Here is a 57,671-nt window from a genome sequence, read left to right as displayed (position 1 = left end):
ACATAGTAACGGATATCATTTTTACCACCTCCATAGGCAGAGAATTAGTGTGAATGAGAGAAATATCTTATTTATCCTTTCTAATACCAGTTACTAACGTGCTCTCTCATACTGTCCGATTTAAGTTCAACCACAACTTCGGTAATGAGAGACCGTACGAAGCGAAATCTGCTAGTTAGCCCGCAACATCACAATTTATTTTTTTCTGTACAGTCTTGCTAGCTCGAATAAGCACGTCGAAATAATCAAGCACTCCAGTTACAATCAAACCGATAACATTCACAGTAGTATGCTCGTTCTTATCAAAAACCAATGTAAACTCAAAATTTCTACCCATAATGCGGATATATCTTATGATGGCGTATGTATTCATGACGTAACGGACTACTCTATTCACTTCTAGACTGTTGGAGCTTGAATCATTACTATTCAAAGATGAAGCAGTGAACCGATTTCTACTGATCAACTGAGTCAAGATTAATCGTCTTCAAAAGCGACTGTTTGTTTATCCCCTGAAGTTTGCCATTTTTTAAAATCAATGAATCGGTGATGCTGAGCAGTTGCCACATGTCGTGAAAATCCAAGGTTTTGAATAGCGGTACTGACGGTATTCTGTGTGCCATACCCTAAATAAACAGCCCAATTCTCTTCGGTTTAAGTGATGAGTGTTTTATTCTATTCTTCTCCAAACTTCAGATGGTAAGTTTGTTCTCGAAGCAAGACCATATTCTGAGCCATCAATAATGATTTCCATGGGAATTGCAAAAGCATCTCCAACCAATAACGCTGCTCCAGTTGTTAAGTAGGATATTCTGGTTAATTGAGAATCACTTAAATAAGGGATACTTTTCCTCATCTGTTCAATATCTAAATTATTTCTAATCCGATGCAGAATGAAGTTGTTACACTGTGATAAGACGGTTTTAGATATTTCACTTGGCCTTTGACTTGCTAATATCATAAAGATCCCAAATTTCCTTCCTTCTTTAGCAATTTGCTCGAATATTCTAATAGATTTTATATTCTCAATATTAGTCTCTGTTATATATTTATGTGCCTCATCAAATATAAAGTGAAATATTTCTTTAATGGTATTACTTTTGTCATCGGAAATACGATTAGCTCTTTGTCTTAGGTAGATCATTCTTAATATATAACCTGTAAAAAATAAAAGATCATTATCATCTAGTTGGGAAACCTTCATAATCGTAAAACCTTTATTAAAATTCAAAAGTTCAGTAAAGTTCTTACGTTTTTCTGGTGTATCCTCAAACAATGATCTTGAATACGTTCCAATTATATTGGTAATTCGAGTCATCAATGTTGCACAATAGGATCGAATTTGTGAGTTCCCTTTACTTTCTTCAAATAAAAAAGTAAGTTCTAAACCTACCTCTAAATTTGTTAGTTGGGACAACTTACAATCTGCCTTTTCTAAGAGTGAACTTATAAGCTCCTTACATTGGCTATACTCGTGACGTGATTTTTCTTTAATATATTCGTGTAAATTCTCTTTAAATTTCTGTTCATGAGTTGATTGAAAATTCCCATATTGAGAACTGTAGTGTGTCAAACTTTCTGTGATTCTTGTGTCGCCTATATCCTGTAGTAATGCTATAATTTTTGTTCTTTTCCCTAATACTTCTGTTTGTACATTGTTATAAAGTTCTAATGCACAGTATACTTTTACCCAATCACAGATTCCATTTTCGTTGTTCTCAAGTAAATTTGCTAGTCGAAGCCCACTCATTAATATTGGGAGCTGTACTGCAGATGAAGGCTGTACAAGATTAATCCAATCCTCTAAGGATAAGGTGTCCAATGGAATTGATAAATCATTAACATCTACAGTAAACGAATTGTCCTTTTGAATAGAAGCATACTCATCATGTATATCAAAAATCAAAAAATTCGCAGAATTAATATCCCTTTTTGAATTTTTAATCGTGTTAGATATTTCATTTAATAATTTTCGAACAGTCGTGGATTTCCCTGAACCAGTATTCCCTAATATACTCATATGATTTGTTAAAATTTTGTCTATCGAAAACATTGGCGAAAATGAATCAAAACTCGAGAGAGGGCCTAGCGCAATTGAAAAGTCTGGATCCATTGAGTTGAATACACTATTCATATCCTCATTGGATGTCAAAAAAACATCATCACCGATCATAGGAAACTTTGATAGTCCATATTTAAATTCTCCGTTTTTTATTTCACCGATCGGCACTGCTTCAAAAAACGCTTTATTAGAAAATCTTGATTCCTCTCCTATTCTATCAAATGGCTTTTCATTCTCAGATAAACTAATAATTTGATATATAAATTTGTGGTGATACGATTTATAAACGCAAACAAAGGTGTTTATCCCTTCGCAAACATAGAGATCTCCGTTGAAGTTATAGTTGATTCTACTCGTATCATGGATTTCCATAACCAACTTGTAGGAGTAGACATGACTGACTACCCCAATACTATTCTGGCTTTGCATCATCTATTTCGTCTCCTAGTAGTTCAATTATATTTGAAAAATAATGAGCATCATTCATATTATTAATACTCCCACCAATGAAATGAATATTGTGTCGATTCTTATGTTTCCTCCAAAAATTTGAAGCATTCAATTCATTTTTATTCCCAAAGATAATCAGTGTAAAATCTTCATTATGTAACGATTGCGATATAAGTTGATTAATATGATCATCAGGAAAACCATATCCCATGACAATTAACGTTGAGTTTTTCTTTTGTAGGTTAAGCGAAAATTCTCTAAACAGCTCTGAATAAGGACTTTGTTGAGATTCGAAGTGTTTATGAACCGTGGGATAGATTATAACTTCACCTGAATTATCAAGACTGAATTCACTTTGTCTAATTGACTTTAGATGCTGATCATATCTCCAATCTAAAGAGCCATGGATTTTATATAGTTTGATATAACGACGAATTGCATTCCATTTATCTTTGTATCTATTTTCTGCATCAACCAAACGCAAATTAAAAATTGATGGGTCAAATGTTCTGTTCACATATCCTTGAAAACCATTTGTGTAATGAATCCCCAATTGTTCCATTGCTATTTCATTAAATAGATCGTAATTGGTAGTAAAAATATTAACCGGTGATAATTGCTTATTAAATTCACGATGATAAAACAATCTATTATAAAATTCTAAATAATATTTAAGGGAAGTAGCTGCATTTCGTTCACCCTCTTGGTCTGAACTACTGTCAGGAAAATAATTAACAACTATGGATCTAAGTAATTCTTTTTTTGTGATATTGAATGCATCCTCAAACATGCCATATTCGATAGAATCCGGTTCAGTGACAATCAGGGTCGTCTTTAAATAATTTAGAAAACCTTCAATATCTGCGTTGCTTCCAGCGTATTTCCCAAGAACATCCCGTAAGTGTGGGTTACTTTCCTTTATATTCAAAAATGTTTTTCCCATCAAAGGTATTGCCGGTAAGGAGCAACCTGAGCCAATAAGAAAATGAAGATTTTCAGCTTTACTAAAATGTTGTTTCAACAAGAAAGATGTTTCTTTTTTTTGCTGGTCAAATGTTTTATTCGACATAATATCAGTTCCAAAACGATAGTGATATATAGATTTTTCAAAAATCATTTCATCATTCACTTTGATATACTCCTCATTAGTTAGTATGAACTGTTATAATTCGACAAGTTATTCCTTCAACCCTTCTGGAATTACAAATTATCCCTGTTTATCAAATTCTATTTTGACTCGAAGCCTGAGCTGTAATCATACATATATTAAGGGATTCGTTTGCACTAACCAGTCGTTTTGTGTTCCGACCATAAAGATGGCCCGACTTCATATACGGATAACACCTTTGGGAATGAGTCATGTACTTGTCGCACATCGGAAATGAAGTCAAGATTTTATCTTTCGACATTTTCTTAAAAGAAACGTACAAAAGTAAATACTACAATTACCCGAATAATGCTAATTGAACGACATCAAAAATCGGATGACAAGAACGTAAATCATCGCCTGCCGCTTGCTTTGAAATATATAATAAAAAGCAATCCCGAATTAATGAGATTGCTTTTTATCAGAAGTCTGCCGTTAGGTATTCAAATTAGTTCGATTAAAGGGCATGGAACTGTAAACCAATATTCTAATAGTTACTTATTTATTATGGCTTTCAATGTGTCCATCAGGTTTAATATGCTTAAAGTGAACGCACTGAACACCATCAATAAAGCCCTCCATATTCTCATAAATAACACCAACGAGATGAAGATAACCATCGCTGAGTAAGAAAACTGGTCCCCCACTCAATCCCCCTAGGCTGGTAAGATCCGCGATCTCTTTCTCGCCGAATCTCTTCGTCCAATCATCTCGATGAAACTGAATAATGAATCGTCGATCTGTGGTATCAATTACTTCGTCAAGAATCGTCGCAACGTAAATATTGCTCTGTTTAATCTGATCTTCTCGAAGAGCTCCGGGCCAACCCAAAGCAAATACCATATCCCCTTTATTAACGGTTACAGGAGGTTCATATTCATAAAATAGCGTTCCAATGTCCCCCATCGCCAATTTAATGTCTGGTGGAACTAAGATAGTTGCTAAATCCAACTGCTGGCAGCTATCTATGATAAAGGGCTCGAGATCATTTGGGTAAATGACATTCCCAATTCTAAATTCAGCTTGAATGCCTTTCTTTTTCAAATCCAACCAATGTTGAATCACATGATGATTCGTTACTGCAATGCTTTTGTCCTCGAGCTCTACAAAGAAGCAAGTACCATTTTGGATTTCGTCCTCACTCCGTATGATTATAGGAGAAATAAACGCACGAAGATGCCGCATGACAAGATCAGCATAGCCGCCATTCCGTGCTCTCCCATGTTCCACCTGATGCTTGTATTCCTTTGTTGCATCAATCATTTTTGAAATGAATTCTTTGGCTCCATCAATATCTCCGTTTTGAAGTATTTCACTTACTTGTTCCAGATGTTCAATGGTGCTTGTTTCAAATGAGTTTCCTTTACTTCCTTCATCCATGGTAATCACCTGCATCTTTGAGTTAATTAATTATCTTTATTGTGTTTCCAATTTCTTCATTAGGACTGCTAATTCCTGCGAAGGTTAAACAAAAACAGCCTTAGCGTGTGCTCCTATATGTCGTGCTCTCTCGGATAGCATGGGGTAGCAGTATATATCATTTATAAACATATTTTGGATCCTCATTTTCTTAACAAGGAATAAATAGATTTAATTTCTCTTTTTGTTCCGAAAAGAAAAAAGACTAGCTAAATCAAGGATCTATTTAGCTAGTCTTTTTCATTTAGTCTCATTTAAACAATATAAAAAGTCTCATTTATTAATAAACTCTGTCTCATTTATAACCATTACTCACAACTTCTTGTACTGTCTATGCTTACATCTTATAAGCCTTCATCGCTTTTCTAAGCTCCTTGAATGTAGGGCGCTTGCCGTACATCAGGACACCGGTGCGATAGATTTTCGCAGCCAGCCAGCCGAAGACGAGAATGGCTACGACCAGGATGGCCAGCGAGAGCAGGATCTCCCATACTGGAATGTTACCAAGTCCGATCCGTACCAGGATCGTGGTCGGCGAGATGAACGGGATGTAAGTAGACACCTTCATCAGCATCGAGTTCGGAGCGCTTAGGCTAAAGATCGCGATATAGAACGCCACCAGCGACAGCATCGTGATCGGCATGACCGCCTGCCCCAAATCCTCGGTCCGGCTGACAATCGAACCAATGGCCGCGTAGAGCATCGCATACAAGAAATAGCCAAGGATGTAGAAGACCAAACCGAACACCAGCAGCATCGGGTCTATCGCTGTCAGATCGAGATTCATGTCCTTCAATGTATCCATATTGTGCGGCAGCATCAAGTTCACGGCGGCCACAACTCCAAATGCCGCGATCTGTGACAGTCCCAGCAGGAACATGCCGATAACCTTACCAAACATTTGGCTCAGCGGAGATACGCTTGTAATCAAAATCTCCATAATGCGGGAGCTCTTCTCTGTCGTTACTTCTGAAGCGATCATGTTACCTGTTCCCATCAAAGTGAAGAAGAAGAGAATAATCAGTGCATACACGACGATGTAGTTAATTACCTCCGAAGCCCCTTCATTCTCACCGGAAGCTCCGCCTGCGTTACCTGTTTCTGTAGGGTCGATACCCCGAGTGTCGATTTGAACCGGCGTATTCAGCTCATTGATCTGCGTTTCGGACAAATCCAATCCTTCTACAATGCTGCGCGTCTTCGCCACTTGCAGCGCTGCTTGCAGATTGGATTGCAGTTCCGGGCTCATGGCCTCGTCTTCAGAACTGTAGACCACGGTCGGGAACGCATTGCCTTCTTGTGCTTCAAACTTCAAATAACCTTCGATTACGCCATCCTTAATATCCTTATTCAGAGCTGCCTCATCTGCCGCTTCGTATTTGACGAATTCATAGGAGGTTGACGGCAGGTTACTCCAAGTAGTCTCCAGTTGTTCGGCGAGCGTCTGCTCCTGTCCATAAACCAGACCGATGCGGGTGGTTTCTTCGGATCCTGCCTTATCTCCCGTAAACATTTGGATCAGAAAAGGAAGATTGATCCCGATCGTAATAATGAGTGCAAAAATCAAGGTTGAAACGAGAAAGGACTTCGTTCTTACTTTATTCATGAATGTAAATCGGATAACGGTCCACATATTATTCATTGGATTCACCTACCGCCTTTATGAAGATTTGGTTGAGTGTCGGCTCCTTCACTTCAAACCGATGGATCGTGCTTTGCGACATGGCTGTATTCAAAATGTTTTGCGCTGCCTCAACCTGGCTGATCCGGATGGAGTAGCCGTCCTCTGTTCGCTCCACAGCCGTTACGCCAGTCAGGGCTTCAAGGCCTCGGACTTCACCCGACGTACCGAGCACCACTTCTTCACGAGGGTACTTGGATTTGATATCCTTCAGGTTCCCCTTCACTACCGTATTGGAGCGATGCAGTATAGTAATGTTCTTACACAACTCCTCGACATGTTCCATCCGGTGGGTGGAGAACAGAATGCTCGTGCCCTTGTCGCGAAGCTCTTTTACCGTTGATTTCAGAAGTTCGACGTTTACTGGATCCAGTCCGCTAAAGGCTTCGTCCAGAATCAGAATTTGCGGGTCATGGACAACCGCTGCGATAAAGCCCATTTTTTGCTGGTTACCCTTGGAGAGCTCTTCAATCTTCTTATCGTAATAGTCAGGTACTTCAAACCGTTCCAACCAGTATTTCAGACTCTTATCCGCGTCTTTCGCGGACATGCCCCGCAGCTGTGCCAAGTAGGAAATCTGCTCGCTGACTTTCACTTTCGGGTATAACCCGCGCTCCTCCGGCAAATAACCCATAATGTGACGCAGTTCTTTGTTATACGGCTTGCCGTTATACAGGATCGTTCCGTCATCCGGGTAGATCAGCCCAAGCACCATCCGCATGGTGGTTGTTTTGCCGGCTCCGTTCGCCCCGAGCAGTCCGTAGATTTCACCTTCCTCAACCTGAAGCGAAATCCGGTTTACCGCCGTTTTGTCTGCATAAATCTTAACTACATTGTCTAATTGCAAGCGTTGCATATCGTAAAAACCCCTCTCTATCCTAGTTCTGCACGTTGGCAGGAATGTTTCCGTCAATCCATAATCGAAGCACTTCATCCAGCTCCAGGGAACGGGTCTGAATGAACGGGATGCCTGCAGACTGCAGGATCTTCTCCACTTCCAAGCATTCCGTTGTTATAAAAGAAATCGTAGTCGCTGTCTCTTGTTTGCAGCTCAGAATACCCGGCAGCTCCTCGGCAATGGAGGTATCCCCTTGGATCCAGCACTCCTTCCAGTTATCCAGGAGCGAATCCTTCTCCACCATGCCCAGCAGCTTCCCATGATGGATGAGAATGACGTAGTCCGCCAGACGCCGAATTTCATCTACCACATGGGTGGAGAGCACAATCGTTGTATCCATGGACTTCATCACTTTCTGCAGCTGATCGATCATCAGCTTCCAAGCGAAAGGATCGAGGCCGGAAGAAGGTTCATCCAGGAGCAAAAACTTGGGCCTAGGGGCAAGTGCAGCGGCGATCTCAAACTTGCGCCGTTCCCCTTTGGACATCTTGCGAAGTTTTACGCCCCGCGGGACATCGAACCGGGATAGCAGCTCATCGAAAAAATAACCGTCCCAAGTGTCATACCAGGATGCACGAAAGCTGGCCGCTTCGTCCGCCGTCATATGCTGTTCCTCTACGCTCAGCTGTTCGGGTACGAATCCCATTTGTTTTCGAATGGAGATCGGAAGCTCTCTCGGGTGAGATTCACCGAACCAGGTAATCTCCCCTTCGTCCGGAAACACGGTCTGCATCATCATGTTCAGCAGCGTGCTTTTTCCCGAACCATTAGGTCCCACAAGGGCAACGATATACCCTTGAGGGATCGATAATTGGATCGGACCGATGGTTTTCGTTTTCCGTCGTTTTATGACATTACGAAATTCAATAACATGCGGTTCCATGGAATGTTAGCGACCTCCTTTTGCGTCATATTTTTCCCGAACAACTTCCATGAACATTTCTTTCAATTCATCTTCATTAAATTGAACGGAAAGCCCTTTATCCACTGCTATCCTTAACGCCTCAATCACCGCGTCGCGTTTATATTGTTCACGGGCCTGGTCGCCGACACCAGCAACAAAAGTTCCCGTACCTTGTCTCGTTCGCAGCAACCCTTCATTCTCAAGATCCTGATACACCCTGCGCACCGTAATAACGCTACACTTCAGATTCCCGGCAAATTCCCTAATGGATGGCAATAACGTTCCCTCCTCGATCTGACCGCTAATAATGAGCGAGCGCAGCTGTGTTTCAATCTGGTGATATAAAGGCTCTGCGCTATTTTCATTGATCTGTATCAGAAGTCGCACCTTTTACCACCTCGCTTTTCTCTAGTACATAAATCCGATCCATTAGAATGCCATACGGATTCATCTGCATATCCTTCATGATAAATCCCGGGTCTGCTGCCGAATGTAGGTTAATTTGCTCATAAGCAGCATAGCCGCCAGTCCAACAATCAGCGATCCCCACATGACCGGAGATAACAGGCCCCATTTCATGGAGGCTCTCACAACGAACCAAAAAATGCTGTAGCCCAGCAAGCTAAGCATAACGGCAGTTCCGGAGGTTAGCGCCATCACCAGAAGGGAATTTCCGAAGTACCTCTTACCACTGCACATATGTTCCCAGTAAATATAGGGTCCCGTTATTAAAAATCCGATGCCGATCCAGGTCAGTATAAATGCAATATAGCTCGGGAAATCCATTGCGGCTCTAATATGATTGCCTATCGCATAAATGACTCCAAATAATACGATGCCGTTTATGACAAAAGCAATCAGCGAGTACATGATCCGGCTTACGAAGATGGCCGAGGCCGGTACCGGTATACTCCGGTAAAAATACAGCATCCGGGTGTACGAATCCTCGTTCAGATAGCGGAAAGACCTCCTGCTAAATAGAAACCCCAACAACGGAGCGTAGAATACCAATAGAAAGTCAATCAGTGGGTTGATGTACTCATTCAAATGTTCAAACTGATTGTCAATGATAACGCTTGTGGCAAATCCCATATACACCATAAACAGCATGGTCCATACCATTTGCAGCTTGTCGCTAACGAAGTCTTTCTTTACGATCTTCATCGCATTATGGAAAACCTGTTGCAATGCGTCTCACCCTTTCATTTCTTCATATATTCATTTTGTTATCATCGCAGTTTAAGTTTTACTGTGCTTAGTGTGATTACTGTGCTCACTGTATATATCTTTATACACAGTATATAGTGTGTATATAAACAGTGTCAATAGAAGTTGTAAAAAAATTCCCGTCATAGGCTTCCTGTCGGTTGCTACCACCCTGCTTGCGGATCATTCATGAGCTTTCCTGCACAAGGGGAGTGTAGCCGTGGAGGAGACCTGGCGTTCGCCTTTGAAACCGGGAAACAACCCTCTCATCTCATCCCAGTTTCCTGGTTTCAACAGCGACCGGAGCGGTTACACTCCCCCACCACTGCCCTCACACTCTAAACACCCGTCAGAAGCTTCCTGTCGGGTGCCACCCTCCCTTGCCGCGGCTCATTCAAGAGCTTCTCTGCACAAGGGGAGTGTAGCCGTGGAGGAGACCTGGCGTTCGCCTTTGAAACCGGGAAACAACCCTCTTATCTCATCCCAGTTTCCTGGTTTCAACAGCGACCGGAGCGGATACACTCCCCCACCTCTGCCCTCACGTTGGTATTGAATGAGCCGCCCTGCCCAATATAAAAAACACCCGCCAGATTTCTCTGACGGGTGTTCTCCCACGCTTACATTCCAAATATCACTTTCCACACAGGCTGGGTATGCCCGCCCGGATATAACAGGTACAGCAAGGTATACACAGCTACGCCGGTAATGGCGGTAAAGAACCAGATGATCGACGTGACTCTGCCCCACTTGCGGTGCTTGGAATACTTCTCCTTGAAGCCAAGGGTCAATGTCGTAATTCCGAAGACCGCGGCTACGGTAGCCAGCACAATGTGGAAGACCAGGAATACCTGATAATACGGTTGCAGATCATCGGGCCCCCCCCATGACGTGTTGCCGATGAATACGGTGCGCGAGGAATAGATGATAAAGAAAATGACGGCGGCGATGGCCGCCCAGATCATCACTTTCTTGTGGGCTTCGCGCTTCCCCTTAATAATAAGACCCCAGCCAATCGCTACCAGCACGGCGCTGATGACAATAAACGTTGTACTGACCGTGGGAAATATAAAAAACCAATCCATATGGATCCCCCTTCAATAATCCTCTTACGCCTGATTGAGCTTGCCGGGAGGAATCTCGCTAGGCAAAGGATCGTCTTCCTGATTTTCTCGTTTGTACCAATGAAAGAACACATAGGCCAGCATCGAGGCAAAAATGATCTCTTGGAAAAACTTCATGATGATCCCGCCCACTCGCTGGTCAATCGCAGGCTCCAGATAGCCGAAGAACTCAGGTCCGCCAAATTGACTGAGCAATGCCGAGGTATCACTAGCTACGCAGTATCCCATTGCCTTCGCCCATACCACAGGATCGCTGTAGGTTGCGTACATCGGCTCGCTTGAGAAAATAATGAGCCCACACGCCGGAGTCAGCAAGACCATATTGAGAAAGATGTATCCCATTTTCAAAAGCCCTGAGGACTTGTCCTTCTCCGGGATCGGGTTAATAATGGCCCACCACATCAGCAGCGAGGCGATAAACAGGATTAGATAGTACAAACGGTGCACCCAGAAATTCAACATAACAAAATCATGGATAACCGGGATGTGATAAAAGGAAAACAAGCCGTTAAACAGAACCGCGGCAACAATCGGACGCGCAAGGAAACCGAGCTTCTTAAACGGATTGACCTTATCGAAGGCCCGCCACATCCAAACAGGAATACCCAGAATCAAGAGCGGCATCGCCATTAAATAGGACATTGCCATACTGACCATGTGAAACGAGAACATCGTATGCCCCAGCAGTTCAATGGGTCCACCCTGTGCAAGATAGAACGCAAGCATACCACCTACAAACAGTGTTTTCCTTCCAGCGGAAACCGGAGCACTCCCTTCGAATCGACTGCTCAGCGGCCCGGTCAACAGGAAGTAGCCTGCTGTTACGAGCAGCATAAATGCCAGGAACAAGGGACTCCATTTATCTGCAAAACTAAAATATTCTAAGCCCAGCATGCAAAAACCTCCCCATAACGGGTTAAATTCTGTCGAAATTGTGACACCTGCCTACGATTTAAAAAAAGAGGGGGCTGAAGTAGCCCACCTCTTTTTCATTTTACCACCAAACCCAGAACAGTGCCATGACAATACAGGTACTAGCTACGAAGAACCCGCCAATCATAAACAGGATTGGCATCAGATGCCCTTTGTCCTTCAAGTGCATCCAGTAACCCATTTGCACGAACACCTGCAACACAGCCATAACCAGCAAAATGATGATCGTAAATGCTGTGTTGATGCCACCGGCTGCGACGGCCGCAAAAGCAATCGCAGTCAGGACAATGGAGAAAATAAAGACAACAATGTGTTTCTCAGGGCCTTCCACACGATGGCGGTGTTTAACTGTAGGCCCCTCATTAGATTGTTGATTTGCAGTCATTCCTTAGCCCACCTTTCCAAGAAGGTATACGACCGAGAAGATGAACACCCATACAACGTCGATAAAGTGCCAGTACATGGCAGAAACATATACCTTAGGTGCTGTAACCACGGTTAACCCTTTTCTGTACAGCTGAGCGATCAACAGGCTGATCCACACAACCCCGAAAGCAACGTGGGCACCGTGGAAGCCAACCAGCGTATAGAATGCAGACGAGAATGCACTCGTCTTCATGTTAAACGATTCATGCACAACATATTCATAGAACTCATAAATCTCAAGGCCAAGGAACCCAAGACCCAGAACAACGGTTACGATCAGCCACAACTTCAGCTTCTCGATATTGTGACGGTGGAGCGCCTGAATGGCGAACACACTGGTCAAGGAACTGACAAGCAATATCAGCGTTGCTGCTGCCGTAATCGGCAGAGAGAACAGCTCGGCTGCGGTTGGGCCTTCGTTGTTCTGCCCGCGAAGCGCCAGGAACGTTGCAAACAACGTACCGAAGAGCACGGCCTCTCCACCGAGGAAGAGCCAGAAACCAAGAACCTTATTACGGCCTTCGAGTGTTGCCTTCTCCGGCTCGTGAGGAAGTTCGCCGTTTACATGTTCAGCGTGACTCATGCTTTACCCTCCCCTTCCAGTTCTTCAACTTCGATGTGATATCCATGATCATCGTACAGGGAACGAGCGATCATTGCCGCGAACGTAATCAGAAGACCAACAATCAGAACGATATATTTATTGAAGATTAAGCTCATGAACGAATTCGAGAAGTCCTCCGTGCTAAACATGAAACCAAGACCCGCGATAAACAGACCCAGTGACATCACAAACGGAAGGATACTTGGCGAAGGCATGTGGATCGGACCCACCGGTTCGGATGGTGTCATCTCTTTATTGCCTGCCATCTTCTCTTTCCAATAAGCGTCAATGCCGCGAACAAGCGGAATTTGCTTAAAGTTGTACTCTGGCGGTGGAGAAGGAATACTCCACTCGAGCGTACGGCCATCTTCCCATGGATCGGCCGGAGCACCAACCGGTTTTCTCGAAGTAATCACAACGTTTGCCAAGAAGGCCAAAACGCCGATTCCCATCAAGATTGCGCCGATGGTACTGATAAAGTTAAGCTCGTCAAAATTCTGGTTCGGCAGATATGAGACAATCCGCCGCTGCATACCGAGCAATCCAAGGAAATGCTGTACGAAGAATGTCATATGGAAGCCGATGGCGAACAACCAGAACGTCCATTTTCCAAGCGTTTCGTTCAGTACGCGACCGAACATTTTTGGCCACCAATAATGCAATCCGGCAAACAAACCGAATACCAGACCACCAACGATAACGTAGTGGAAGTGAGCTACAACGAAGTACGTATCATGGAACTGGAAGTCTGCAGGAGCAGATGCCAGCATGACGCCGGTAACCCCACCCATAACGAAGGTCGGTACGAAACCGATCGCGAACAGGTTTGCACTGGTAAAGCGGATTTGACCGCCCCACATCGTAAAGAGCCAGTTAAAGATTTTGATACCGGTAGGAACGGCAATCAACATCGTTGCGATGGAGAAGAGCGCATTCGCTACAGGTCCAAGACCCGTCGTAAACATATGGTGAGCCCAAACCATGAAGCCCAAGAAGGCGATCAGGATGGTTGCAAATACCATGGAGCTGTATCCGAACAAACGTTTACGGGAGAATGTCGGAATAACTTCGGAGATAATACCGAACGCCGGCAAAATCAGAATGTAAACTTCAGGGTGACCGAAGATCCAGAAAATATGCTGCCACAATACGGGACTACCGCCAGCCGCAACATCAAAGAAATTGGCACCGAGCAAACGGTCAAAGCTAAGCAATACGAGACCTACTGTAATTGCAGGGAATGCAAACAGGATCATGGCCGATGTAATGAAAGCCGTCCATGTAAACATCGGCATTCTCATGAAGGACATTCCAGGTGCACGCATCGTTATGATGGTAGCCAGGAAGTTGATACCACCGATCAACGTACCCAGACCTGCAATCTGAAGACCTATGGTATAAAAGTCTACACCGTGCGTGGACGAGTAGTCATTTGTGGAAAGCGGTGTATAGGATGTCCAGCCCGCATCAGGCGCGCCGCCCATAATCCAGCTAAGATTGAGCAAAAGTCCACCGAACAAAAACGTCCAAAATCCAAGCGAGTTCAAAAATGGAAATGCGACGTCACGTGCACCGATCTGAAGCGGAATAACCGCGTTCATCAAGGCGAAGATAACTGGCATAACGCCAAGGAAGATCATTGTCGTTCCGTGCATTGTAATCAATTCGTTAAATACTTGAGCCGATACCAGATCGTTCATCGGCTTGATCAGCTGCAAGCGAATCAGAATCGCTTCAATACCGCCAATCCCGAAGAAGAAGCCGCCCGCTATCAGGTATAATATCCCGATTTTCTTGTGGTCAACGGTTGTAAGCCAATCCATTAACCCCGTGTAGCGTTTGACGCTATGGCTTTGAGCATGAGCGTGAGCCAAGGTTTGTACCCCCTTTTAAAGTTCTTGCTGCTGTATTAATAATCCAACTTATAATTGGCCAAGTAATCGGCAATCTGCTCGATTTCTTCGTCACTGAAGCCGAGATCCTTCGGATTAGGCATCGTGTTGCCAGGTTTTACAGCCTGAGGCTCCATCAGCCATTCCACCAGGTTGTCTTTCGTCGGCTTTGTGCCTGGTTTGCCGCTTATGTCGTTCAGCAAGATACTCGCAATCGTCTCACGTGATCCAATGCCGGTCAGGTTAGGACCCATGGCTCCGCCTTGGTCGCCCACAGCGTGGCAAGAAAGGCAGTTGGTCTTGAATTTCTCGCCGAGTGCCGCATCGGCAGGAAGCACAGCAGGTTCTTTAAATGCCGCAACCCATTTGTCAAATGCCGCATCGTCAACCGCTTTCACCCGGAATTCCATGAAGCCGTGAGAAGGACCGCACAACTCTGCGCATTTACCAATGTATGTATCTGCTTTGTCAGCAACCAGAGTCATGTAGTTAACGCTGCCTTCTGTGTTTGTATCCATCTTGCCGCCGAGCGATGGTACCCAGAAGGAGTGAAGCACATCATTCGTTTTTAATTGGAAAGCAATTTTCTTGCCTACAGGAATAACCAGCTCTTGAGCGGTTCTTACGCCGTAGTCTGGATAATTGAACTCCCACCAGAACTGGTGAGAAGTAACTTCCACCTTAACTGCATCTGGATTGTTCCAGTCGTTCTCTCCATAAGCAAATACCTTTTGAATAGTAGGAACTGCAAGCACGAGTACCAAGAGCAGCGGAATCGCCGTCCAAATAATCTCCAGCTTATGGTTACCTTCTACTTGCTCAGGAATTTCATCTTGTCCCTTCTTTCGACGGAATTTAACAAGCACGTATGCGGCGATTCCAAATACCACAACCATTACGACGATCATAATCGAAATGGAGAGCTTAATTAAATCCAGTTGACCTTGTGCTACCGGACCTTGTGGTCTTAAGACCGACAAATCCTCTCGGCCGCAGCCGGATAACACCAAAGCAAACATGGCCATCAAAGGAAGAAGACGCTTTACAGCCTGCCACCGTTTCATCATTGATCTACCCCACTTTTCCGATTTTCGTAGACTACCATCCGGCGCAAACAGCGGTAATCTACCTGCACAATCACGGATGAAGTAATCCTGTCAATTAAAGCAATCACTTATTAAATATAAGTTCATGGGTTGCTTTTGTCAATCATTCACAGGGAGTTCACAAATTGTTCGAAAAGTCGTCAAAGTCGCGCCATTACTGATTTTGCAATCGCTTTCAAACTGTATCTCCCCTCCTGTGACCCATCATTCGACATTCTTCACACCCCGTCAGCGACAGCCTTCATAGCTATATATACAGTCATTTCCGCCTTTTTGAATCTATATGCAGCCTTCCCCCATTTATCTGGACACCCATGCTATAAGGAGGTGTTCTTCGAAAAGCCCAGACAGCCTCACGAAGAAAACCTCCTATTATTATGGTATATTTTTCGGAATCTTAATCCGTCAGGATAACCGCTTCTCCACGCGTAATGGCAATCGTATGCTCATACTGGACACCCACCGATCCATCCGCACTGGAAATGGTCCAGCCATCATCCCCCCAGAACACGGCGCCCGAGGGGCCCAGGGTAAAAACGGGTTCGATGGTAATGACCATTCCTTCCTTGAGTTTGAGTCCCCTTCCGGGAACTCCATAGTTCGGCACATCGGGCGGCTCGTGGATGGCACGGCCGATGCCATGACCGACAAGCGATCTAACGATCCCGTAGCCTTCCCTTTCGGCAACCTGCTCAATCGCATGACCCACGTCGCCCAAGGTTGCACCGTGCCGGGCGGCCTCGATCCCTTTAAACAGGGCTTCATGGGTGTGTTTCATCAGCCGGCTTACTTCCGTTGAAACCCTATCTACCGCATAAGTCCAGCCGGAGTCCGCCAGCCACCCGTTCTTATTCACCACCATATCAATGGTCACAACATCCCCGGATTCCAGCGGCCGCTGGTCGGGGAATCCATGGCACACCACCTCGTTGACCGAAGCACAAGTTGCGTATGGAAATCCTTTATATCCTTTTTGCTCGGGAAAAGCCCCGTTCTTCTCCAAAAACCTCTCGACCCTGGCATCGATCTCGCCCGTCGTGATCCCCGGTTTGATGACTTTCGCTATTTCACGGTGACACGCAGCCAATATACGTCCCGCCTCGCGGATATATCCGATTTCTTCCTTCCGTCTGAGCTGTGTCCTCACATCTGTCCACTCCCTTATATCCTTTACGGATCGATTGCTAACAATATATGTAGGGACCGATGCAAAATACCCCTAGGAAATGGACTTTCGAGGAAGTATGAGCCTGTTGACTTAAAAGAGACTGGCCAACGCAAAAAAACCGTTTTCGGGACATTTGTCCCAAAAACGGTTTAACCATAAACTCTAAATGGTTCATATCATTAGTCATTAACAAGGTGAAGATGCGATGCGTGTTGGTGATATTTCTATAGACCAGGTGCTGTTACAGGTTACGAAACGGAGGAATTCAGCTTGCCAAGTTCATGCTCAACAACAAGAGTAAGCTCTTCTTCATAGCCCCCCATAATATGGTACTTCCGGACATACTCCTTTACAAATTTTTTCGGATCTTTAGGCCGGAAAATTCGTGTCATTTCCCGCAGACTTTCCTTAACCTCATTGTGACCTTTCGTTGCCATGATGGATCCCTCCCAAAACGTGTGGAATAAAATTACTCCGTTTAAAGAGAATGCCGAAAAGATCTACCTCATTAAGTTGAAGCCATATTGCAGTTCTTACGGTGACCATTAGGTTGATATTCAGCAACTTACCAATGCACCTGACACTATACATACCCTAACAGCATGCAACTGAATCATTAATATATTATATCATATTCTTCTGTTTGTTTCATCTTTCCCAAAAAATGTTTTCTTGTGCTATGTTTTTTCATCAGGTCATCCTTTGTGCCCGGAATTGGTTAAGATACATTCAAACGAACCTCCCGCCGACTCCAGATATCAAGGAATACCACAAATTGATACTCAGAATATATATTCAAATACAAGGAGGCCTTACAGATCATGACGAACTCACAGTCGATCCTGCACTCCCCCGTCGATTTAGGCTCACCTATTCCTGCCGCTGATCCTCAAGAAGCAGGGCTTCGCCCTGATACGCTTGATCAGGTCGATCTGATCATTCAGAAACAATATCCGAAAATGCGCAGCTTTCTCCTGCTCCATGCCGGCAAACTCATCTACGAACGCTATTACAACGGTCATGGCGTTTCCTCGCTGAATGATCTCAGGTCGGCTACCAAAAGTTTTACGTCGGTGTTATGCGGCATCGCCCGCTCACGCGGCGAATTGCCTGATCTGAATTCCTCTGCAATCGATATCTTCAAAAGATATGTTCCCGAACGAGCCCATCCGCTATTGCAAAAGGTTTCCCTTCATCATCTGCTGACGATGACCTCAGGCTTTGCATGGCAAACCGGTAAAAAGCTAGGGGAACCGCTCATTCACCGATTCCACCGCAACCAAAAATGGACAAGCTTCGCGCTATCCCTTCCTGTCATTGAACAGGAAATGGGCCTCTTTCAATATCGGAGCACGGATTCCCATCTGCTCTCCGTAGCCATTAGCGAGGGTACCGGAATGGACGCTTACGCCTATGCCAGACAACATTTATTCGAACCGCTCGGGATTCGCCATGCTGCCTGGTCCCCAAGCCCCGAGGGCCACAGCATGGGTCACGTCGGCCTCTATCTCACCTCCCGCGACATGGCCAAATTCGGTCTTTGCTGCCTGAATGGAGGACGGTGGCAAGGCACCACGCTCATCCCGGAATCATGGCTTAAGCAAGCACTCGCTCCACAGGTTAAGGGCTATCCCGGCTTTGGCGATTACGGATTCCAGTGGTGGACCGGCATTCAGAACGGGACTCCCTTTGCGCTTGCACACGGCCATGGAGGACAGCAAATTTACCTTTTCCCCCAATTGGATACGGTTGTCGTATTTACAGCCGACAGCAAAGTCAGCCGCTGGAAGAACCCGCGGTTTCTGCTGGAGCGCTATATTCTTGATGATTTAAAATCAAAACCCGCTGCGTCACCGCCATACAATTGAAAGATCGTCAACTTCTGCCCTTCCCTACACCAGGAGGAGGATTCCGTTCTTTCCCGAGCCCGTAATCTGACTTACATGCAAATTACAGCGGATAGTACCTCCTCTTTCTGGTTACTTTATGCGATATGAATCATTTCTAAAATCAAGCCTGAGAGGAGCATGCGACATGTCCGGTAAAGACAAGGATCTCCACCCTATTTCCCGAGAAGAGGTTGAAGTAGACGGAACATACACGAATGAATGGGGACGGGAGGAATATTTGAAACGAGGCGACGAATTCCCGTTCGATCCGCAGAAGGGCTCCACGGAGTGGCGGCTGGCGGAGTATGATTTTGAAAACCACCATCGAGGCATGACAGATGAGCGCCTTGTTCCGAAGGAAAAAGGTCCTGATAAACAGGTGAATGCCGAATCTCCGCTGCGGCATGATGTGGAAGTAGATTAAAGCCCTTGCATATCGGCAGTGAAGAGATGATTCATCAGACCTGCTTATAAAAGGGTGATATGACATGCGAATACCGAAACGGTTTCTGTTATGGCTGATCCCGATCGCCATCGTAGGAGCCCTATGGCTTATTGCTTACATCGTGGAGCCGGAATACGCCTATATACCGCCGGCACATAAATTGGAGAATACCACGCAGCTTCAAGCCCAGCAAAGAGGTTTCATTCGCCAGTATGATATCTGGGGCAAAACGCTTACGGTTCCCGGTACCGCCCTTCAGGATCAAGATCCCCGTTTAACAGCCGCCAATGGCGCGGTGGAGGTGACGAAAGAACTGCTTGCTTTAGGACGCCGTACACTGTATGAGGAGTCCTTTGGCAATGAGGTATTCCTAACCGATATTTTGGGGATAGTCGACGGTCCGATGAAGCTGAAGAATGTTGCCAAAGCCCTCGCGGAGTTGAAGGGAAAGGGAACCACCAATTTACGAGTCGAACTTGATCAGGATGTCACCGTCGGCGGCAAGTCCTTCCGTAAGGGGGACAAGATCGATACTGGCTTTGATGTAGCCAAGGGAGCCTATGCCCCCGTTGGCATCACGTTTAAATATGCCGAAGGCAAAACCCGGATCGGCGTTAGCTGCATGGCCTGCCATGCAACTGTCAACCGTGAGACGGGAATGATCGTCGAGGGTGCGCCCAACTCCGACCTGAACCTCGGTTTAATGCTGGCGCTGGCGCCGAATAGCGCGGCATATTTCACCCATACGGACGTTGCGAACCTGGTGGATTATGTAAAGAACGAGCAGCGTACGGTTGTTAACTCCAAAGGAAAAACCGAAGCGCTGCCGGACCCCGCCCTGCTAGAGAAAGCCGTTGACGAAAATCTGGTCAAATGGATGCCCGGCACTTTCGATACAACCGTGGATCTGGTCAGCGACGTAACCCAAATTCCCGATATGTTTACGAAGGGCGATCACCCCTACAGCTGGAGCGGCTTCGCTACCGTGGGACCCTTCAAGGGACTTAGCACCTTCAGCAACAATGTTCACGCCCAAAACACGGATACCCTGAGTCAAACCGAGGTTAGCGAACCGTTATGGGGGATCGACAAAGAGATTTATGTAGGCACCATTCTGCAAAACGCAGCCCATCTTAAGTTTCGCTATGATCCGAGCAGCGGGCTGAAGCCAACCGAATTCTTTAACCGGCTGGATCCCAACCCCGGAACCCCCGGCGTGAATGAGGCAGTTAAGATTCCAAACTTCCCGAAAGTTTCAGCCATCGCACCGAACGGGTTGTACATCAGCTCGCCGGGATTCAAAGCCGGGGAGCAAGTGAACGCCATGTCCGCCTATCAAAATACCATCCGTCCGCCTGAAACTGATCCTAAGGAAACCTCCGATGCCAAGACAATCAACCTCGGAGCGGAAGTATTTAAAAAGGCGCAATGCATCACTTGCCACGCTGGCGGATTCTTTACAAATAACCGCATTATGCGCGCGGCTGAAATCGGTACCGAGCCTGCAAGGGCCAAGGCTTTCCAGCGTACGCAGAACGTTTTTGGCGAAGCGGAGTTCTACCCGCCCGATACGCCTGTGCCGATCCCACCGGACGCCAAGATAACCAAAATCCCGCTGGACGATATCGACCCCGAGCAGATCGAGTTAGGTTTCGGCCATAAGCCGTCGGACGGCGGTTATAAAGTCAAAGGGCTGATCGGTCTTCGATGGTCCGCACCGTATTTGCACGACGGCGGCGTGGCGGTCGGGCCAAAGCTGACGCAAACCGGCGTAACGCAGACGCTTATGAAAGGGATTCACCCGGACCCTTACAACAGCCTGAAAGCCCTGATAGACCGTAAGCTGAGACTGCAGGTCGTCGAGGCGAACCGCAAGGATTCAAGGCTGAGAGACACCCATGTCACCGGTCAGGGACATGAGTATTGGGTCGACGAAAGCAGCGGGTTCACGCAGGAGCAGCAGGATGCTCTCGTGAAGTATCTGCTGCAATTAAAAATGAAATAAGTTCGGGATTTAACCATCATACTTTGTCCCATCGGCTCATAAGGTAAGGTATAAAGCTTGCCCTACCCCAGAACCGGTCTAAGACAAGGAGTTGATGAGATGTCCCCTTTCAAATCGTCCACAGGACTTCCCGAGAATCTGGCGGCTACGCTGTGCTATCTTTTTCCCATGGTCGGAGGAATTCTGTTTCTTTCATTAGAAAAGAGAAGCCGCTACGTCATATTTCATGCTCTGCAGTCCTTGCTGGCCTTTGGCGTCCTGGCTGTCGCTCACCTGCTGTCGAGCGCGGTGCCCATCATCGGCCTTCTGGCCTCCGCCCTCCTGGCGCTGGTCGGCGTCTTGATGTGGCTGGTGCTTATGGCCAACGCCATTCAGGGAAAATGGTTCAAGCTGCCCTGGATCGGCAATATTGCAGAGAAACAAATGCAGCGCGTATAAAGCTTGGTGAACTCACTTAAAAATGGCTGCCTCCACTCTAGGGAGGCAGCCATTTTTGGTTGGAACCTGTGGAACCGGATCAAAAAAAAGGCTATCAACGTCCTTTTCTCAGAAGACCACCTCTAATCGCAGAAATTATTCTTGCGAGATAAGGAGGGTAAGCTCCTGTAGTTGATACTGTCTTATCTTAAAAAAAGCAGCCGGAGGTTATCCGGCTGCTTCAGGAGCATTGGTTATGCAGCATGCCCTTCTGCTGTTTCCCCTTGATCTGTGCGAGTGGGCTTCGTATTTCTCAAACCATTGAAGATCAGATTCAGCACAATCGCTGTCAAGCTGCCTGCCACAATGCCATTATCGGCAAGAATACGCAGATTGTCAGGCAGACTCGCGAACAGACCCGGTACGGTTGTCACACCCAGGCCCATGCCGACGGAACACGCGATAATGAACAGATTCTCGTGACGGTTAAGGTCTACCTGATCTCCTAACATCCGAATACCGGAAGATACAACCATGCCGAACAGGGCTACCATGGCCCCACCGAGAACCGAAGTCGGTACCAGCTGCGTCATAGCCGCAATCTTCGGAACAAATCCGATCAAAACCAGCAAGCCCCCCGCCACAACGATCACGTCGCGCGTCTTCACACGGCTCATCTGAATCAGACCCACGTTTTGAGAGTATGTGGTATAAGGGAACGAATTGAAAATACCGCCTACCACAATCGCAAGGCCCTCCGCACGGTAACCACGGGACAGATCTTTAGATGTGATGTCACGATCCACGATTTTGCCAAGCGCCATAAATACGCCCGTCGATTCGGCAACGCTGACAATCGCCACCAGAATCATCGTCATGATCGGAACGAGCTTAAACTCCGGCGTACCAAAAAAGAAGGGCTGCGGAGCACGGAACCAGCCAGCTTCGCGCAGCGGGGTTAAATCCACTCCACCGTAAAATGCGGCTACCACGGTGCCTAGAATAAGACCCAGAAGCACTGAAATTGAACGCAAGAAACCTTTGGCAAACCGATTCATGATGATAATGAAGGCAAGAACGCCGAAGCCAAGGGAAATGTTGAGCGCACTGCCGAAATCCTCGCTGCCTTGACCGCCGCCAAGGTCATTCAAGGCTACGGGAATCAGCGTCAAACCAATAATCGTAACAACAGAGCCTGTAACGACAGGCGGGAATACCTTAATCAGCTTACCGAATAAGCCGGAGAACAGAATGACAAATAAACCGGAAGCGATGATCGCTCCGTAAATGGCCGACATCCCATGCTGCTGTCCGATAATGATCATCGGACCTACGGCCTGGAATGCGCAGCCGAGCATGACCGGAAGACCGATACCGAAGTACTTGTTGCCGAATACCTGCAGCAAGGTTGCGACCCCGCATGCAAGCAGGTCGATGGCGATGAGATAAGTCAGCTGCTCCGTCGTTAAGCCGAGCTGCCCGCCAACGATAAGCGGTACGATGATAGCCCCTGCGTACATCGCCAATACATGCTGCAAACCCAGCGAAAAGGTTTTACCCGGACTCCGATTTTTATCAAAAATCGGTTCTTGCACCGCTTGTTTCTGTTGTTCCATGGCTTCTTGATTCCCCCCAATAAATTGTTAGCTTTCGGTCTATGCGAATGTCACTACGCCATCTTCAAGTGATGCAATCCGTACGAGCGATTCTACCCGATAACCCGCTTCGGCCAGCAAGCGTCCTCCTGGTTGGAACGCTTTTTCAATGACGATCCCGATGCCTACTACTTCGGCACCCGCCTGCTCTACGATTCGGGCAAGCCCGAATGCCGCCTCGCCGTTGGCAAGGAAGTCATCGACGATCAGCACTTTATCGCCAGGCTTGATGAATTTTTTCGCGACCGTAATTTCGTTGGTCTCCTGCTTGGTGAAGGAATACACCTTCTCCACGAATATATCCTCACGGAGGGTCAGCGACTTCTGCTTCCGTGCAAAGATGAGAGGCACTTCCATCTCAAGGGCGGTCATAATGCCGGGCGCGATGCCGGAGGATTCAATGGTCAATACACGAGTCACGTTCGCTTCCTTAAACAATCGCGTAAATTCCTTTCCCACCTCTTTCATCAATACCGGATCCATCTGGTGGTTCAGGAACGAATCCACCTTAAGTACCTGTCCGCTTAATACAATGCCTTCCTCTTTCACTTTGTTCTGCAGTAATTGCATGATGCTCCCCCTTAAAATTTGTTCACATTCCAAGCAAAAAAGCCCACTTCCTCCTTTCACCGATTCGCCGGGAAAGAAACAAGTGGGCATAAGCAGCAAAAACGCACCGTGAGCCATAGAGATCAAATGGAAATGACCTGGCTTGTCCGCTGCTGCTATAACCCGTAGTCCAATCATTTCCGGTGATCGGGTAGAGACATGCAGGCCGATTCCTGCACCTATACGAGAAAATGTATGATATCCAAATTCCTTAGAATGCTTACGTGTAAATGTTATATTTCCGAATGAATGAAGTATAACGCATTCTCTATGAAAAAATAAAGTGAAAATTTACGGAAATAATAAACGGCTGGTCAATTAAAACGAATAAAAGGCTGCCCCATATGTTTCATGGGACAGCCTGCAAGGCCATTTAATTTGTTAGCACAACGTTTATGATCCATTCCAGAGGATCACCGATGGGCATTGATACATCGCCGTTTATATCAACCAGCTGGATACGGAGCGTATAAGTCCCGACATGAGCTTGCTGCCAACGGAACAAGATATCGCTCCCATTCCCTTCCAGCTCCATGTCGCCAGCGGTTAAACCTGCGTTCACTCGGTATACCCCATCACTATCGGGAGTTGCGATCTCATACCCCTCCGTCGGAATCGTTCCCGGCTCATGCGGCTTCATTCGGAATCCGAGTACGCCCAGACTTACCGGCTGACCATGGTCATCGAGTATCGTCAATTCATAGCCAACCCGGGTATCCTCGCTCAGTCCGTACGCCTTGGAATAAAATCCCCAATACATATCAAGGGCTGCCGGAAACGGCCCTTCGCCAACGAATTCGAATTGCGAAAAGGGACTGACCTGGATGGAACGGACGCTTTCTCCAAGCGGTGTCAATGAATCGTCTTTCATCTCCAACAGCTCAATCTTCTCCGTATAGCTGCCCGGCTCCAGCAGTTCGGCATAGAACTCCAGCGGAGTATCCGGCGAAGCGACCTCGCTTAACTTAAAGCCGGTGCCATCAACAGACTGCAGGGTAAAGCTACCCTCTGCGTTGGATTCCACCGTCTGCTCGCCATGACGGACAGGCAGACCCACGACCGGACTTCCATCCCTTGTCAGCGTCACCCTGACTTGAACTTCCAGGTCATCGGCCAAGCCTTTCGTCTCGAAATGAATGGATCCAAAATAATTGTCCGGGCGGGCCGACAGTTCACTGCTCATATCATCGCTATATACAACCTTCACGAAAGGCTCGGTCCCCGGCGGCTCCGTCGTAGGAGGTTCCGTTACCGGAGGCTCAGTCACTGGGGGCTCGGTCACGGGCGGACCGGTTACAGGCGGAGATACGCTGCCTCCGGATCCTGAGCCGCCGACCGGACTAACCGGCGTCGGCTGCCGAACGCCTTTCTCCTGCTCCGCTTCTTTCTTGCCCTGGAGAAAACGTGCCTTCTCCTCTGCGCTTAAGGATTGAAGAAGCTGCTCTTCAGCCTTCCTTTTCATTTCTTCCTGTGCTTTCCTGTTCGCTTCATCCTGCTGTTTCTTCTGCTGCTCGATCTTAGCCAGCATATCGCCGAGATGCTGCTGCAGCTGATCCAGCAGATCCTGCTGTTGATCTTGCTTCTTCTTAACCTCTTCCTGCTTACGCTTCAGTGCTTCCAAGCGCGCCTGCTCCAGAGCAGGGTCGAGTCCGGCTTGTTTATCCAAATCTTTCACTTGGCCAAGATCAAGCTTCTTCTCCGAATCCCGGTTTGCTTCTTTAATAAGTTTTTCTAATTCCTCTTTGCTTACTTTCTTCTTATCAAGAGCCTCTTTGGCAATGTTTCCGATAATTTGATCCAAGTTATTTGTGATTCTTGACAAATCCTCCGGCGATTTCATATTCAAGTCCAAATCCCCGGTTCCGCTTTGTCCGGACTGTAATTCTTGCCGCTTCTTCTCGAGGAGCTCCTCGTTCTCCCGGTCGATGTCGTTCTTATTCTTAATGAGCTGAGCAATGATTTCCGGCGAGGCGTTCCCAATCAAATCCTCCATATCGATGAATTGTACAGGGGGCCGTCCCGCTTGTGAACCGCCTAACGTTATTTGTTGCGTAGGACTAATCGTGACCGTGCCGGATGGCAGGGACCCTTCTGTGCCTGTCGGCACCATCGAAGAGCTTACTTTCCCGCTAGCCGTCACTACGTTTGTCATTCCTGTTAAGGGGTTGACGGTGATTATAAAATGCGTGCCTCGCACGTTATTCGTCACATAACCAGACCGCACTTCGAAACGATCCCTCGACCGGGTCAGGTCGGTTACATCATAGTAAGCCTGCCCCGCCTCAAGATTCAGCCGAGTTACGTTGGAGATACCAGCCTTGCGAAGCTGTTCGGCCACCAACGTTGTGTCATTGCCTAAAGTGATGACATCGTCCGTATCCAGGATCCGAAGCTTGGCGCCTCCCGTGCCGGAGCCGGTAACAATTTCATCGTCTTCGCCCAGCATCATCCCCTTGTAGGCATCCACCTGCGCATATCCGCCGTAACGGATCTTGGCCGAACCGGTGATATCCACGATCTGCATGCGTCGAGGAGTAAAGTTCGAAGTGCTGAAGCTAACGTCACCCGGCTTCGTTTCTCGTTCAGCCAAATCCCGGATGATAACCAGCTTGTCACTGGCGTTCCATTGGACATCCTTGCCCATCAGCTCGGCCACCGCTCGCAGCGGAGCCATCATCTGACCGTTGGCGATATACGGCTCAACTTCCGTCTCCGCTCTGGAAACTTCTTTGCCCGCCTGATCCCGGGTCATATTGGGATCTCCGGCTTGCACCGTGATGACATCCTCGCCAAGGGCTAATGTCATTTCCTTATTCTTGGCATCATAACTCAATCGGGTTCCGAGCAGCGAGCCTAACGTTCTGACAGGCACCACGATCTGGCCCTGTTTCATAACGGCCAAGTCGCCCAGTTGGGCCACCTGATCCCCGTAAGCTGCGCTGATCCCTTGGCTTGGCTGCCAGGCATCAGGCGTCTTATAGCTGGACCATGCCCGGACGGCCCCATTGCGTTGGTCCGCGATGAACAGCTCCCCACTATCCGAAGCGACCCAAATATCCCCCAGCGCGTTGAATCGGATCTCGCTTTCAATTCCATCCGCGTAACCTCTGGTTCCGCCGGCCATGGTGATTACGCTTTCGCCTTTCAGTTGACGCATGGCATGATTATGGGAATCTGCAATGAGAAGCCCATCATCCGCGCTCCATGCCAGTCCCCGAGGCGAGTTGAAGCGGGCTGCACCCGCAGCTCCGTCCAGATAGCCCGGATCTGCATATAACGCGTCCTTGGCGTAGACATCGGATGACGGACCGCTGCCTGCAGCCGTCGAAACGGTCCCTTTTCCGAAATCGATATAGCGAATCGCGTGATTGCCCGAATCGCTGACATACAAATTGCCTTTACCGTCAAGCGCGAGACCTGCCGGCTCGTTAAATTGCGCCTCAGCAAGCGATCCGTTCTTGTAGTCCCCTGCCAATGCGATGACTCCGGCGCGAACCTGAACAGTTCGGGTGGACGGGCTGCCAATGGTCGTTACTTCCCCATCCGGAGAGATCCGCCGAATCACGTGGTTCAGCGTATCCGCCACATACAGAATGCCGTCCTCGGTAACCGCAACGTCCTGAGGCTCGTGGAACAAGGCATCTTGAGCCTTGCCGTCCTTCAGCCCAATCCGTCCGCTGCCCGCTATGGTAGTCACTTTGCCATCTTGATCGATTTTTCGAATCGCATGGTTGCCTGAATCGGCTATGTACAATTGCCCCTTTCCATCCACCGCAATCCCGGATGGCCGGTTAAAAAAAGCAAGCTCTCCCTGGCCATCCAGCAGGCCGCCGATCGGGAGTCCCCCGCCGTCGCGCTTGTAGGACAAGGATGCCCCTGCCAGAATGGTACTCTGCCCGTCCTTAATTCTACGGATGACATGATTCGCCGTATCAGATACGACAACGGAGCCATCGGGCAGCCAAGCTACGCTGCCTGGTTGGCGCAGTCCTTCTGTAGCCAATGACGAAGATAGGCCAGCTACTTGATCGGGCCCTCCGGCAATCGTAATGGATTGACCCATAGGCAATCCGTTGCTGGCAACGAGCCCCTCTTTACTTGGAATAGGCGCCGTTGATGCTGCTGCCTTAGCTTCGCCTGCTCCCCCAAATACACTCCCCGCAAGTACAGCGGCTAATGCCATCATTCCAATCTTTCTAAACCTAATCGATACCACCCCATTAACCCCCCTACACACAAAGTGTTTTATCTAGCAAAGATCATACAATAATCCGATCCCTTCTGGATACAATATTTTCCCAAAATATCTAACATGAAAAAAAGCCACCTCACAGGTGGCTTTGTCCAACAAATTCATCTATTGAAATGTAACATGGATCTGTACAATCTCGGACCGGGAACCCAGACGAATCGGCGGTCCCCAGAAACCGTAGCCCGAGGACACGATGGAATGCATCCGGCCTTTTTGCAGATACCCCCAATCATTCTCGAACATGGCCTCCGTAATCAGATGTGCTGGGAATACCTGCCCACGGTGCGTGTGCCCAGAAACGATAAGGTCCACGCCCTGCTGCTGCGCTTCCTCCAGCGCATTTGGCTGATGATCGAGCAGAAAGATTGGCTTGGACAAATCAGCCCCCTCCATGATCGTGGACAATTCGGCCCGCTCCTGATCCTGTTTATCCCGTCTGCCCACCAGCGTCAGGCCCTCCACCGTCAATTTCTCATCATACAGCACCGTCATGCCGCTATGCTCAAGAGCCGCGATCAGTTCCGGAATTTCACCTTCGAATCGGTCATGATTGCCAAGCGAGGCATACACACCATACGTTGCCTGGATATCGGTCAGAATCTGATCGATCCCCTGGCGTAAATATGCATCCAGATCGTCATCGATGATATCGCCTGGTAACAATACCAGATCCGGCTTTAAGTCATTGATCTCCTTCACCATGCGTGCAGCGTGGGCTTTTCCTGACAGGACGCCGAAGTGCATATCGGACGCCATGACGATATTCAGCTCCTCAAGTGTGCCTGGCTCTTTGTCCACGTGAATATCATAAGCGCGGACCGTTGGGCTATAAGCATTAAACGAACCGAAACCGATCACAACGACCATTAGCACCAACACGATAAATCCAGCCGCCTTCTCCAGGCCATCTCTTCGCAATGCCGTCATTCTCAGCAGCCACAGCATGATGTGCATCAACGGGAGAAGGATGATCAGGACATAGAAAATAGCCATCCAATATGATCCTATCACACTCAGGACGGTGAGGTTACCGAAGAACCGCCCCGAAATAAACGATGTCGATACCACGGTCAGCACGACTATGTATATCCATTTGAGTACCATGGATGGACCCGGTTTCATCCAGCTCCATACGCTTCGGCCAATATAATAAACCAGCAAGCCATAAATGAACAATGCCGCAATTCCTGCAAAAATAAACATCTCCATCCCCTTCCGTACATCCATTATAACAAGCGGATTTTACAAATCCCAGCGGACGTTAGCGGAAGGCAGATGGGCTTATTCATTTCTTTGCGAGCATCAGTATGATCTCCAGCAGGCCGCTACAAGCCCGTGCGTTGTTTAGGCAGCAGCTCGTTCAGCAGCGATTTCAGATTGCGGTCTTCCGTATATTTTTCTTGACCCATATCGAGCTCATTCACACGTATATAAGTATAACTTTCCGTGGGATTCTCCGGTTTAAAGAGAAGTTCATCATGCGGGTCAGGTACCACCTTGTACTCCATTTCATGAAACATATCGAGCAGCTGCTGACCTGTAGGGTTCTCTCCTTTATCAACAAAAATCAATCCCCGAAGCCTCTTAGGTTCTTCCTTATGTCCCACTGTAAAATGAACGATGCATTCCATGCTCATTCATCCCCCTTCTCTTGGTTGTCATGATTGCGATTTATAACCGCTGCATTCATGCACTCCTGCCAGCTGCAACTTTCATTCCAGCCTGTTGCTGATCTTAAGTGATCTTAAGCAAATAAACGCCAAGATAAATCCCGGCGTCCCTATCTAATATGTTTATTACATTGTACGATGAACCATGATGCCTAACTGTGATAAAAGTCACTTCTGGAGGGGATTCCTCATGAGCTCAGCCTGGACCCTAGGCCGTATTTCGATTGGTATCCCCGTCCATTGGGTCAGAATCAGCTTCATAATCCGCCAGTGAGTTGGATTTCGATTCCGCAGCCTGGTCTTCCTGAGCCTCAGTCTCGGCTTCCGCATTAAGATACTGGCTCTGAATTAGACCGAAGTGCTCTCCATAACGGGCTTCCAGCTGCTCACCCATATCCTGTTCCAGCTGGAACAATACCATCTCCTGAGTAAAATGGTGCAGCAGCAGCTCCGCCAGTACCGGATGCTCCGTGATGACCGCTCCTGTATCATATTCCCCGCCGCGCATCCCTAGTATGCACCACTGCCGATCCACAACAAAGGAAAATTTCCGGCCGCCTCCTCTGCGCTCTGCAAGGCCGTTCCACCCAGACCACGCCAGCGTTCTTGAGAGTCCCTGGTCCGGGCCGTCACAAGCCCATAGCACCTTGACTCCCCTAGCCTCCGCCTCTGCCAGCGGTTCACGCAGAAGCGACGCTTCTTCACGCCAGACGTCAACCACGATCTCCTGTTTCGCTCGCTTCAATTCCCGGACGAGCACATCAAGCACCGCCTGATCTCCCTCCATACTGAGAAAGGGAGCAGCCGTACCGCTTCCTCGCGGCAAGCTCTTCTCAACAAAAGCGAGTGATGCCTCCACACGGCTGGATATCATCCGCGTCAATTCCTCCGGCTTCAGCGAGCGGTAACGGACGGGTTCCCCGTCCATTCGCTCAAGTGCCCCTTGCCGCTCCAAACGCTGCATGGCTGCATAGACATTAGAGCGCGAAGCTCCAAGTCGTTTAGCTACCTCATAACCACCCGCCGGCCCATACTCAGCAAGGTCCACCATAATTTTCGATTCAATCTCCGTAAATCCCAAATTCCGCAAATGATGCAGCAATTGTTCCATAATATTAGTCCTCCCAAGATGCTCGAACGCTTGCTCTATCATTCACACTGTCTTATTCATACTCGCGCAAGGGCATGATCGTCCGAATCCCTATATCTTAAATCTGTTCAGCTCCACAGCGCGGACACCATTTCGAGCCTTTTGGCAGGTCGACACTGCAAATCTGGCACTTCACCATATCGCGCGTCTCCTCTTCATCACCAACATAGTCCTGACTTTGGTTATTCTCCTGCCAGAAACGAATGCGGCGGTCCAGTTCCAGCTGCCTCTCCCGCTCCCGCTCAAGTTCTTCCCAGTGACGGCGCTCCTTCTCCTGCTCTTCCTGCTCGATTCGCAGCTGTTCCGGATCAACCTCAGGTTCAGACGGCTCCATGTCCTCGTGCTGCCGTTCCGGCTCCGGTTCATACATGTCCGGCTCGTATGGATCCGGATTCGAACGGTAATCGTACGTATGCAATGGGTCCTGTTCCTGTTGTTGTTCTTCAGCCGCTGCATATTCATGTTTATCAAACATGATCTTGCGCTCAGGCTCCCTTGGTTCTTCCGCTGTAGACTTCTCGGGGTGAATCAAATTAGCAAGCTTGTTTCCGCAATACGGACAGAAATTCGCGTCCAGCGCGACCACCCGCCCGCATTCACAGACCCGCTCATTCTTGAGGACCGCAATGCGGTTCCGAATCGCTTCGATTTGCTCCTGCAATCCATCGCAGGTTTGTGCAAGCTCGACCATTTCTTTTTCTGCCATCGTCATATCCTGCTGACGGTAGCCCTCATAGAATACTTTACCCATCTGTAAGTAATATGAGTTCTTCTGCTGTTCGATTTCGGAAATTTGGCTGTTGAGCTTATTCACTTCCACCACGTGCTGAGCCTTTTCAGTTGCGCGGTTGGCTCCATCCTTGAGCTTTTGTAAAATATTCATTTCTGAATCCTCCTCTTTCTCATATCCCGATTCACCGGCGGGCTGCCGGCACATTGTCATATTCTCTTCATTAAGGTTATTAACGATTTTTAGCTAGCCATAAACCCCGCTACCCCATGTTTTTACCGATCGCATACTACTCATCGTGATGATATGCTCCTCAACGTCCAGTATACTGCCGCCATGGTGATTCTATCATACCAAATTCCTTGCCCCATGTGAAAAAGGAAGCCCCTTCCAACTCCGCTGCTGATTCATCCAGGTCCCGAACGTGTATATGATTAGAAAACTGGACAGTACCATGCCGGATACTGTCGGCTTACAGCCGCGTCCTATTCCGTGCAGCCCTTAGCTGCCGAAGTCTGGAGGGATTTAATATGACAAACGATAAAAAGACGTATTATGTTTCAGTCAATCACAATCTGATCCAGGATGTACCGAACGATACGAACGAATATGTCGTATATATGGATGATGAAGAGGTCTCAAAGCTGAGGGGGCTCCTCTATGAAGTCAGCAGCAGCGATCGGTATGCGTTTAAACGGACATTCGTCCCTTATAAGTCGGCAGATCATGATGATGCTGCCGATCAATACGATGAACGAACGATAAACCTCTACCACTTTCTCCATGAACATGGAGATGAACGCACCCGCAAAACCATTGAGGACATGAACATCCTTGGCAAGCTAAACGACACTGGCTATGATGATCCCGGTTATGAAGACTCGCCATTAAATAAGTAAAGACAGTCAGTCCATAAGAAAAACGCATTCGATGTATCTTCTCAGAAGACAGACCGCATTTAGCGAAAGTTTTCCTTGCTAGATCAGGATGGTAAACCTCTGAAGTTTATGCTTTCTTATCTCTTAAAATACGAATGAATCCCGGAGCCAAGCCGCTCCGGGATTCATTCGTATAACAAGAACATCGCCCGGCCTTGCGCAGGTCCTGTTCTACTTTATAGATTCGCAAGCCGGGGTACAAGGATAAAAAGTCCCGTTTATCCTACGACTAATAGCACAGCTTACAGTTTAATGTTCGCCTCATCGAAGTATTCCTCCAGCGTCAAGCCGCTGTCGGCAATATCCGGCGCCAGATCCTTGCCTACATAACGGATATGCCACGGCTCGTATACATAGCCGGTAATATCCTCGGCCCCTTCCGGATAACGAATGATGAAGCCGAATTCCGGCGCACGCTGCGCCAGCCACTGCCCTTCCTCCGTATGACCGAACGTTTCTTCCAGCGCATTGCCTGCGCTTGGGCTGGACACGTCAATCGTAAGGCCTGTCTGATGCTCACTCGTACCCGGCACCGCGCTCACACGGTTAGCCTCGGCTTCCCCTTTGGTACGAACATTATTCTCGTATATCGTTTTCTGACGGCCATAAGAACGGTATCCCGATACGGCACGCAGCTCGATGCCGTCCGCTTTGGCCGCATCGAACAATTCCTCGAGCGCGTCCGCCGCCTCTTTTCTCAGATGCCGTTTTTCATGCGGCTCATCAAAAGAAAAGGGAACATTCGGCTCCACGAGATCACTTGGTTCATAACCATCCGGCAAGCTGCGCTGCTTATTTACAACAACCGTAACGGCCTCTGCGTTGGTTACGACCTGCTTGCCGCCGCTCTCCTGGATCGTGGCCTGAAGTGCATTCTCGCTGCGCTTCGCCATGACCGGATCCGCCGGCTGATTCTCAGCCCCTGTCTCACCATTGCCCGAGTCGCCCTCTGGAAGCGTGTTTCCTTCCTGGCCCTCTGCCGGCGACTGCAATTCCTGACCCTGTTCCTTACCGGAACCCGCATCATCCGATTGGCAGCCTGCCAGAATGGCCCCTGCTAACAGCAAGGATGACAGCATTACGCTTGTAAATCGTGTACGTTTTCCCGAAAATGCATTCATCTTTTGCTTCTTCCTTTCCCACGGTTTGTCCTGCACTCATTGTACCTTATTCAGAATGAGCAGGACAAACGAGCGGCTGTCGAATCAAGCCGGATCATCTCCGTTTAGGTCAGATATCCGGCAGATTGCCCCGATTTATGGCGCCGCTTCTAACAAATTCATTCAATTCCGTGATGGATGGATTCCCATACCTACGGCGACTTCAAGCTGCGGCGCTTCTGCTCGGCTTGCTTGGCCGCTCCGCGGGCTATCACGCCGAGCGCTTTGGAAGCGCCGCGAACGCCAGGCAGTAAGCTTGTCCAGTCGCCGACGGGGCCCAGCTGATCTGCCGGAGGCGGCGGTGACAGCTGCACCGCCAGCTCGCTAAGCTGCGGGCCGGGCCGGTGCAATCGGCCCTCGGCCGCCGCTTCGGCCACCCATTCGCCCGGAGAAGGACCGGACGGCCCCTTCTCCTTCGCGCGGGTGGCCTGCTCTGCGACAGAGCCGCCTGCCGGCGGTGGGGCTGCTTTGGCCCAGGCGTCGAAGACGCCGGCCAGCAGCGCTTCCCGCGGCAGCCCCAGCAGCGTCAGCTGCTGGAGCGGCTCTGCCGCAAGCCGCTGGGCCGCGGCAGCCAGCAAGGCTGCGGCATGCCCGCAGGCCGCTTGGCCGCAGGTGCAGCGGGCATCGGCGGCCGGCTCTTCGCCCTGCAGGGGCGACGGCGCCAGCTCGTCCAGCCATGGAGTATCCTGTCCTGAAAGCAGGTGGTACAACGCCTGCGGGTCTTCCTCCAGATAAGCCAGCACCGCCTCACGGGCAGCAGGGTTCAGCGTCTTTACCTGAATGCTGACTTCACAGGTCCCTGATGATTCGACGGCCTCATCTACTTTCCCCTTTAACCATCCCGGTTCGATCTCCAGCCTGATCCGTCCGGCCGATTCCGCAGATTCCATAGCCCACACCTCCTTGGCGTCCATTTCTGTATGTTTTTTCGGCTGCTTCACGCGCCGTATGCCATCCGGTTACATCCAATCTTGCTCTTGCAGCTCAATCAACTGGCGAAGCTCACCGTCCGACATTTCCGTCAGCCAGGTTTCGCCCGACCCGACAACCTGCTCGGACAACGCCTTCTTCTGATCGATCAGCTCGTCAATCCGTTCCTCCAGCGTTCCCTGCGAAATCAGCTTGTGCACCTGAACGTTACGGTGCTGACCGATCCGGAATACACGGTCCGTCGCCTGATTCTCGACCGCCGGGTTCCACCACCGGTCATAGTGGAGCACATGGTTCGCACGGGTCAAATTCAAGCCTACGCCCCCGGCTTTTAACGACAGAACAAAGAACTCAGTCCCCTCGCCTGCCTGGAATGCCCGTACCATCTCATCCCGCTCCCGTTTTGGCACCCCGCCATGAAGGAAATACGGTTCCTTCCCGTATTTACGTCCAAGCATGCTTACCAGCAGCTCACCCATGCCCACATACTGGGTAAAGATCAGCGCGGATTCACCGACATCCGAAATGCTGTCGAGGATTTCAAGCATGCGCTCCATTTTGCCCGAGGACTCCGCACGCACCGCGCGTCCTTCGTCGCGTCGAAGCAGCTGCGGATGATCGCATATCTGCTTCAGCTTAGTGAGGGAGGAAAGCACAAGTCCCTTGCGAGCCATGCCCGTCCGGCTCTCGATCTGTCCCATCATCTCATCGACAACCGCTTGGTACATCGCGCCTTGAACCTCGGTCAGCGGGCAATACGATTTCAATTCCAGCTTCTCCGGCAGATCCTTGCGGATATCCGGATCGCTCTTGAGTCTGCGCAGCATGAATGGAGATACCAGCTTATGAAGCTCACGGAATCTCTCCTGCTGCCCCTCTCCCGGCGCATAGCGCTGACGGAAGGTGTTAAAGGAGCCGAGATATCCCGGATTGAGAAAATGAAAGATCGACCACAGCTCCGCCAAACGGTTCTCCACCGGTGTTCCGGTCATGGCAATACGGTGTGGCGCAGATAATTTCATGACGCTCTGCGCCTGCTTCGTACGGTAATTCTTAATATATTGTGCTTCATCGAGCACCACGCTCGACCATTGGATCGCAGATAAATCACCGCTGTCTCTTCCCGCCAAGTGATAGGTGGTTAACACGATATCATGATTGGCCGCTTCCTGCAGGAAGTCTTCTCCACGCAGACGTCGAACGCCATGGTGCACATGTAAGGTCAGATCCGGTGCAAAACGCTGAATTTCCCGCTGCCAGTTGCCCAGAAGCGAAGTCGGGCAAATGATCAGCACCGGTCCGCCAGCGGATTCCGTATTGAGACGCTCCAGCAGACAAGTGATGACCTGCACGGTTTTTCCAAGTCCCATATCGTCGGCAAGGCAAACACCGAATCCCAAATCGCGCATCACGCTAAGCCACTGATACCCCCGTTCCTGATACGGTCTCAGTTCGCCATGTAGCGAGGAAGGAATTGGGCGGGACGGCAGCTTGCGGGCCGTTTCACCATCCAGTAAGGAAGATAGCAGACCCGTTGTCTCCACTTCTTCGATAAAAAGACCTTTCCACAGGCGTTCTCCATCCATATCAGCGCTAAGGTGCATCCATTCCGCGAGCTCCATCTCGCCCTTCTCATGGCGCTTCATGAAACGCAGCACTTGGTTGATCTCCTTCAGATCCACCTCAACCCATTCCCCGCGGAACTGGACATAAGGCAGATTCTGTTCGGCCAGAAACTTCAATTCTTCGCGCGTCAGGGATTGGCCTCCCATCGCTGCGGAGATCTGAAAGCTGACCAGATGCTCCATGCCTAACACCGGCAGCGGATGCGCCTCACCGGATGGTCTTGCATCCGGCATCATTTTGAGAGATAAGCCGACGCGGCGGCGCCCTTCCCTGCTCCATCGTGAAGGCATTTGAACCGTGACTCCGCTCGCCGTTAATTTCGGAACCGATTCCTTCATAAACGTGGACAAGCGGTCAAGCGACAGCGACACGCTCTCGGGAGCACGCCCATACAAGCCTGCGGCCAGCTCCGGTGCCAGCTCTGTCGCTTCTCCCAGCTTCATTAACAGCTGCAGCTGAGCCCTGGAATACATCCGTCCACGGATCAGCTGATCGGATTCGGGATTTCCCCATATGCTGCGGACAGGCATCAATAAACCTTCGTCCTCCTGGCTTCGTACCCAAAAGGACACCTTCCAGTCCTTGTGGCTCTCATCCAGGGGCGGCTCAAGCCGCAGCCCAAGTCCAATGGTTCCGTTCTCGGGAGGCTGATCCTCCCCGCTGGCATAAGGGAACGCCGTCCCTCCAATACGTTCAACGGCTTCCTCCAGCTCGCTGACTTCCTCAGCCGTCCCTTGAATGGGAATATCCCGACTGACGGTCAATAGGCTGTTCCACCAAAGCTCCGCCAGTGGTGATTGTCCCCGCCGGTAGTTCGCCAGATAGGTCCGAAGTTTATCCTCCGATTCACGGACAGCCGCCCGGGCTTGGCTGTCGATCACGCTGCACAGAAAAGAATACAGCACAATAGCCCCTGCTTCCTCACGGGTAGAAGGATCGAATCCGGCAAGAGCTGCAGGCGTCCCAATGGCAATTGGCGGGATATTCGCTGCCAGCTGCAGAAAGCGCGCTGCATCCTCGGCAGACAGCTGCGGCTTCCATACCGCTTTTATATTTTGCATCGTAGTCCGGCGTCTGCCCACGGAAGGCACCTCGGCCGTGCCTGGTGCAAACTTCCCTTGCAGTAGCAGCTCCAATGCAAATCTGCTCGCTTGTACCCAATATTCCATTTCTTCACCGACGCTTAGACCCTGAGCCTGATAATACTCAGGATCCAGCGAGATCAGCAATTGAAATGCGTCTCCCGGTGTCAGAGCAAGCCCTTCCATCGTCCGTCCGCCAAGTGTCTTCCGTTCCGGACGCCGTGTGCTTTTCGATCCGAGGACTTTGGCCGGATACCTGAGCTCGGCAAGCCGGAGGGAAGCGTTAGCGAAGGGACGGGTTCCATCCGGTCTGCGAAAGGTACGGACCACGCGGCTCCATGCGTCCACTCTCGGTTCCGAAACCTCACCGGAAAAACAAAAGAATACGTCACCTAACCATACGCCATAGAGCGGTTGATTCATCGTTGTCTCCCGTCTTTTCCTGCTTTATAGATATTATTACTATCTTATACGATAGCTTCAACATTTCAAAACGATGCGAAATCGTTCCCACGCCAAAATAACGTCAATCTTTATCATACCATGTATTTACTATTTCGTTGTGATCTATGTATTGCAGAATTCTCCTATATAGGTTAATAAAATATCCGTATTCTTATACAATCTTCGGCTGCTCCAGCAGGAAAATTCCAAATCTTTTCGTTTTTTTGCGACCCTTCTGCCGATCGACCGTATGTAGATCATACATTTAGAGCTCGGGAGGGTATTTCATTATGAGTTTTGTTGGTGTTGGTGTTATCGGGATTTTGACTTTATTGCTGGGACTTTTCTTCTTCCTTCTTCACATTGCCGTCTGCGTATGGGGTTATAATGACGCCCGGCGAAAAGGCCGCAGCCCCGAATTTGCGATTCTGGTTGTGCTGGGCTTGTTGTTCTTCCCTGTTGTCGGTCTGATTATTTATTTGCTAATCCGCAATCATTATTAATGGTGACCATGCTCCGATTCTTCTTCTCCCTTTAGCCACGAGGTTCATGCTTATCAATGATAAAGACGGTGTCCCCAAAACTGAAGTATGTTGCAACAAGAAGCAAAAAGGTCGAAGACCAGCGCTCTAAATGAGTCTGTCTTCGACCTTTTATGATGCATGAATGGAAATCCAGGCTGTTTTTCAAGAGACAATATACTTAGGGACAGCCTCTATTCACGTCAATGGATCATTTCGAAGGTATAGCTATATAGAGCGCCACTCTCGTGCTTACTTCGCCTTCAAGCTTTCCCATGATTTCTGAATGCCTTCGAACAATTGGTTCTTGTCCACATTGCCAGCCACATAACCTTGCATCTGACTGCCGAATTCATTCATGCCGCCGTCAGGGAATTTGTTGAACTCCCAGCTAAGCGCTTTGTTCTCTTTACTGTATTTCATGACATCGTTGCCCAGGTCGCCAAGCGTCTCGCTGTTCGCTTCGATGCTGGTCAGTGCCGGGATGAACTTGAACTCTTCCGTAATATAACGTTTACCGGTCTCCGAAGTGACAAGCCAGTTCAAGAATTCCTTGGCTTCATCCTTCACCTTCGATTTGTTGTTCACGACCCAGTTGTTTGGCACGCCGATCGGAAGCTTGTCATTCTCTTCGGCATTGTCATTGATCGGCATTGGCAGAAGGCCGATGTTCAGATCCGGATTGATGCCGTCGATTTGCACTTGCGTCCAGTTCCCGTTCTGGGTCATGGCCGCTTCACCACTGGCAAAGGTCGTGATTTCCGTGTTGTAATCCGTCGTCAGCGGGTTCTTCTGCCCGTATTGAACGGTAAGGTCGAACAGTCTCATCCATTCGTCGAATTTCGCGTTGCCTACCAGTTTCTCCGTGCCTTCATTCATTCCTTTGACAAATGCATCCGGATCTTCTTGATGGGCGAATGGAATGTTCAGCAAGTGGTTGGCCAAAATCCAGGTCTCTTGGTATCCGTTCACGAATGGCGTAATGCCGGCCGCTTGCAGTTTTTTAGCTGCTTCCTCAAGCTCCGTGAGTGTCTTAGGAAGCTCGGTAATTCCTGCCTTCTCAAACAAGTCTTTGTTATAAATAAATCCATAACCCTCGATGGTCATCGGTTGTCCGTACAGTTTACCGTCTTTGGTCATAGGCTCTTTGGCAACGTCAACAACATCCTTCACCCATGGCTGGTCCGACAGATCCTCGACATTCTCGAACCACGTTTCGAGATCGCGATATCCGCCAACGTTGAAAATGTCCGGCTCATCGCCGGAAGCGAACTTCGCTTTCAGCGCCGCGCCGTAATCAGAGCCGCCGCCAACGGTTTGAATGTCCAGCTTAACGCCGGGATGCTCTTTTTCGTATTCGGCTTTCAGTTTATTCAGAGCCTCGGCGATTTCGACTTTAAATTGGAAAATCTTAATCGTTTTCGTTCCGCCTTCGGCGCCACCATCAGCGCCTTGATTGTCCTCATTTTTGCCGCCGCAGGCTGCAAGCAGCGTGGAGAACGCCAGAACCATGACCAGGAGCAGCTTACCGTATTTCTTCATTGTGAATCCTCCCTTTTTTTCTTCTATAACATCGTGTGCTGCATTCGTTGATAGCGTTTACTTTTTCAGTATAATCAACCTATTTTCGTTAAATCAGGTATTATATTGATCTTTGAGGGGGAAGGAATTGACCGTTTGACGGCTACCCCTTCACCGCTCCTTGCGTAATGCCCTCAATGATGTATTTCTGCATGGCCAGGAAGAAAATAATGACCGGCATGATCCCCAGCACCAGCGCTGGAAGAGCCAAATCCCACTGCTTCGTATACTGCCCAAAAAAGGCAAAAGTAGCAATTGGAATGGTCCGTAGCTCTGCGGACTGCAGGATCAAGGATGGAAGCAGATAGTCATTCCAGATCCACAAAGTGTTCAGAATAATGACCGTAACGAACATCGGCTTCATCAGCGGGAATACCACCCGGAAAAATACGCCGTAGCCGCTGGATCCATCCACGGTTGCGGCTTCTTCGATCTCCATCGGAATCGATTTCACGAAGCCATGGAACAGGAACACGCTCAGCGGAACCCCGAAGCCCAGGTAACAAATAATGAGCCCGTACAAGCTGTTGTTAATGCCAAGCGTTGCCGTCACTTTCACGAGCGGAATCATGATCGATTGGAACGGAATGACCATCGCCGCTACAAACAGTGCAAACATGATCTGGTTAAAACGCGTGTTCCGTCGAACCATCTGGTAAGCGGTCATGGCACTTAACATCGCCAGCAGCAGATTGCTGGCAACCGTAACGACCAGCGAGTTCCAGAACGCCTGCGGAAAGTTGGTGATATCCCACGCCCGTGAATAGTTGCTCCATTCAAGAGTGGTCGGAAGCCCTGCTGAGTCCGTCAACAGATCGCCGAAGGTTTTCACGGAGTTCACGAACAGGAAGTAGAACGGGACCAGGAAGAGCAGCGCTACGATGATCATGATGATCTCGGTGGCCATGGTGTTCAGCCGGTATTTTCTCGTGGTCTCCATTACGCTTCAACCTCCTTGCTCTTCGTGAATCGAACCTGCAGACTTGTTATGATGGCAACCACGATGAAAAAGATGACTGCCTTCGCCGTTCCGAGTCCGAGACGGTTATTCGTATAAGCCTCGTTATAAATATTCATGGCCACCGACTCTGTGGAGCCGAACGGTCCGCCTTTGGTCAGGGAAAGGTTCAAGTCGAACATTTTGAAGGACCAGGAAATCGCCAGGAACAAACATACCGTAACCGCCGGCATGACAAGCGGTATAATAATGGACCGCAGTACCTGTCCTCTGCTCGAGCCGTCGATTTCGGCTGCCTCAAGAATATCCCTCGGCACGTTGTTGAGCGAGGAGATGTAGATGACCATCAGGTAACCGGCCGTCTGCCATACGAAAACGATTACAATTGCCCAAAAGGCAGTTCCCTTCGTGCCGAGCCACGGCAGGTTAAAGAATCCCAGGTTTGTGGCATTGCCAATCGCCGCGAATCCTTTGACAAAAATAAATTGCCAGATGAAGCCGAGCAGCAAGCCGCCGATGACGTTTGGCATGAAGAAGATCGTCCGGAGCACGTTCCGCGTCTTAAGCGGCTTGGTCAGGAAGTATGCCAGTAAAAATCCGAGCAGATTCGTCAGGATGACCCCAAGCACCGTAAACCGGGTTGTGAACCAGAAGGCATCACGGAATTTATCATCATTGGTAAAAATGGTAACAAAATTATCAAAGCCGACAAAGTCGATTTTGCTTGACACGCCATTCCAGTTCGTGAAGGAATAATAAAGACCCAGAAGGAACGGAATGATCATGATCAGGATGAAAAAAATAGTGGAGGGTCCCACGAAAAGAAACTGCTGCAGCAGCGCCGAAGATTTTTTTCGATTCATCCCTTGATCTCCCCTTTTCGTTAAGTTGTTGTATGATGTACAGCCATTATGCGGTAACCTGTAAACAATAAACACGGAGAATCATGAACCGTTAGGTGTAAAATATTGACCATACGCGCTTATGCCCATTCGATAATCCAGGGGGTGATCCTTCATGAAATACCGCAGCATCCAGACCCGGCTGATCACGTTCATGCTCGCTGTCACAACCATTCCGCTCCTGCTCTCGCTGCTCATTACGTTTACGCATACCCGCGAGTCCGTGAAGGAGCAGACAGTGGATGAAAATATACGGTTGATTTATCAAGGAGCCACCAATCTGATGAACTATTTGCGCGGCATCGACCGCGCCTCCCTGTCCGTATATTCCGATCCCCATTTTCTGCGCAACCTTGCCTTAGATCCCGATAATCACCGGGTTGTAGCCGAGCTGTATACGACCTTGCAGGCCATTCAAACGGGCACGCAGGACGTGCATCAAATTTATCTGCACAATCATTTGACAGGTCAGTCCACCCAGGTATCCAGCAATCTGCCTCGCAGGGAATTCCGGCAGGCGCCGTACCGTAAAATAGAAGAGTTTGGCCCGGGCAATACGGCCATCGAGCCCGTCCATCAGGTGCACAGTTACGGCTTCCCTCCGCGGCCTGCGGACATTCTGAATTTTGAAGTTTTCACCTTCTATCGATCCATCACCAACGTGCCGTCACCCGACCAATATGCCCTTATGGCGATCGATGTGAAGCTTGACAGTATTTTGGCCATTTGCGACCAACTGTATGCTAAAGGGGAAGAACAGCTATACTTGATTGATGACAAGGGAAGCATCATCTATGGTCCGGATCCGCAGCAGAGAGGGCAACGTCTGGACGACCCTGTGCTAATGGGCGAAATCGCTCAAGCGGATAATGGATATTACGATGGCGAAGACGCGATGATCGTTTACGAGAAGCTCGATTTGCCTTACGCTCCTTGGACGCTTGTCAAACAAATCCCGCATCAAACGCTGTACAAACATTCGACAGAACTAACGAGTATTAACGCGATTATTGCGATATTAGCACTGTTCATTGTCATATTTGGCACCCTATGGATATCCATTCGAATTACAAGACCCATTAAACAACTCACAAGCTATATGAATCAGGTGAAAACCGGGCGGCTTGACGTGGATATTGACGTTACAAGCCCGGATGAGATCGGGATTCTTTCCCGCCGCTTCCGAACCATGATGGACACCATCAACAACCTGATCCTGCGTGAGTACCGGCTGGAAATCGCCAATAAGACCAATCAGCTGAAGGCACTCCAGGCCCAGATTGATCCGCATTTCCTATACAATTCGCTCCAGTCGATCGGTACCTTGGCCCTGCAGCACAATGTGCCGCGAATTTATTCCCTGCTCTCTTCGCTGGCGAATATGATGCGCTACAATATGCGCAACAGCGAGGGGAAAGTAACGCTGCAGGATGAGATCAACCATGTGCGGCTGTACCTTGAGCTGCAGAAGCAGCGGTTCAGGGACCAGCTGGACATTACTTGGGATTTGGATCCGGAGAGCCTTACGGCTCCGGTTCCGAAGATGATCCTGCAGCCGATTGTTGAGAATTATTTCAAGCATGGCATGAATACACACGCCGGCGTCGGCCATATATCCATGTCTTCCCGCATCTCGGAAGATCGCCGCTTGATCGTCGTCGTTGAAAATAACGGGTCATCCATCGAAGAAGCAGAGCTTGCTTCGATTCGCAGCAAGCTAGCGACCGCTTACGGTCACCCTGACCGAAACGATGCCGGCAATGATTCGATCGGGCTCTTAAACGTATTGATGCGTTTGAACTTATACTCCGACAACAAGGCTGGATTAACAATAGAGAATGTCGTGCCTCACGGCGTCAGGGTCACGCTCGATATCAACGCATGGGAGAGTGAACAGTAGAATGAGAGTATTGATCGTAGATGACGAACAGCATGTGCGGGAGGCAATAGGGCTTCTGGCAGACTGGGAGCGGCATGGCATCACGGAAATCGATCAGGCCGCTGACGGGGAGGAAGCGGTGCGACTAATCGAGGAGAGCAAGCCGCAAATTGTCATGACCGACATGCGAATGCCCCGCAAAAACGGACTGGAGCTGCTCACCTGGCTGCATACCACGAAACCGGATATTAAAGTGCTCGTCATTAGCGGATATGATGATTTTGAATATGTGCGTCATACGATCCGTTCGGGAGGCATTGACTATATCCTCAAGCCCGTTGAACCGGACAGCTTGAACGAGGCGCTGGCCAAAGCGGTTCAAACCTGGCAGCTCGAGGAAGAGAAACGGCAGCAGATAACCAATCAGAATATCGAAATGAATCAGATGACCCCTTTCTATATGGACCGCCTGCTCTCGGATCTCGTTAACGGCTACGGCAACAGGGACAGCGTGGTTTCTCAATTGCGGAACCGGATGACGCTGCCGGTAATCGGCCTGACCTATAACGTTGCCGTGCTGCGCGATGATCAATTTGACGAAGCTTTGCTGTCCAAATTCCGCAACAGGCGCCATCTGCTATCCTTCACGCTCATCAATATTTGCAATGAGCTGTTGATGGATCAGGGGGTTGCCTTTCGACACATCGACAAACCCGGGGAAATCATTCTGCTCTGTTGGAATCCGCGGCTTCCCTTTAACGACGTGCTGGAACGAATCAATGACGGGTTCTTCTCCACCCTTCGCAGGCGGAGCCATTTCGGTGCCGCCAAAGCAGGCGCCTTTCCCGATGATCTGCCGAAGGCTTATCTAAATGCCGTCCAAGCCTTGTGCAGCCGCAATTTATTAACCGGCAAATGCCGCATCCATCGCGAACGTGCCGTTGAAAGCGAAGGCTCGCGCACCCTGCGTCTCTCCTCTTACGAGGAGAAATTCAAGCTGGCTGCACTCAGCGGGAGTAAGGAGCGCATTGAGACAGCCACGGAAGAGTGGCTCCAGGATGTACGCGAGAGGGATCTCGTATCGCCGGAGCATCTGGTGAGGTGGAATTCGGAGTGGGACTGGATCCAGTATCACTGGACGGAAAATGAAGTGAAAAGCACGCAGGAACCCGTCGAAGACGCTGAAATCTCGCAGGATCTCCCCTCCGCGCTTCCTTACAGCGAGGACGGAATGATCTGCTGGGACCGCTGGCGCGAACAGATCAGCGGAAGGCTTTATGCGGCATCCCGGGTCCTTACCCAGATCCATTCCAAGGACAACCACATCATTCATGACATTGCCCGCTATTTGGAGCAGCACTATCATGAGGAGATTTCCCTTCAGCAAATTGCGGGGAAGTTCTTTCTTAGCAGGGAGTACATTTCGCGTAAATTCAAACAGGAATTCGCCGTGACGTTATCGGATTTTCTCGGGCGGATTCGAATCAACAAAGCCAAAACGCTGCTGCTCAATCCCCAGATCCGGATCGCCCAGATCGCGGAGATGGTCGGTTACCAAGACGAGAAATATTTCAGTAAGGTATTCAAAAAGATGGAGGGTTTCACGCCCAACGAATACCGCAAGAAGCATATGAGTTGAGGGGAAGGCCAGCGTCCTTTACCCGGTTCGCTGGCTTGATATTCATTCTTTTGGGTATATTCTATATATTCCAGACTGATATCAGGAGGAGATTGTATGTACCGCACCAACCCGTACCGCTGGTGGAATCTGCTGTTTTTCGCCGGGGTAATCACCGTGAATGTGTTATCAGGCATGCTGCCCCTAGGCGGCAGAACAACCGGGGAGATATCGGATATGTATTATACGGCGATCACTCCCGCTGGTTATGCCTTTTCCATATGGTCCGTCATCTATGTGCTGCTGCTCTTTTTTGTCATCTACCAGCTGCGTCGTGACACCGGAAACCGCGATTCCGTAAGATCCATCGGGCCATGGTTTATAGTCAGCTGCGTATTCAATATGGCTTGGCTTGTATTATGGCACTATTTGTACATTGAATGGTCTGTCGTGGCGATGTTGTTACTGCTGTTAACTCTGTGGGTTCTATATGTGCGCACGCATACAATAGACTATCCGACGTCAGGCGAGAAGTTCTGTCTGAAATTGCCGTTCAGCCTATATATCGGCTGGGTGTGCCCTGCCTTTATTGTCAATGTCGGGATCGTGTTTCAGAAGAATGACTGGAGCCTCTTCGGCCTGCGCGAGACCACTTTGGGGATTGTGCTGCTCTGCATCGGTGCTTTACTCGCTTTCCTGATCGGCCAGCGTTACCGGGACAGCATCGTGCCGCTGGTCTTCACCTGGGCTTACATCGCGATCGCGGCCGAGCATCGGGAGACCGACAGCATCTTAATGACCGCCTTCGTACTCTCTATCGTCCTGCTCGTATATGCTATATGGCTCTTCTTTACGCGCAATCGGAGACGATCCCGGTATTAAACCGGGTCTTAACAAAAAGCACAGTTCTTGCTCATCCAGGAGATTAGTTTCAATACGCAATTTTCATAGTGCATAAAAAAGGAGCTTTGCCAATGCAGGCAAAGCTCCTTTTTAACATCTGATAATAACGCTTATTGCTTAACGGCGATGACTTCAATCTCAACCAGTCCGTCCTTCGGCAAACGAGCAACCTCAACGGCGCTGCGAGCAGGGTACGGCTCGGAGAAGAAGCTGCCGTAGACTTCGTTGACCACCGCGAAATCGTTCATATCCTTCAGGAATACCGTGGTTTTCACCACGTGATCCAGGCTTGTCCCGGCAGCTTCAAGGATCGCCTTTACGTTGTTGAGCGACAGCTTCGCCTGCTCCTGAACCCCCTCGCCGAACTCGCCCGTTTCCGGATTCAGGCCCAACTGGCCTGAAGTATATACGAATCCGTTGATTTCAACAGCTTGGCTGTAAGGTCCGATGGCTCCCGGGGCTTTGTTGGTCGATATGATATGTTTACTCATGATATGTCACCCTTTCTATGTATTCCTATCTGTGTACATTGTAATCTGCCACGGGTACTCTGGCAAATTTAATCGACGGCCTCGCCGAGAACATGGATGACTTCATTGGTGTATACATGGTGGCCTTTCATATCCGTTAAGCCGATATTCACCATCGACTTGGCTACTTTCCGCGCGGGTATGGCCCGGTATGGAGCCAGCTTCGGACCTTTGAATGCAAAGTCGAGGGAAGTCATGAGAACCGATGCCATCCGTTCTCCAAACCGCCGCTCGGGCCGCTCGCCCAGCAATAATGACGGTCTGAACAGATGCAGCCCCCGAAAACCGATCCCGGCCAGCTTTTCTTCAACCTCTCCCTTAGTCCGAAGATAGAAATTACGCACCTTCGGATCGGCGCCCGCAGAACTGACCGCCATAAATTGTCTCACCCCGTGCCGCTTAGCCAACTCGGCTGTCTTGATGACATAATCCACATCCACTTTGCGGAACTGCTGCTGGGAACCGGCCTTTTTGATCGTTGTTCCCAGGCAGCAGTACACGCTATGGACGCCGGAAAAAGCTTCGCTGTACCGATCCAGCCGATCCCATTCCACCAGGATGGGCTTCAGCTGGGGATGCGCAATATCAGGAAGACTTCGTACCAGCACGCGAACCTCTTCAAGCTCCTCGCGGCCCAGCAGTTCTTCGGTTACCATACGCCCCACAAGCCCCGTGGCCCCAACTACGAGTGCAACCATTCCCACCTCAAACCCACCCTCCATTCATGATTCCTTTTGACCTCATTCTACACCGCATCGGACCCAAGTCAATATGACTTTCTAAATATAAAACTCACATGAATTTCTCATGGCGCATGATCTGGACAACCACGCCTAAAAAGACAAAAAAAGAGTGCAAATCAGGCTCGATTTGCACTCTTTCTCCAAGCGGTTATGAAACTGGTCAGCGGTTTCCACTCTCTGCGGAGCCAGCCGGAGGATTCGGCAGTTTCCTCCGCCATGAGGCCCGCGGTGGGCGCTGCCGCCTGCTGACTGTCCGTGACAGGGAGAAATTCCTCATTCATCATCTCATAGTATCCCAAATGATAGGTGCTGACCATGTCTCCGTGTAAGGTAAACACCTTGCCGTCACGAATATCGATCACCTTGCCGGTCACAACCCGGGATTCCAACATGATTCGTTCTGCCTCCCTTATCGTCTTATGGACTAGTCGCGGTATCTTGTACTCCAATCCGTATATTCACGCTCCGCCGCATCCTTCGTGTGCCCATAACGTTCCTGCAGCTTGCCAACCAATTTATCTTTCTCGCCGTCGATCACATCAAGATCGTCATCCGTCAATTTGCCCCATTGCTTCTTCGCTTCACCCTTCATCTGTTTCCATTTCCCTTTAAATACGTTGCTATCCATAAATATCAGCTCCTCTTAGAGTAATGAATGATGAAATGTAGAATTGCCTGTACTTGTGTATACCCCTCAGGAGTTTTTCTGAATCCTGGCAAACGATTCATCACGATGTTCAATCTTGAACCGCTCCCCAAAGATCAGCATTCAAAAAAGCGGCCCCCATAGATCTCAATAGATCCACGGGGGCCGCTTTACTTCCGCATGCACATCCGATTTCCTATCCCAAGAAACAAAAACTTCCACATCATCCCTTCAGTTTGATGACCGCCCCTTCCCTTTCCCTCTCCTTGTCCTTTTCCTCCTCTTTATCTTCCCCAACCAGTTCTCTTGCGGAAGCTTTGAATTCAGATAACGTGCGGCCCACCGCCCGGCCAAGTTCCGGCAGCTTGGAAGGCCCGAACAGAATGAGCACGACAATCAAAATCATCATCAATCCGACAAAGCCGACATTTTGGAACATAAGGACCCAACTCCTTTAATAAGTGATGGTGACTGTGCTTTTTGGAAACGAAGCCGCTTTGGATCGGCTAGTTTCATGGAATCATAACAACTTACTTCTTCTTATCCTTGCTTGGGTACACGGCGACGGCTTCAATCTCAATCAACCAATCGGCGTTCACGAGGCTGGCTACTCCCACGGTGGAACGCGCAGGCTTAATGGGATTCTCCTTCATATTGAAAAATTGGGCGTAAGCATCAAACCAACCGGTATAATCAAAGGTTCCGTTCTTGGCTGCATCCGGGGTCAGGTACACTCTCAAATAAACGACATCTTTCATTGTCAGTCCCTGCTCCTTCAGCTGCTTCTCGATTTCTTTCAAGATGCCGATCCCCTGGGTTTTCGTATCGCCATAGCGCTCATAAATCGTCTTGCCATCCTTGTTCAGTAAGGGCGGAACCGTCCCGCTTGTAAAGAGATAGGAAGCTCCCTCGGGTACGATAACCCCGCTGGAAATAGAGGAGGTAGGACTGCCGTAAAATTTCGGGGAGAGTGTGGCTTTGGACGGCTTCTTATGGGCAGAAGCGTTATCCGCATACGCGGTCACGCTCACGGCACTGAACAGCATGGCCAGCGCCAGGATCGTCTTCAATTTATTTTTCATTGGAATTGTCTCCCTTCTATTTATGCTTTCATCACGCGCTGATGGATATCGGTTACGACCTCGCGGGCGGACTCAATGGCGCCTGCCTGCCAGGCCGTAATGTAGCTGATGTGCTCCCCTGCCAGGTAAATGCGGTTATCCGGCTTACAGAGGGTAGGGTAGTAGGTTTTCCTATCATTGGCGGAATAGGATACCCAGCCCCCCTCCTGGTATTTGGTCTTCTTCCAATCGATCGAGAAGGATGCCTCGAACTCCTTCGGATACTGCGGATGGATTTTGGCACCCTGCGTCAACGCCAGTTTCTCGCGCTCGGCATACGACATGCCGCCGAGTTTATCAGCGATGCCTCCGTACGCATAATAGCCAAGCAGGATCCCCTTCCTCCCAAAATAATCTGTCGGCGGATAGTAGATTTGCGTGATGTCCATATTCGTCAAACTGCTGCCGCCGTACAAATACTCGTCCTCTTCCCAGAAGCGCCGCTTGAACTGCAAACCGATTTTACCGGCGGAGGCGTAGCCAACGCTGCTGATCGCTTTGGACATCTCCGGCGAGAAGTCGGCCGGGATCTTCTTCAGCACCGTCAGCGGTATGGTGCAGATACAGTAATCGCCGCGGATTTCCTGCTCTCTGCCGGAATGGCCGTCCGCGTACACAATCCGCACACCAGGGGTAGACTGGCGAATTTCCTTCACCTCGGCCCGGTACTTGATCCGGCTGCCTACCCGTTTCTCAAATGCCTTAACGATGGCGTCCATGCCGCCTACGGGATGAAACATCATCATCTGCTGGTCGTAACCGTATTCGTTGCTGAAATATTTCCCGAAGCCGGAATTGATGATCGCCTTCAAATCGAACGGATCCCGGAGCACACCCGCATCCAGGCGGCTTCCCGGTTCATCCTTATATCCGCCGCGCTCCGATCCCTTATAGAACAGGTCCGGATTCAGATCTCCTTCGGCCTTCAGGTAATCGACCAGCTTCAGCTTCTCTTCCGCCGTCAGCGGCAGATCCAGCGCATTTTGATTCACGGCTTTGGCCAGCATCTCGGCCACGTATCCGCGCACGTCGGCTTTGGCTGCACGCTTGGGGACGCGCTGCCCCGATAAAGCCCCCACGTTCTCGTTATAGTAATAGCCGCTCTCATTCACATTGTTGAATGGCTCGATGGCTACGCCAAACTTCTTGCAATAATCCAGCGTGACGTGAAACTGCGGAATCCGCATCGGACCTGCATTGAAATACAGTCCGTTATCAAAGCGGGACGTCTGGCGGCCGGATCCGATCTCGGCCACGGAGGTTCCTTTGCGGATCGTCCAGTTGCGCCCACCGGCGAAGCTTTTCGCTTCCAATATCGTACAGTCGTAACCTGCAAGACCGAGCTCATACGCCGCCGTCAGACCCGCGATCCCTGCGCCGAGAATAATAATCTTCTTGCCGCCGCGGCCGCTTAAGTTCAAGTCATCCTTCCCGGGAGGCGTATATCCCGCTGCTTTCAACGTTTCCGGTGTAAGGAGCCCCATCGTACCCATCAAGCTGAAGACAGCGACAGAGCCGCCCACCTTGCCAACAGTCGTCAGAAATTGCCTCCGGGTCATCTCTTTTGGTTGTTCTTTTGTAGCCACCCTCGTTCACTCCTTCGCTAGTTTGTGTGATTGGATTCATGAGCCGATCTTAGCAGAGAAAACAAGATTTGACTTAAAACTTGTCAGGAATTCTTACATGATTTTTTTATTTTTGAAAAGTGATTGCTTTTTCACCCTGTTTTTCATAAAATAATGTCATAAATCCTTCCAAACAAAATGAATAAGCCCAAATTATTGCCGTTTTATCTTCTTCGGTTTTAATCCCAAGCCATTTACAGCAGCTCAGGGTTAACAATACTTACATAGGAGGTAAAGATCATGGAGAGTAAGGTGATGAGTATTGGGGTTGTTTGCGAACTGACCGGCTTGACGGAACGGCAAATCCGGTATTACGAGGAACGGAAGCTTATATTTCCGGAGCGTACGAAGGGAGGGAATCGCCGATATTCTTTTGAGGATGTGAAGATCATCCAGGAAATCCATCAAAAAATGCAGGAGGGATTTAATACATTTGAACTTAAAGAATTGAACAAAACGAAAAAACAGCGCTGCACGCCCATCTTCCGATGATGTAGAAAGGAGTGAACGAGACTATGGAGTTCAAGAATACGATGACGATGCTGGAGCACATCGCCGAGCTAAGGAAGCGGATCCTTCAGGTGGCCGCCGTCTTCATTCTGAGCATGGCTGCCGGCTTGATTGCCGCTCCCCATATGTTATCCGTATTGAAACATCACTCGCCAGCCTTTCAGGTAACCTGGAACGTATTCTCGCCATGGGACGGACTGCGCATCTATATGAGCATAAGCATCGTATTATCGCTGCTTCCTACCCTGCCATTTGCCCTTTATCAAATATGGCTGTTCGTCAATCAGGGGCTGAATAACCGCGAGCAGAGAGCAGCTCTCCGGTTTATCCCCTTCTCTGCGTTATGCTTTATCATAGGGGTTTGTTTCGCGTATTTTGTCGTTTTCCCCATGAGTCTTGCCTTTACGACGGGAATCAACAGTCAAATGGAACTCGTGGAAACATATGGTGTCTCCCAGTACTTCGGGTTCATGTTCAATATCATTATCCCGCTGTCCCTTGCCTTTGAGCTGCCTGTCGTCGTCCTGTTTCTAACGCGAATAGGAATATTAAGCCCGGCCATTCTGCACACGATGAGGCGGTATGCCTATGTCGTTCTGGTGATCGTTGCAGCGCTGATCTCGCCGCCTGACCTCGTATCCCACCTGATGGTTGCCATCCCGCTCATTGGTCTGTATGAGATCAGCACATGGCTGGCTAGCTGGATGCATCGCAAACAGAAGCATGTGGAGCATGAAGAAGGCACGGAAATCGATACGGCTCACCAGATGATATGATATCCGGTTTTCATTCATCCCTAGCCAAAACGACGGGAGCAGCATGGAGATCGCAACCACTTGCTTAGCTGTCCTGGGGTCCAGTGATATGTTAACGACAGTCACACAATAAAGAGGCCGTTTACCTGCACAGGTACGGCCTCTTTCTTATTCCTATTCTATTGAACCAGCAGCGATTCCCTGCTTATTACCACTAGCGGATCGTAATGACCTTCTTCTCCGCTTTCATATATTTAACGAACATGCCCGCATATTCGGGATCCCACTGGGTTCCCCTGCCGGCTTCCAGTATGTTCAAGGCATCAACGGATTTCATGCCGCTGCGGTACGGCCTGTCCGACGTCATGGCATCATAGGCATCGGCCACGGCAATAATCCGGCCGAACAGCGGAATTTCCTTCCCCTTCAAACCGTCAGGGTATCCGCACCCGTCATACCGCTCATGATGGGATCGCACCCCCTCTAGATAAGGTGCCATGGCATCGGCAGGCTCGATCTGCAGGAGAATGTTCTCTCCTTGAGCCGGGTGAGTCTTTACTTGATCGAACTCCTCTGCCGTCAGTTTTCCTTCCTTCAGCAAAATGTTGTCCCGAACCCCGATCTTGCCGATATCATGCAGCAATGCCGTCTTGTGCAAAAGATCTATCTGCTCTTCGCTAAGTCCAGCCAGCCGGCCGAGTAACACCGAATATTCCGCCACCCGAAGCGAATGTCCTGCCGTGTAAGGATCTCTGGCATCCAGCGCCGCTGCCAGGGCGGCAAAGTAACTGTCCAGCAGCTTGCGATTCCGCTCCTCGCGCACCTGCAGTCCGCGAACCATCATATTGAAACCCGCGATCAGATTGGAAAACTCATCGGAATAGAGATTGGAGGTCTGAATCAGACGCCCTTCCTTAATCTCATTCATCGCCCGGTACAGCTGCCGGATCGGCCGCTGTAAATCCTGGGTCAAGAGCCAGGCGCCGATATAAGCAAAACCGACACCAAGCAGCAATATAAATCCCGCCCAGCCCCAGTACTGCTGTGCTACGATCTGACTAAGCCCCTCCAGACGAATCTGCACCGCCAGACTGAACAGAAACAGCGGAAAGGTGCCGATCAGCATCGTGCTCAGCAGAAACTTCGTCCGAATCGCCATGAATACATGGCCCTCAAGGGAGAAATCCACGCCATAACGCGACAACGCCTGCCGCCGAATCTCTTTAATCAGCGGACGGATAGCAGCGATCGTCAGGAAGAATTCGATCATGGCATGACAGCTGGCTAGCAGGACCGCCCCAAGACAAGCCAGCCATATATAGAACGGCGGAAAATTCAATTTTCCCTGCTCCATCATCCAAACCGTAAGCAGAATGGCCGGAAGCGACAAACCGAGCAGATGAGGTCCGAATATGCGGTATACCGCTAAACGCGGCATGCGGTGTATACTCAAATATGCTTTTTCCAACGTTTCCAAATCCGTATTCCCTTCATTAAACCCCGCGTGAATCGGTCGTAAATGCCGAAGAAAGACGGTCAGCTCCGACGCAATCATCACCATGAACGAAATGGCCAGTATGACCACAAGACGCACGCCTTCCTCAATAGGAATTTCCAGAGTCGTTACCATTAATACGCCACCCACAACAAGCACAGCTGCAATGGACCCGATCATATAGTTCCGGATTAGCTGTTTAAGAAAAGACTTATACAGTTGCATGGAACGCCTACTTTCATTAACAGATGATAACATCGGCAAGGCATATGAGCTCTGAACGTATTCGACATGATGCTACAATTTTAAGAGCGCAGCAGCAGAATTTGCAAGAAAAAACTGTTAATATGAATATCGTTGGATTTCAGGAAAAAATCAAGCATTTTTGCATGACATTCTAATATTCATTTGAATATCTTTGCTTATTACGAGCACGTGTGCTATAATAAGTAATTGTTATATGAAGTTTAACCCCGTTAGTTCCTCGAAACATGGTTATTTACATCTCTGTTGAAGTGCAAATTCCTATTTTATGACCCTACGAGTAAGAGTTTTATGGAACAGTTTTCTGATTCACACTGGAGCGGTCATCGGAGCCGCAAGGACGAAAGAGAGGCAGGGCTTTTGTCGTTTTAGAAGCAAAGATTCTTGAAGAAACTTCAAATACGGAACCGACTGTACAGCCGTTATTGGCCGTCAGGGGTTAAATTTTATATGTGCTTTTTAGCGCTCAATCAAGGACTCGGCCTTTGGCCGGGTCCTTTTCCATGTTACGCTGCTCTTTCGTTTGTCGAATCCCAAAAGACCAGTGACAGCCGCCTAAACGGCTGCATATGATACCGGAGACGATGAGTATTCGGAAGGAGCGTGTTGTTTTGAAGAAAAAGAAGAAAAACCCATCATCTTCCTCTTCCCAGCCCTACAGGGTAGATCCCCATACAAGGGAGCTTGATCTGCTTGAGCGAAATAAAGGACGCAGCCTCAAAAAAGATAAAGATGCCCACATCCTTTCAGCTGCTACCATTATGGATTTGGATGAGGATCTTATCGGCCTTATGGAATTAAAACAAGAAGAAAACAAACAAAACAAGGAAAACAAAGAAAACACTCCACTATCGATATCTGACGAAGATTCCAGCTTACCTACAGAAGATGCTGTAGCCGCTGACACTCCGTCCGTGCCTACCGATCCCCCATCCCTTCCCGAGATAGAGATTGAGCATGTGCAGCTGATTATGGAAAAGGAAATGCCTGAAATTAAGGGTGCATTCATATATACAGAGGACATAGGGGAATATGCGGTAACCGAAAGCCGGATCGCTTCGAGAGCGGTCACAGCATCCAAGCTGTCACGTGGTGCCGTCGGGCCTGAAGCCATACAGGATTACAGCATCACCAGTCTGCACCTTGCCGACGAAGCTGTAACCTCCGGAAAAATCGCGCCATTATCGGTCACAGGAGAACATCTGATGGATGGCATCTTGTCTACGCGCAAGTTTCGAGACGGCTCCGTCAATGCCAGCAAGATCAAGGATAGCAGCGTAACCTCGCAGAAGCTGGCAGACCACGCCGTGGTCAGCGACAAAATCGCGGATGGGGCTATTACTGCACGTCATCTTCAACAGCTACTCGTGACGAGCGACCTGCTCGAAGACCAGGCGGTTCAAGGAGACAAAATCGCATCCAGCGCCGTAGAAACACGCCATCTCGCTAATGAGAGCGTCCATAGCTCCAAGCTTGCCGAGGATGCAGTCACTTCGACCAAAATCCGTGAAGGTGCCGTAACAGGAAAAAAAATTGCCGATGATACCATCTCGGGTTCTCACATAAAACCGCAAAGCATCGAGAGCAAACATTTGGCCAGCGAGGCCGTAACTGCGGAGCATATTGCTGCCGGCAGCATCGGGTCAGGCCTCATTGCTGACGGTGCCGTCAACGCCGGGCATATTCAGGAAGGCTCGCTCAGCGCCCGCCATTTAGCGGACGGAGCCATAGGATCAGGGCAAATCCAGTTCGGCTCCATCGGTTCCGATCAGATCGGCATCAACGCTGTTGCCCCCCGCCATCTGGCTGATTCCAGTGTCACAAGCTCCAAGCTCGCCGATCAATCCGTCCATACGGTGAAGCTGGTTGAACAGGCGGTTACGGCTTCGAAAATCGCGGACCAGAGCATACTCCCTACCAAAATTGCCAATGAAGCCGTTCAAACGCGCCATCTGGCAAAGAGCGCGGTCGAATCGGACCAGATTGCATCGGATGCCATTCATACCCGGCATCTCGCTGCGGATGCAGTAAATGCCGAGCATATTGCCGAGGGCAGCATCTTACCTCAGCATTTCGCGCCTCAGAGCGTCATAGGGCGTGCCATTCAGCCCAAAACGATAGCGGAACAGCATCTGGCTGACGGATCGATCGGAAAACAGCATCTTCAGCCCGCTTCCGTCGGCGAAGAGACGCTGGCACCCGAGAGCGTGACGAGCCAAAAGCTTGCGCTTGGATCGGTTGGCGGAGCCATAATTGCTAAGCATGGCGTAACCTCCGGCAATATTGCCAATGAAGCCATTCAGCAGCAGCACTTGTCAGCAGGCAGTGTAGGCGCCGAAGCCCTGCAAAACGGTGCGGTTCGCGAGCCTCATCTGACCGATGGCTCTGTTGCCAGCCGCCATCTGCAGAAGGGAAGCGTACGGACACAAACACTCGCACAGGGTGCGGTAACGACAGATAAAATTGCTGCAGGCAGCATCGTGGAGTCCTCGATCGGCGATGGGGTAATTGCGCCTCGACATTTGGGGGACCATGCGGTAACCTCGCCGAAGCTGTCTCCGGAAAGCGTGTCCACGGATAAACTGACAGACCTTGCCGTAACTTCAAATAAACTGGCTGAGAGCAGTGTCTCTGCTGGAAAAATAGCTCCAAAAGCTGTTCAATCCACTCATCTCTCGCCGAATTCGGTGACTTCAGAAGCCATTCAGAACAAGGCCGTTACTTCGGAAAAAATTGCTCCGCAGGCTGTAGAGGGCGCACATCTGGGACTGGAATCCATCCTGGGCAAACATATCGTGCAGGAAGCCATTCATGGCTATCACTTGAAGAAAAAATCCATCACGTTAAGCCATTTGGCCGATGAAAGCCGCTCAGCGGAAGCGTTGTTCGCGGACGGCAGCATCCCGGGCGTAAAAATCGGGCCACAATCCATTACGGAAGCCCACCTCTCGCCTTCGTCAGTCTCGGGAGCCGCGCTGCAAGCGAACGCCGTGAGTGGTGATAAGATCAAGCCTCTCTCCATTTCAGCGGTGCACCTGCAAGAAGCGAGCGTCCAGTCTGACCACCTGGGCGTGGATATTGTCAAATCACAGCATATGGATGAAGGATCGGTTACCGGCCGCCATCTTGCTTCCGGCTCCGTCAATGCCCGGCACATTCAGGCAGAGAGCATCGAGTCCGCACATATCACGAACGGCGCCATCCTTCCTGAACATGTCGCCGGAGAATCGATCCAGAGCGGACATCTCGCCGAAGGCGCTGTGAGCTCCAAGCATATTGAATTGTTCTCAATTCAGAGCCATCACCTGGCGCCGTACTCCATCAACGCAGCACATCTCGGAAATCAGTCTGTCGGTCATGTCCACCTGCAACCGGACAGCGTTGGCGTCGATCAATTGCAGCCGGGGGCCGTAAAATCGAGGCAGCTGGCGGAGGGGGCCGTTCTTCCCCATCACCTGCAAATCTCCAGCATCGGTTCGCAGCATATCGAAGCGGGCGCGATCACAACGGAACTTGTGCAGGACGGTGGAATTACGGGAAGCAAGATTGCGAAGGAAACGATATCCGGTACTCACGTTGCGAACGGCTCTCTCACGGGTAC

At 49.4% G+C, this 57,671-nt stretch carries 50 protein-coding genes and 1 riboswitch (1 of these 51 running past the window's edge); of the genes, 12 read left to right on the top strand and 38 right to left on the bottom strand.

The genetic code is table 11. From position 1 onward, the window contains the following. The 17 genes from OHJ21_RS23915 to OHJ21_RS23835 form a co-directional block, all read right to left on the bottom strand. Nucleotides 1-19, bottom strand: the beginning of a protein-coding gene (locus OHJ21_RS23915; protein WP_486021351.1) for an MBL fold metallo-hydrolase. Its footprint begins 1,193 nt before the window's first position; the window shows 19 of its 1,212 coding nt (coding positions 1-19); its start codon is at nucleotides 17-19; its stop codon lies beyond the left edge, outside the window. Between the two features lie 651 nt (nucleotides 20-670). Beyond that, complete coding sequence (locus tag OHJ21_RS23910; RefSeq protein ID WP_486021350.1) at nucleotides 671-2,494, bottom strand: ATP-binding protein; 1,824 nt, start codon at nucleotides 2,492-2,494, stop codon at nucleotides 671-673. After that, nucleotides 2,475-3,641, bottom strand: coding sequence for an SIR2 family protein (locus OHJ21_RS23905; protein ID WP_486021349.1), 1,167 nt, complete (start codon nucleotides 3,639-3,641; stop codon nucleotides 2,475-2,477). The genes OHJ21_RS23910 and OHJ21_RS23905 overlap by 20 nt, the downstream gene beginning before the upstream one ends. Nucleotides 3,642-4,157: 516 nt before the next feature. Further along, entirely contained in the window at nucleotides 4,158-5,039 is an 882-nt protein-coding gene (locus OHJ21_RS23900) for a S1 family serine peptidase (RefSeq protein ID WP_486021348.1), read from the bottom strand. A gap of 376 nt (nucleotides 5,040-5,415) precedes the next feature. Further along, entirely contained in the window at nucleotides 5,416-6,720 is a 1,305-nt protein-coding gene (locus OHJ21_RS23895; RefSeq protein WP_486021347.1) for an ABC transporter permease, read from the bottom strand. Further along, the gene (locus OHJ21_RS23890) at nucleotides 6,713-7,615 is read right to left on the bottom strand and encodes an ABC transporter ATP-binding protein (RefSeq protein WP_486021346.1); all 903 of its coding nucleotides are present in this window, start codon (nucleotides 7,613-7,615) and stop codon (nucleotides 6,713-6,715) included. Before OHJ21_RS23890 ends, OHJ21_RS23895 begins: the two co-directional genes overlap by 8 nt. A 22-nt stretch (nucleotides 7,616-7,637) precedes the next feature. Beyond that, entirely contained in the window at nucleotides 7,638-8,540 is a 903-nt protein-coding gene (locus OHJ21_RS23885) for an ABC transporter ATP-binding protein (protein ID WP_100540087.1), read from the bottom strand. Nucleotides 8,541-8,546: 6 nt separating this feature from the next. Further along, nucleotides 8,547-8,948, bottom strand: a complete 402-nt coding sequence (locus OHJ21_RS23880; RefSeq protein WP_100540086.1) for a GntR family transcriptional regulator — start codon at nucleotides 8,946-8,948, stop codon at nucleotides 8,547-8,549. 75 nt (nucleotides 8,949-9,023) lie between these two features. After that, a complete protein-coding gene (locus OHJ21_RS23875) occupies nucleotides 9,024-9,725 on the bottom strand; it encodes a hypothetical protein (RefSeq protein ID WP_486021345.1) in 702 nt (233 codons plus the stop codon). Nucleotides 9,726-10,384: 659 nt separating this feature from the next. Next, nucleotides 10,385-10,849: a DUF420 domain-containing protein gene (locus tag OHJ21_RS23870; protein ID WP_326118781.1), complete on the bottom strand. Its 465-nt coding sequence runs from the start codon at nucleotides 10,847-10,849 to the stop codon at nucleotides 10,385-10,387. A gap of 24 nt (nucleotides 10,850-10,873) precedes the next feature. After that, a complete protein-coding gene (ctaG, locus tag OHJ21_RS23865) occupies nucleotides 10,874-11,782 on the bottom strand; it encodes a cytochrome c oxidase assembly factor CtaG (protein ID WP_100540084.1) in 909 nt (302 codons plus the stop codon). Between the two features lie 100 nt (nucleotides 11,783-11,882). Next, the gene (locus tag OHJ21_RS23860; protein ID WP_071222061.1) at nucleotides 11,883-12,206 is read right to left on the bottom strand and encodes a cytochrome C oxidase subunit IV family protein; all 324 of its coding nucleotides are present in this window, start codon (nucleotides 12,204-12,206) and stop codon (nucleotides 11,883-11,885) included. Between the two features lie 3 nt (nucleotides 12,207-12,209). Next, nucleotides 12,210-12,830, bottom strand: a complete 621-nt coding sequence (locus OHJ21_RS23855) for a cytochrome (ubi)quinol oxidase subunit III (RefSeq protein ID WP_009590523.1) — start codon at nucleotides 12,828-12,830, stop codon at nucleotides 12,210-12,212. After that, nucleotides 12,827-14,674 carry a cytochrome c oxidase subunit I gene (gene ctaD, locus OHJ21_RS23850; protein ID WP_371860473.1) on the bottom strand — a complete coding sequence of 616 codons (1,848 nt, stop codon included), beginning with the start codon at nucleotides 14,672-14,674 and terminating at the stop codon, nucleotides 12,827-12,829. Before ctaD ends, OHJ21_RS23855 begins: the two co-directional genes overlap by 4 nt. An 86-nt stretch (nucleotides 14,675-14,760) precedes the next feature. After that, nucleotides 14,761-15,810, bottom strand: a complete 1,050-nt coding sequence (gene coxB, locus OHJ21_RS23845) for a cytochrome c oxidase subunit II (protein ID WP_486021344.1) — start codon at nucleotides 15,808-15,810, stop codon at nucleotides 14,761-14,763. Nucleotides 15,811-16,246: 436 nt separating this feature from the next. Beyond that, complete coding sequence (map, locus tag OHJ21_RS23840) at nucleotides 16,247-16,996, bottom strand: type I methionyl aminopeptidase (protein ID WP_100540081.1); 750 nt, start codon at nucleotides 16,994-16,996, stop codon at nucleotides 16,247-16,249. A gap of 269 nt (nucleotides 16,997-17,265) precedes the next feature. Continuing rightward, nucleotides 17,266-17,454, bottom strand: a complete 189-nt coding sequence (locus tag OHJ21_RS23835) for a hypothetical protein (protein ID WP_006208082.1) — start codon at nucleotides 17,452-17,454, stop codon at nucleotides 17,266-17,268. Nucleotides 17,455-17,838: 384 nt separating this feature from the next. Here OHJ21_RS23835 and OHJ21_RS23830 point away from each other — a divergent pair, with 384 nt between their 5' ends. The 4 genes from OHJ21_RS23830 (at nucleotide 17,839) to OHJ21_RS23815 (ending at nucleotide 21,794) form a co-directional block, all read left to right on the top strand. Beyond that, on the top strand, nucleotides 17,839-18,885 hold the full coding sequence (locus OHJ21_RS23830) for a serine hydrolase domain-containing protein (RefSeq protein WP_486021341.1): 1,047 nt from the start codon (nucleotides 17,839-17,841) through the stop codon (nucleotides 18,883-18,885). Between the two features lie 166 nt (nucleotides 18,886-19,051). Beyond that, a complete protein-coding gene (locus tag OHJ21_RS23825) occupies nucleotides 19,052-19,330 on the top strand; it encodes a transposase (RefSeq protein ID WP_100540079.1) in 279 nt (92 codons plus the stop codon). Between the two features lie 64 nt (nucleotides 19,331-19,394). Further along, nucleotides 19,395-21,356 (top strand): electron transport protein, encoded by a 1,962-nt coding sequence (locus OHJ21_RS23820; RefSeq protein ID WP_486021340.1) that lies wholly within the window; start codon nucleotides 19,395-19,397, stop codon nucleotides 21,354-21,356. A 99-nt stretch (nucleotides 21,357-21,455) separates the two neighbouring features. Then, nucleotides 21,456-21,794, top strand: coding sequence for a DUF4870 domain-containing protein (locus tag OHJ21_RS23815; protein ID WP_100540077.1), 339 nt, complete (start codon nucleotides 21,456-21,458; stop codon nucleotides 21,792-21,794). Between the two features lie 233 nt (nucleotides 21,795-22,027). On the opposite strand, the gene OHJ21_RS23810 is transcribed toward OHJ21_RS23815, so the two are convergent. The 7 genes from OHJ21_RS23810 to OHJ21_RS23780 all read right to left on the bottom strand — a co-directional run bounded on the left by OHJ21_RS23810 (nucleotide 22,028) and on the right by OHJ21_RS23780 (nucleotide 31,992). Then, complete coding sequence (locus OHJ21_RS23810) at nucleotides 22,028-23,389, bottom strand: nucleobase:cation symporter-2 family protein (RefSeq protein ID WP_100540076.1); 1,362 nt, start codon at nucleotides 23,387-23,389, stop codon at nucleotides 22,028-22,030. Between the two features lie 39 nt (nucleotides 23,390-23,428). Further along, the gene (locus tag OHJ21_RS23805; protein WP_009593434.1) at nucleotides 23,429-23,998 is read right to left on the bottom strand and encodes a xanthine phosphoribosyltransferase; all 570 of its coding nucleotides are present in this window, start codon (nucleotides 23,996-23,998) and stop codon (nucleotides 23,429-23,431) included. Between the two features lie 145 nt (nucleotides 23,999-24,143). Continuing rightward, nucleotides 24,144-24,244: riboswitch (purine riboswitch) on the bottom strand. A 166-nt stretch (nucleotides 24,245-24,410) separates the two neighbouring features. Further along, the gene (locus OHJ21_RS23800) at nucleotides 24,411-28,253 is read right to left on the bottom strand and encodes a stalk domain-containing protein (protein ID WP_486021338.1); all 3,843 of its coding nucleotides are present in this window, start codon (nucleotides 28,251-28,253) and stop codon (nucleotides 24,411-24,413) included. A gap of 141 nt (nucleotides 28,254-28,394) precedes the next feature. Then, nucleotides 28,395-29,492: a metallophosphoesterase gene (locus OHJ21_RS23795; RefSeq protein WP_207797531.1), complete on the bottom strand. Its 1,098-nt coding sequence runs from the start codon at nucleotides 29,490-29,492 to the stop codon at nucleotides 28,395-28,397. Between the two features lie 122 nt (nucleotides 29,493-29,614). After that, complete coding sequence (locus OHJ21_RS23790) at nucleotides 29,615-29,920, bottom strand: hypothetical protein (RefSeq protein WP_207797522.1); 306 nt, start codon at nucleotides 29,918-29,920, stop codon at nucleotides 29,615-29,617. 247 nt (nucleotides 29,921-30,167) lie between these two features. Next, complete coding sequence (locus OHJ21_RS23785) at nucleotides 30,168-31,070, bottom strand: TrmB family transcriptional regulator (RefSeq protein ID WP_100540072.1); 903 nt, start codon at nucleotides 31,068-31,070, stop codon at nucleotides 30,168-30,170. 97 nt (nucleotides 31,071-31,167) lie between these two features. Beyond that, nucleotides 31,168-31,992: a zinc ribbon domain-containing protein gene (locus tag OHJ21_RS23780; protein WP_100540071.1), complete on the bottom strand. Its 825-nt coding sequence runs from the start codon at nucleotides 31,990-31,992 to the stop codon at nucleotides 31,168-31,170. A gap of 377 nt (nucleotides 31,993-32,369) precedes the next feature. Here OHJ21_RS23780 and OHJ21_RS23775 point away from each other — a divergent pair, with 377 nt between their 5' ends. Continuing rightward, nucleotides 32,370-32,738: a hypothetical protein gene (locus tag OHJ21_RS23775; RefSeq protein ID WP_100540070.1), complete on the top strand. Its 369-nt coding sequence runs from the start codon at nucleotides 32,370-32,372 to the stop codon at nucleotides 32,736-32,738. A gap of 281 nt (nucleotides 32,739-33,019) precedes the next feature. Here the strand turns inward: OHJ21_RS23775 and OHJ21_RS23770 are convergent, their stop codons facing one another. The 3 genes from OHJ21_RS23770 to OHJ21_RS23760 form a co-directional block, all read right to left on the bottom strand. Further along, on the bottom strand, nucleotides 33,020-33,898 hold the full coding sequence (locus OHJ21_RS23770) for a M15 family metallopeptidase (protein ID WP_100540069.1): 879 nt from the start codon (nucleotides 33,896-33,898) through the stop codon (nucleotides 33,020-33,022). 191 nt (nucleotides 33,899-34,089) lie between these two features. Next, entirely contained in the window at nucleotides 34,090-34,827 is a 738-nt protein-coding gene (locus tag OHJ21_RS23765; RefSeq protein ID WP_486021394.1) for a hypothetical protein, read from the bottom strand. Nucleotides 34,828-34,896: 69 nt separating this feature from the next. Then, nucleotides 34,897-37,998, bottom strand: a complete 3,102-nt coding sequence (locus tag OHJ21_RS23760) for a DEAD/DEAH box helicase (protein WP_486021336.1) — start codon at nucleotides 37,996-37,998, stop codon at nucleotides 34,897-34,899. 311 nt (nucleotides 37,999-38,309) lie between these two features. Here OHJ21_RS23760 and OHJ21_RS23755 point away from each other — a divergent pair, with 311 nt between their 5' ends. After that, nucleotides 38,310-38,522: a PLDc N-terminal domain-containing protein gene (locus OHJ21_RS23755; RefSeq protein ID WP_100540066.1), complete on the top strand. Its 213-nt coding sequence runs from the start codon at nucleotides 38,310-38,312 to the stop codon at nucleotides 38,520-38,522. Nucleotides 38,523-38,792: 270 nt separating this feature from the next. Here the strand turns inward: OHJ21_RS23755 and OHJ21_RS23750 are convergent, their stop codons facing one another. The 3 genes from OHJ21_RS23750 to OHJ21_RS23740 form a co-directional block, all read right to left on the bottom strand. Beyond that, nucleotides 38,793-40,082, bottom strand: a complete 1,290-nt coding sequence (locus OHJ21_RS23750; RefSeq protein ID WP_486021334.1) for an ABC transporter substrate-binding protein — start codon at nucleotides 40,080-40,082, stop codon at nucleotides 38,793-38,795. Between the two features lie 142 nt (nucleotides 40,083-40,224). Then, the gene (locus OHJ21_RS23745) at nucleotides 40,225-41,061 is read right to left on the bottom strand and encodes a carbohydrate ABC transporter permease (protein WP_076326017.1); all 837 of its coding nucleotides are present in this window, start codon (nucleotides 41,059-41,061) and stop codon (nucleotides 40,225-40,227) included. Then, nucleotides 41,061-41,942 carry a carbohydrate ABC transporter permease gene (locus OHJ21_RS23740; RefSeq protein WP_486021333.1) on the bottom strand — a complete coding sequence of 294 codons (882 nt, stop codon included), beginning with the start codon at nucleotides 41,940-41,942 and terminating at the stop codon, nucleotides 41,061-41,063. Before OHJ21_RS23740 ends, OHJ21_RS23745 begins: the two co-directional genes overlap by 1 nt. Before the next feature lie 154 nt (nucleotides 41,943-42,096). On the opposite strand from OHJ21_RS23740, the gene OHJ21_RS23735 reads away from it, so the two are divergent. The 3 genes from OHJ21_RS23735 (at nucleotide 42,097) to OHJ21_RS23725 (ending at nucleotide 46,360) form a co-directional block, all read left to right on the top strand. Further along, entirely contained in the window at nucleotides 42,097-43,881 is a 1,785-nt protein-coding gene (locus OHJ21_RS23735; protein WP_486021332.1) for a cache domain-containing sensor histidine kinase, read from the top strand. A gap of 1 nt (nucleotide 43,882) precedes the next feature. After that, complete coding sequence (locus tag OHJ21_RS23730) at nucleotides 43,883-45,499, top strand: response regulator (RefSeq protein WP_486021331.1); 1,617 nt, start codon at nucleotides 43,883-43,885, stop codon at nucleotides 45,497-45,499. A 96-nt stretch (nucleotides 45,500-45,595) separates the two neighbouring features. Then, a complete protein-coding gene (locus tag OHJ21_RS23725) occupies nucleotides 45,596-46,360 on the top strand; it encodes a tryptophan-rich sensory protein (RefSeq protein WP_100540061.1) in 765 nt (254 codons plus the stop codon). A 131-nt stretch (nucleotides 46,361-46,491) separates the two neighbouring features. Here OHJ21_RS23725 and OHJ21_RS23720 read toward each other — a convergent pair whose 3' ends face one another. The 7 genes from OHJ21_RS23720 to OHJ21_RS23690 all read right to left on the bottom strand — a co-directional run bounded on the left by OHJ21_RS23720 (nucleotide 46,492) and on the right by OHJ21_RS23690 (nucleotide 51,007). Beyond that, nucleotides 46,492-46,872 carry a RidA family protein gene (locus OHJ21_RS23720; RefSeq protein WP_100540060.1) on the bottom strand — a complete coding sequence of 127 codons (381 nt, stop codon included), beginning with the start codon at nucleotides 46,870-46,872 and terminating at the stop codon, nucleotides 46,492-46,494. Nucleotides 46,873-46,940: 68 nt separating this feature from the next. Then, entirely contained in the window at nucleotides 46,941-47,615 is a 675-nt protein-coding gene (locus OHJ21_RS23715; RefSeq protein ID WP_486021330.1) for an NAD(P)H-binding protein, read from the bottom strand. A gap of 155 nt (nucleotides 47,616-47,770) precedes the next feature. Next, nucleotides 47,771-48,046, bottom strand: a complete 276-nt coding sequence (locus tag OHJ21_RS23710) for a hypothetical protein (RefSeq protein WP_100540058.1) — start codon at nucleotides 48,044-48,046, stop codon at nucleotides 47,771-47,773. Between the two features lie 32 nt (nucleotides 48,047-48,078). Beyond that, on the bottom strand, nucleotides 48,079-48,282 hold the full coding sequence (locus tag OHJ21_RS23705) for a CsbD family protein (protein WP_100540057.1): 204 nt from the start codon (nucleotides 48,280-48,282) through the stop codon (nucleotides 48,079-48,081). 241 nt (nucleotides 48,283-48,523) lie between these two features. Then, the gene (locus tag OHJ21_RS23700; protein ID WP_012818889.1) at nucleotides 48,524-48,739 is read right to left on the bottom strand and encodes a twin-arginine translocase TatA/TatE family subunit; all 216 of its coding nucleotides are present in this window, start codon (nucleotides 48,737-48,739) and stop codon (nucleotides 48,524-48,526) included. Between the two features lie 91 nt (nucleotides 48,740-48,830). Further along, nucleotides 48,831-49,382 (bottom strand): RidA family protein, encoded by a 552-nt coding sequence (locus OHJ21_RS23695; RefSeq protein WP_486021329.1) that lies wholly within the window; start codon nucleotides 49,380-49,382, stop codon nucleotides 48,831-48,833. A gap of 20 nt (nucleotides 49,383-49,402) precedes the next feature. Further along, nucleotides 49,403-51,007, bottom strand: a complete 1,605-nt coding sequence (locus tag OHJ21_RS23690; protein ID WP_486021328.1) for a flavin monoamine oxidase family protein — start codon at nucleotides 51,005-51,007, stop codon at nucleotides 49,403-49,405. A 279-nt stretch (nucleotides 51,008-51,286) separates the two neighbouring features. On the opposite strand from OHJ21_RS23690, the gene OHJ21_RS23685 reads away from it, so the two are divergent. Together OHJ21_RS23685 and tatC are read left to right on the top strand one after the other, a co-directional pair. Then, nucleotides 51,287-51,538, top strand: coding sequence for a MerR family transcriptional regulator (locus OHJ21_RS23685; protein ID WP_100540054.1), 252 nt, complete (start codon nucleotides 51,287-51,289; stop codon nucleotides 51,536-51,538). A 23-nt stretch (nucleotides 51,539-51,561) separates the two neighbouring features. Further along, a complete protein-coding gene (gene tatC, locus OHJ21_RS23680; RefSeq protein ID WP_100540053.1) occupies nucleotides 51,562-52,332 on the top strand; it encodes a twin-arginine translocase subunit TatC in 771 nt (256 codons plus the stop codon). Between the two features lie 193 nt (nucleotides 52,333-52,525). On the opposite strand, the gene OHJ21_RS23675 is transcribed toward tatC, so the two are convergent. Beyond that, nucleotides 52,526-54,031 (bottom strand): HD-GYP domain-containing protein, encoded by a 1,506-nt coding sequence (locus OHJ21_RS23675; RefSeq protein WP_100540052.1) that lies wholly within the window; start codon nucleotides 54,029-54,031, stop codon nucleotides 52,526-52,528. 650 nt (nucleotides 54,032-54,681) lie between these two features. Between OHJ21_RS23675 and OHJ21_RS23670 the strand changes: the two genes are divergently transcribed. Further along, nucleotides 54,682-57,671, top strand: a 2,990-nt coding sequence (locus OHJ21_RS23670; protein WP_486021327.1) for a hypothetical protein, incomplete at its 3' end; no start/stop codon positions are given.

Source organism: Virgibacillus sp. LDC1 (assembly GCF_025792345.1).
GTDB lineage: Bacteria > Bacillota > Bacilli > Paenibacillales > Paenibacillaceae > Paenibacillus_AQ > Paenibacillus_AQ lautus.
Note: the sequence above shows the minus strand (reverse complement) of the source record. Positions and strands in the feature narration are given on the sequence as shown.

Coding starts and splice junctions, on each gene's coding strand:
- OHJ21_RS23910 (WP_486021350.1), bottom strand. CDS start 2,494: ATGATGCAAAGCCAGAATAGTATTGGGGTAGTCAGTCATGTCTACTCC.
- OHJ21_RS23900 (WP_486021348.1), bottom strand. CDS start 5,039: ATGGATGAAGGAAGTAAAGGAAACTCATTTGAAACAAGCACCATTGAA.
- OHJ21_RS23895 (WP_486021347.1), bottom strand. CDS start 6,720: ATGAATAATATGTGGACCGTTATCCGATTTACATTCATGAATAAAGTA.
- OHJ21_RS23890 (WP_486021346.1), bottom strand. CDS start 7,615: ATGCAACGCTTGCAATTAGACAATGTAGTTAAGATTTATGCAGACAAA.
- OHJ21_RS23885 (WP_100540087.1), bottom strand. CDS start 8,540: ATGGAACCGCATGTTATTGAATTTCGTAATGTCATAAAACGACGGAAA.
- OHJ21_RS23875 (WP_486021345.1), bottom strand. CDS start 9,725: ATGAAGATCGTAAAGAAAGACTTCGTTAGCGACAAGCTGCAAATGGTA.
- OHJ21_RS23870 (WP_326118781.1), bottom strand. CDS start 10,849: ATGGATTGGTTTTTTATATTTCCCACGGTCAGTACAACGTTTATTGTC.
- ctaG (WP_100540084.1), bottom strand. CDS start 11,782: ATGCTGGGCTTAGAATATTTTAGTTTTGCAGATAAATGGAGTCCCTTG.
- OHJ21_RS23860 (WP_071222061.1), bottom strand. CDS start 12,206: ATGACTGCAAATCAACAATCTAATGAGGGGCCTACAGTTAAACACCGC.
- OHJ21_RS23855 (WP_009590523.1), bottom strand. CDS start 12,830: ATGAGTCACGCTGAACATGTAAACGGCGAACTTCCTCACGAGCCGGAG.
- ctaD (WP_371860473.1), bottom strand. CDS start 14,674: ATGGATTGGCTTACAACCGTTGACCACAAGAAAATCGGGATATTATAC.
- coxB (WP_486021344.1), bottom strand. CDS start 15,810: ATGATGAAACGGTGGCAGGCTGTAAAGCGTCTTCTTCCTTTGATGGCC.
- OHJ21_RS23835 (WP_006208082.1), bottom strand. CDS start 17,454: ATGGCAACGAAAGGTCACAATGAGGTTAAGGAAAGTCTGCGGGAAATG.
- OHJ21_RS23830 (WP_486021341.1), top strand. CDS start 17,839: ATGACGAACTCACAGTCGATCCTGCACTCCCCCGTCGATTTAGGCTCA.
- OHJ21_RS23825 (WP_100540079.1), top strand. CDS start 19,052: ATGTCCGGTAAAGACAAGGATCTCCACCCTATTTCCCGAGAAGAGGTT.
- OHJ21_RS23820 (WP_486021340.1), top strand. CDS start 19,395: ATGCGAATACCGAAACGGTTTCTGTTATGGCTGATCCCGATCGCCATC.
- OHJ21_RS23815 (WP_100540077.1), top strand. CDS start 21,456: ATGTCCCCTTTCAAATCGTCCACAGGACTTCCCGAGAATCTGGCGGCT.
- OHJ21_RS23810 (WP_100540076.1), bottom strand. CDS start 23,389: ATGGAACAACAGAAACAAGCGGTGCAAGAACCGATTTTTGATAAAAAT.
- OHJ21_RS23805 (WP_009593434.1), bottom strand. CDS start 23,998: ATGCAATTACTGCAGAACAAAGTGAAAGAGGAAGGCATTGTATTAAGC.
- OHJ21_RS23795 (WP_207797531.1), bottom strand. CDS start 29,492: ATGTTTATTTTTGCAGGAATTGCGGCATTGTTCATTTATGGCTTGCTG.
- OHJ21_RS23790 (WP_207797522.1), bottom strand. CDS start 29,920: ATGGAATGCATCGTTCATTTTACAGTGGGACATAAGGAAGAACCTAAG.
- OHJ21_RS23785 (WP_100540072.1), bottom strand. CDS start 31,070: ATGGAACAATTGCTGCATCATTTGCGGAATTTGGGATTTACGGAGATT.
- OHJ21_RS23780 (WP_100540071.1), bottom strand. CDS start 31,992: ATGAATATTTTACAAAAGCTCAAGGATGGAGCCAACCGCGCAACTGAA.
- OHJ21_RS23775 (WP_100540070.1), top strand. CDS start 32,370: ATGACAAACGATAAAAAGACGTATTATGTTTCAGTCAATCACAATCTG.
- OHJ21_RS23770 (WP_100540069.1), bottom strand. CDS start 33,898: ATGAATGCATTTTCGGGAAAACGTACACGATTTACAAGCGTAATGCTG.
- OHJ21_RS23765 (WP_486021394.1), bottom strand. CDS start 34,827: ATGGAATCTGCGGAATCGGCCGGACGGATCAGGCTGGAGATCGAACCG.
- OHJ21_RS23760 (WP_486021336.1), bottom strand. CDS start 37,998: ATGAATCAACCGCTCTATGGCGTATGGTTAGGTGACGTATTCTTTTGT.
- OHJ21_RS23755 (WP_100540066.1), top strand. CDS start 38,310: ATGAGTTTTGTTGGTGTTGGTGTTATCGGGATTTTGACTTTATTGCTG.
- OHJ21_RS23750 (WP_486021334.1), bottom strand. CDS start 40,082: ATGAAGAAATACGGTAAGCTGCTCCTGGTCATGGTTCTGGCGTTCTCC.
- OHJ21_RS23745 (WP_076326017.1), bottom strand. CDS start 41,061: ATGGAGACCACGAGAAAATACCGGCTGAACACCATGGCCACCGAGATC.
- OHJ21_RS23740 (WP_486021333.1), bottom strand. CDS start 41,942: ATGAATCGAAAAAAATCTTCGGCGCTGCTGCAGCAGTTTCTTTTCGTG.
- OHJ21_RS23735 (WP_486021332.1), top strand. CDS start 42,097: ATGAAATACCGCAGCATCCAGACCCGGCTGATCACGTTCATGCTCGCT.
- OHJ21_RS23730 (WP_486021331.1), top strand. CDS start 43,883: ATGAGAGTATTGATCGTAGATGACGAACAGCATGTGCGGGAGGCAATA.
- OHJ21_RS23725 (WP_100540061.1), top strand. CDS start 45,596: ATGTACCGCACCAACCCGTACCGCTGGTGGAATCTGCTGTTTTTCGCC.
- OHJ21_RS23720 (WP_100540060.1), bottom strand. CDS start 46,872: ATGAGTAAACATATCATATCGACCAACAAAGCCCCGGGAGCCATCGGA.
- OHJ21_RS23710 (WP_100540058.1), bottom strand. CDS start 48,046: ATGTTGGAATCCCGGGTTGTGACCGGCAAGGTGATCGATATTCGTGAC.
- OHJ21_RS23705 (WP_100540057.1), bottom strand. CDS start 48,282: ATGGATAGCAACGTATTTAAAGGGAAATGGAAACAGATGAAGGGTGAA.
- OHJ21_RS23700 (WP_012818889.1), bottom strand. CDS start 48,739: ATGTTCCAAAATGTCGGCTTTGTCGGATTGATGATGATTTTGATTGTC.
- OHJ21_RS23695 (WP_486021329.1), bottom strand. CDS start 49,382: ATGAAAAATAAATTGAAGACGATCCTGGCGCTGGCCATGCTGTTCAGT.
- OHJ21_RS23685 (WP_100540054.1), top strand. CDS start 51,287: ATGGAGAGTAAGGTGATGAGTATTGGGGTTGTTTGCGAACTGACCGGC.
- tatC (WP_100540053.1), top strand. CDS start 51,562: ATGGAGTTCAAGAATACGATGACGATGCTGGAGCACATCGCCGAGCTA.
- OHJ21_RS23675 (WP_100540052.1), bottom strand. CDS start 54,031: ATGCAACTGTATAAGTCTTTTCTTAAACAGCTAATCCGGAACTATATG.